We start from the raw sequence: 57671 nt of genomic DNA, 5'->3' as shown, positions 1-57671 counted from the left end.
GTATGGCGATTTTATATGGTGGTAGTGTTAAGCCAGAAAATGCAGTAGAGTTGGCTGCCTGTCCAGATATTAATGGTGCGCTGGTTGGTGGTGCATCTTTAAATGCAGAGTCTTTCTATAAAATTGCTCAGGCTTTTGCAAATACAAAATAATTAGGAGTTCAGCATGCATGCATTTGTGCTGGTAGTACATATTATCTTAGCCCTTTTAATGATTGTATTGATTCTGGTACAACATGGTAAGGGTGCCGATGCGGGTGCATCATTTGGTGGTGGCGGTGCAGCAACTGTATTTGGTGCTTCGGGTTCAGGTAATTTTTTAACCCGTGTAACGGCAATTTTAACTGCTTTATTTTTTGTAACGAGCTTAAGTTTAGCGGTGTTTGCCAAGAAACAAACCACCGATGCCTACAGCTTGAAATCGGTACAAACCACAGTTCCTGCACAAACTCAATCGCCTGAAACTTCGCCAGTTGCACCAAAAACTGGTGAATAAACCTATTTAGTTCTTTCTTTTTGGGTTTGATCCGACTAGAATGCGACACAGCTGCGGTGGTGGTGGAATTGGTAGACACGCTACCTTGAGGTGGTAGTGCTTTCGGGCGTGGGGGTTCAAGTCCCCCCTTCCGCACCAACTTGTAATCCAGAACATAAGTTGGTGTGTGCAGCAAATCTGTTGATGCGGGATGGAGCAGTCTGGTAGCTCGTCGGGCTCATAACCCGAAGGTCGTTGGTTCAAATCCAGCTCCCGCTACCAATCAATCTTATTTTAGATGCAAACTGAAATAGGCACCTTGAATATTTAAGGTGAGATTAATTTTTGTAATGTTGTTGCGGGATGGAGCAGTCTGGTAGCTCGTCGGGCTCATAACCCGAAGGTCGTTGGTTCAAATCCAGCTCCCGCTACCAAGTTTTTAAGTGTGTAGGAACGCTGTTGATTGAAAAGTTGTTTGCTCTTCGGGCTCAGCTCTTCATAGAGTGGCGAAGGTCGTTGGTTCAAATCCAGCTCCCGCTACCACTTTTGATTAAGGTGCAACTTAATCAAGCAATCATTGAATAGTTTTTAATTGAAAATGTTCGGTAGATTGTATATAATTTTTGCACGTTGATGCGGGATGGAGCAGTCTGGTAGCTCGTCGGGCTCATAACCCGAAGGTCGTTGGTTCAAATCCAGCTCCCGCTACCAAGTTTCTAAAAGGCTCACAAAAGGTGGGCCTTTTTGCACAGTGGACTTTGGTTTTTCTGTGTAAATAGGGGCGATTACGCCCTTTTTTATTGGCTATCGTGTAGTGTCCGACATTTATTGGTCAAATCGTCATGTTTCACTACTAATATAGTTGAGTTAGTCTGAACCGGTCACCGCGACCATTAAATCGCACCATATTGACGAGAGTAAATGAAGCTATCAAATAAAACTCAAGCACTCCAAGACCTAATCGCTCCTGCAGTGCAAGCATGCAATGTAGATCTTTGGGGAATCGAATTTCTTCCTCAAGGAAAGCGTTCTTTATTGCGTATCTATATTGATAAAGCAAATGAAACCGATGCCCAGCCTGTTTTGAATGAAGAAGGCGAGCTAGAGCAGGGCCGTGGCATAGGCGTACAAGACTGTGTGCGCGTAACACAGCAAGTCGGTGCCATGCTTGATGTGCATGATCCAATTTCTGGTGAATATTCACTTGAAGTGTCTTCGCCAGGTTGGGATCGTCCATTTTTTCAACTCGAACAAATGCCAGCCTATATTGGACATCAAATTGCGTTACGTCTGATTAGTGCTGTCGATAACCGTCGTAAATTTCAAGCAAAACTGATTGCTGTTGATCTTGAAAATGAACTCATTCAAGTGGAAGTTGAAAAACAACAAGTCCTTGAAATTGATAGTCATAATATCGACAAAGCAAATTTGATTTACCAAGATTAATTTATCTAATAAATAAGAATCTGAACGAATAGGTGACTTATGGCACGTGAAATTCTTACCGTAGTAGAAACGGTTAGTAACGAAAAAGGTGTACCTCGTGAAGCGATCTTTGAAGCGCTAGAACAAGCGCTTGTAGCTGCGACTAAAAAGAAATTTTATGAAGGTACACACTCGGAAGAAGCACGTTTGCGTGTGGAAATCGATCGTAAAACAGGTGATTACCGTACTTTCCGTCAATGGGAAGTAGTAGCTGATGAAGATCACGAGATGCCTGCATGTCAGGATGCCATTTCGGATGTTGATCCTGCTCAATGGTCAATTGGTGACATTCGTGAACTCGAAGTGGAATCGATTGATTTCGGTCGAATTGCTGCACAAATTGCCAAACAGGTAATTGTACAAAAAATTCGTGAAGCTGAACGTGCTTTAGTTGCTGATGCCTATGAGTCTAAAGTTGGTGAACTCATCTATGGTGAAGTGAAAAAGCAAACCAAAGATGGCTTTATTATTGACTTGGGTGACAATGCGGAAGCTTATCTTGCTCGTGAAGAAATGATTCCTAAAGAAATTCTTCGTCCTAAACAACGTGTAAACGCGATTTTATATAGCGTGAATCGTGAAGGCCGTGGTGCACAATTATTATTGTCGCGTGCACGTCCTGAAATGCTGATTGCGTTGATGAAGAAAGAAATTCCTGAAATTTCTGAAGAAATTATCGAAATTAAAGCAGCTGCACGTCAACCGGGCGTTCGTGCTAAAATTGCTGTGAAAACCAACGATCACCGTATTGATCCTGTGGGTGCGTGTATTGGTATGCGTGGTACACGTATCCAGGCAGTACAATCAGAGCTCAATGGCGAACGTATTGATGTCGTTGTATGGTCTGACGATCCGGCACAGTACATTGCAAGTGCTTTAGAGCCTGCAGATGTATCGAGTATTGTGATTGATGAAGATGTTCACAGCGCAGACATCATTTTTGCAGCAAGCGATCAGTTGGCACGTGCCATTGGTTCACAAGGTCAAAATGTCCGTTTAGCCTCTGAATTGACCGGCTACAAACTGGATATGATGCTCGAAGATGAATTCTACGCACGTCAACAAAATGAAGCTCAACAATATCTCGACATGTTTGTTACCCGTCTGGATATTGAAGAAGACTTGGCAATGGCTTTGGTTGAGATGGGCTTTACTTCGCTAGAAGAAATTGCTTATGTTCCAGCTGAAACATTTGATGAAATTGAGTTGGATGCTGAAACTGTTGAATTATTGCAAAGCCGTGCGAAAGAAATTACATTGGCAGACGCGTTAAAACAACAAGAAAACATTCAAGATCCAAGTGCAGAACTTGTTGCAATGCAAGGGATGACACAGGAAATCGCATATGCCCTTGCGGCCCGCGGTGTGGTGACTGTAGATGATTTAGCTGACCAAGCCACTGACGATATTGAAGATATTGAAGGTTTAGGTGCGGAAAAAGCGGGTCAACTTATTATGAAAGCGCGCGAATCATGGTTTAACTAGGAGGAAATATATGACGGACAAGTCGATTAAAGAGTTGGCTCTCAGCGTGGATCGCCCCGTTGAGAAGCTCCTAGAGCAGGTTCGTGACGCAGGTTTACCGCAACGTAAAGCTGAAGATATTATTTCCACTGAACAACAAAATACCCTCGTTAACCATTTGAAGAAAGTTCATGGTCAAGACGATGGGCATGCAGGAAAAATCACGTTGAAACGTAAAACAACCAGTACTGCTAAAGTGGCTAGTACATCAGGTAAGGCAAAGACAATTAACGTTGAAGTGCGTAAAAAACACACGTTTGTTAAGCCTGATCCTGAACAAATCAAAGCTGAAGCACTTGCTAAAGCACAGGCAGACAAGGATGCAACTGCATCTGCTGCTAATCCTGAACAAAAAACTGAAGCACCTCAACCAGGCGCATCTAAGGCTAAACAAGCTTTAGAAGCAATGCGCGCTGCTGCTAAGCAAGAAACGGCTAAGCAAGAAGTACCAAAAGCTGCTGTTGTTGTGAAGCGTAAGTCAAACAACAAACCAATTGTAAAACAAACGGTTAAACAGGTTGAGACGGCTGAACAGAAAAAAGCACGTGAAGCGCAAGCTGCCCAATTAAAAGCAGTTGAAGAAGCAGCACGTCGTAAATCGGCTGAAGAAGCGCAACAACGTACGCTTGAACAAATGCGTCAAATGGCTTCTAAGTATACCTCTGAAGATACTACCGCAACGATTCGTGTTGTCGATGATTCTCCATTGGCGGCTGGCCTTGTTGGTCAGGCTTATGAAGATTCATTTGCAAAAGAAGACCGTGAAATTAAACGTGGTGGTAATACTACAAGTACACGTGCACCGAAAAAAGGCGGACGTCGTGGTCAGGAAGAGCAATCTTTCAGCCATAACCAGCATAAACGTGGTTTGAAAACCAGCCAAGGCAACAAGCATGGCTTTGAAAAACCTGTTAAAAAACAAGTTTATGATGTTGAAATTGGTGAAACCATTGTTGTTGCTGACTTAGCTGCGAAAATGGCGATTAAAGTTCGCGAAGTTATCAAATCACTCATGAAAATGGGTGAGCTTGTTACTCAGAACCAGGCGATTGAGCAAGAAATTGCGGCACTTGTGGTTGAAGAAATGGGTCATAACCCAGTTCTAGTATCGGATACTCAAGCTGAAGATAACTTATTTGAAGCAGCTGAAGAAGCGCGTGGCGTTCAAACCACTCGTGCGCCAGTTGTAACGATCATGGGTCACGTTGACCATGGTAAGACATCGCTTCTTGACCGTATTCGTCGTACCAAAGTGGCTGCGGGCGAAGCGGGCGGTATCACCCAGCATATCGGTGCATATCACGTTAAAACCGATAAAGGCATTATCACTTTCTTAGACACACCGGGACACGCAGCGTTTACTTCAATGCGTTCACGTGGTGCGAAAGCGACTGATATCGTGGTTCTGGTTGTTGCGGCTGATGATGGTGTAATGCCACAAACCGCAGAAGCAATTGATCATGCACGTGCTGCAGGTACACCAATCATTGTTGCAATCAACAAGATGGATAAAGAATCTGCCGATCCAGATCGCGTATTGAACGAATTGACCACCAAAGAAATCGTGCCTGAACAATGGGGCGGTGACGTACCTGTAGCAATGGTTTCTGCACATTCTGGTCAAGGTATCGATGAATTACTTGACCTGATTTCAATTCAGTCTGAATTGCTTGAATTGAAAGCATCTGAAGAAGGTGCTGCACAAGGTGTTGTAATTGAAGCACGTGTAGATAAAGATCGTGGTGCGGTTGCTTCTATTCTGGTACAAAACGGTACATTGAATGTGGGTGATTTAGTGCTTGCTGGTGCATCTTATGGTCGCGTTCGTGCGATGGTAGATGAAAACGGTAAACGTATTAAATCGGCAGGTCCTTCGATTCCAGTAGAAATCTTGGGTCTTCCTGAAGCGCCAATGGCGGGTGACGAAGTTCTTGTTGTTAACGATGAGAAGAAAGCACGTGAAGTCGCTGATGCACGTATGTCCCGTGAACGTGAAAAACGTCTTGAGCGTCAAAGTGCAATGCGTCTTGAAAACATCATGGCATCTATGGGCAAAAAAGATGTTCCTTATGTGAACGTTGTGCTTAAAACTGATGTACGCGGTACATTGGAAGCATTGACGGTAGCATTGCAAGCATTGGCCACTGATGAAGTTCGTGTTCGTGTGATCGGTTCAGGTGTAGGTGCAATTACCGAGTCTGACGTTACCCTTGCTGAATCTTCTGAAGCTGTTCTTCTTGGCTTTAACGTACGTGCTGATAATACTGCACGTCAAAAAGCAGATGCAGATGGTATCGACATTCGTTATTACAGCATCATCTATGAATTGATTGATGACGTGAAAGCGGCAATGAGCGGTAAACTTGCTCCTGAGCATCGTGAAACGATTCTTGGTGTTGCGCAAGTACGTGAAGTGTTCCACTCAAGTAAATTCGGTGCGGCTGCGGGCTGTATGGTACTTGAAGGCGTATTGCATCGTAACAAACCGATTCGCGTATTACGTGATGACGTGGTTGTGTTCCAAGGTGAGCTTGAATCTCTTCGTCGCTATAAAGAAGTGGTTGAAGAAGTTCGTGCCGGTATGGAATGTGGTCTTGCGGTGAAAGGCTATAAAGACATCAAAGCACTCGATAAGATCGAAGTGTATGATGTTCAATTGATTAAACGGAGTCTTTAATGGCGGGTAGTCAACGTCTGAAGCGTATGGGAGATTCAGTTCAGCGTGAATTGTCTGAACTGATTCGCCAAGAGCTGAAAGATCCACGCTTAGGTGGTCTGGTGACCATCTCTGCGGTGAAAGTTAGCCCAGATTTAGGATATGCCGAAGTTTATGTGACCGTGATGGGTCGTGAGCTGGGCGATGAGCAAAGTGAAGCAGCAAACAAAGATACCTTGGAAGTTTTAAATAAGGCTTCCGGTTTCTTGCGTCACGAACTCAGTCGTCGTATCAAGACACGTATAACGCCTCGCTTGCGTTTCCATTACGACAAAACCAACGCATATGGTAACTATATGTTTGGTCTGATTGCAGAAGCAGTGAAGGATTTACCTGCAGCTGATGATGCAAAAAAAGATGATGAATAATTGTTAAAAAAGAAAAGCCACCTTCGGGTGGCTTTTTTTATGGCAATTTATTCTACTCAAAATGAGCCGATTTCAGGCCAGATCATCATGTGAGTCTTTTTCTGCTTTTGGATTACGGCGTCGGGTACGTTGCCAGGGTAAGGGACGATCCAGCGCTTCCGGGACTTCACCACTGGTTGAACGTAAACGTAAATGTAGTGCTGCCTGTGCCATCAGGTTTGCAGACACGGGCGCAGTAATGAACGCCAGTAAAGTCAGCAACAGTTCGGCAAAACCAAAACGTCCCTGAAAGGCTGAAAAAATCATGGCGGCAATTAAGAAGCTGCCGAGTCCCAAGGTGCTGGATTTGGTCGGTGCATGCAGGCGCATGAATAAATCGGGCAGGCGCACCATACCAATGCCGCCTACCAGCATAAAGAAGGAGCCAATCAATAAAAAAATCGAGACCAGGATTTCCATGAAAAGTTGCATTGCTGTAGCTCCTAGTCGATCACATGGCCAGTGGTAAAGTAACGTGCCAAGGCTGCGGTAGAAACGAATCCCAGCATGGCCACCAGAAGCGCGCCTTCAAATAAGGAGGTACTGGCCCAATAGATGCCCAGAATGACCACCAGACAGGTTGCATTTAGAAATAGGGTATCCAATGCTAAAAGCCGATCTACGATGGATGGCCCCATTACCATACGAACCAGGCAAAGAAACATGGAAACAGTGATTGCGACCATACACAGCCCGAGTGCATAAGGCAAAATACTCATGAATCTTCTCCTAATTCCACATCAAAGATTTCAATCAGTGCTTTTTCATAACGGGTTTTAATTTCGATAATATCAATTTCGGCATTATCGGTGCTCAAGGCATGAACCAGAATATCGCCACGATCATGATCAATCCCTGCTGTCACTGTACCCGGAGTGGTGGTAATAATCAGGGCAAGTAAAACATTGACCTGTTCATGCTGAGTTTCCAAAGGCACACGAAACCATTTGGGATGCAGTTTATGGGTTGGACCAAGGACCAATTTGGCCACTTTAATATTACAGACAATAATGTCCCATAACACCACAAAGAATAATTTTACAGCCAAAATCCAGTGAATATTAGGAGTATGGCCAATAAAAGGTTTGACTAAACGTGGAATGGCAATGCCTAGTAATAAAGCCATGAGCAAGGTTGCCGGATCAAGGCTATGTGACAGCATGACCCAGCTTAATGCCACAATCACGGAAACAAAGGGATGAGGCAGCCAGTTTTCCCAAAACGATGTTTTTTGCATGCTTAAGGCTCCATAGGCTTGAGTTTGACATCATCCGGATAGGTGGAGAGCTGTTGCTGCTGCCTGATCTGACGCTGCTTATATTCTGAAATATGCTCACCTTCGAGCGTATCTTCAGAGATGATATAAGGAATCAGATGGGCATTTGGATCAACTGTTTCACCGCCATATTTGGTTTCGGGTAAATTTTCAGAATTATAAGGCTGCACACTAATCACTTGATGCAGATTATCTTTATGCAAAATAACCTGTTCATATAAGCCATTGTTCTGGATTTGTTCAGCTGTTTTGAACATATATTGCTGAATCGGATTTGCGCCAACCATATACAGCACCAAGCCTGATAACAACAGATAAATGGTTTTGTCATTGCGTGCAGGAGCTCGATCGGGTAGGGCCTGATAAGCTTTAAACTCTTCAGTTTCCGGATGATCTTCAGGTTTGCTGGCACGCCAGAACAGAATGAAGCCAACCCGGGTAAAGGCAATAATACTGAGCAAACTCACCAATAACACCATCGCAATAATAACGCCCTGATAAGGGGAATGCGAAGTCGCCTGCAAGATAAAAACCTTGCCTAAAAATCCACTAAAAGGCGGTAAGCCAGCCATCATTAAAGCAATCAAAAAGAAGGTCAATGACACCGCTTTTTGCTGTTTTATTTTCGGAGCAATATTGAAATGATCTTTGAATTCACCGCGTTGTGAAGTAATCCAGCCCGAGAGCAGATAAAACGCAGCGCCAATAATGGTGCTATGAACCAGATAGTACAGTCCTGCAGCCCAAGCCAAAGTATTAAACAGTGAAATGGCAATCAGCAGGGTACCGATGGAGGATAAAATCATAAAACCGACAAAACGGCGTAAACGCTCGGCTCCAATGGCGCCAATCACGCCATAGACTGAGGTGGCTAGGCCGATTGGAAGTAACCAGTTTGCCAGAATGCCCTGACTTAATTGGTCATCAAAGATCGTGCCATTTACCCGAAGAATGGCATAAATGCCCACTTTGGTCATAATGGTGAAAATGGCAGCCACGGGAGTGGTGGCAACGGCATAGGTTTTTGGCAGCCAGAAGCCGACCGGCAACATGGCAGCCTTGATGCCAAAGACCACAAAGAGCAGCAAGCCACCTGCAACCGCCAGGGTATGCTGATCCGGTTCTAACAGCGGGATTAAACGCGCGACATCGGCCATATTTAAACTGCCGACACTGCCGTAGATCATGCCCAGACCAATCAGGAACAGTGCAGAGGCCAGCAGGTTGATGGTGACGTAATGAATGCCGAGCTGAAAACGTGCCTTGCCTTGTCCATGGAGCAGCAGGACATAAGAGGCCATCAACAGGATTTCAAAAAATACAAATAAGTTAAATAAATCGCCGGTCAGAAATGCGCCACATAAGCCCATGAGTAAAAAATGGAACATGGCATGGAAATAACGCCCTTTTGCATCCCATGCGTGACTGGCAAACCATAAGATCGGTGTCGCCAGGGCATAGGTCAGCACCAGCATGAGGGCAGAAAGCTGATCCAGAACCAGCACAATTCCAAACGGTGCAGACCATTCACTGAGGTTGTAAGTACTGATTTGCCCGCTACTAGCGAATATTAAATACACTATGGCAGTGCTTAATCCCAGTATTGACGAGACATAACTGATGCCGCGACGCCAAGGCTGTCGCCAGTCACGTGATAACGAACCTGGCCCGGGATTGCCTAAAAGAACCAGCAAAAAGCCGGTAAATGCCGGAATTAAAATGCTAAAGATCGGGGTGTGTTCAGTCCAGAACTGGAGGATCGCATTCATTAAGGCTCATCCTCACGCGGGTCAATCAGGGGGATTTCTTCTTTCGAGTCGACGTGATCGGTTCCGGTTTCATAACGGCTGCGTAACGCCAGTTGTACAATAAAGGCGGTGGTAGCAAAGCCAATCACAATGGCGGTCAACACCAGCGCTTGAGGTAGAGGATCGGTAGCCTTGCTGGTTTCAGTCAGGACAGCCGGTGCATTGACCTGAATCCGTCCCATGGCAAACAGGAATAAATTGACCGCATAGCCAATCATCGCCAATCCTAAAACCACAGGAAAAGTACGGGCACGCAAGATTAGGTAAATGCCTGTTGCAGTGAGTAAGCCAATGGCAGAGGCAAGTAAAAATTCGAGACTGATCATTTTATTCCCCTTTCAATACTGGACCAGACATGCTGGAGTGGCGCGAGTCACCCAAGACTGAAATCATCAACATGGTGGCACCGACCACGGTGACATACACACCGACATCAAATAATGCAGCAGATGCTAAGTGAATATCACCCAACAGGGGCGGAGCAATATGGATATGGGCACTGGTCAGGAATGGACGTCCCCAGAACCAGGCACCCAGCCCGGTCAGTCCTGCAATAGTGAGTCCTGAACCAATCCAGATTTCATATAAGCGGCCTGATTTGGCTCTTAGCATCTGTTCAGCCTGGTCTTGGCCTAAGGCAATGTACTGGATTACCAAAGCCAAAGAGGTAATTAAACCGGCAATAAATCCACCGCCTGGCAGGTTATGGCCCCGCAGGAAGATATACAGGCTCACCACCAATGCCAAAGGCAATACCCAGGATGCGGTAATACGGAACATCAACGGCGAAGGGTTAAAGCGGTAAGTCAGTCCTTGGGTAATGCTGGTACCGTGTGCACGCATGCCATCCATGAGACAGAGTGCCCCTATGGCAGCAATGCCGAGTACGGTAATTTCGCCGAAGGTATCGAAACCACGGAAGTCGACCAGAATTACGTTGACCACATTGGAGCCACCACCGAGTGGAAGCGACTGTTGCATAAAGAACCATGAAATCGAGTTGTGGTCACGGGTCAAGATCAGCCAGCTAATCCAGCCGATGCCCAGACCGCCACCAATCGCAATCAGGGCATCGCGCCAGCGCTGCGAAACGCTGGATTCATAAGGGGTAAGCTGTGGCAGCAAGGAGAGGCTCATCAGTAGCAATACTGTAGTAACCACATCGACCGTGATTTGGGTTAAGGCCAGATCAGGGGCAGAAAGGGTCACAAAAACCAGGGTGACCACAAGACCAACTGCACCGCTAATCAGTACCGCCTTAATCCGTTCATGATGGAACCACAGCATCATCCAGCAGGCCGAGAACAAGAGCAGCCACAGTACAATGGCAATAGCCGGTGCATGGGTAAGTTCACGTGTGCCTGTGGTCAGGCCTTGATGGATAAAAGGCATGGTCAGCAAAGCGGCACTGAACAGCACAATCCACATCAGATAGCTTTGCAGTGAGCCATTTTCAGTTTGACGTTTGAACTTGCGTGAACTGAGTAACAGGTGCTTGAGAAATAAATCAAACAGCACCTTGCCCTGAAATTTTCCGAGCAGTGGATCAAGGTCAATGTCACGAATTTTTCCATTTTTGGCCAAAGCAAAATAGAAAATGATCCCGCCAAATAACGCAATTGCACTCATCAGCAAAGGCAGGTTAAAACCATGCCAGATGGCTAGATGGGTACCGGCAAAGTCAGGTATTTGAGTGCTGGCACGTGCAGTTGAATTAACAATATTTTCCACCAGCAGGGCAGGTGCAAGGCCGACCAAAATACATAAAACCGCCAGCAGTATTGCAGGTAAGCGCATGCCCAAAGGGGGTTCATGCACTTTGTGGTTGGGTACCTGCGAGCCTACAGGCCCATCAAAAAATACGCCATGTACCAAACGTACTGAATACGTTACTGCGAAAATTCCCGCCAGCGTTGCGGCAATGGCAGAAAAAATCAGTACTGGGCCGGACAGATTGGCCAAAAGTTCAGTAAAGAACATTTCCTTGGACAGGAAGCCATTGGTCAAGGGCACACCGGCCATAGAGGCAGCCGTGATCATGGTCAGGGTTGCAGTAAAGGGCAGCAATTGCCAGATACCGCTGAGTTTACGCAAATCACGGGTTCCGGTTTCATGGTCAATGATCCCGGCAATCATGAACAAGGCAGCTTTAAAGGTGGCATGGTTAATAATATGGAAAATGGCAGCAGCAATCGCTAGGGGTGAGCCAATCCCCAGTAAGCACACAATCAGGCCTAAATGACTGATGGTGGAATAGGCCAGTAAGCCTTTTAAGTCTTCCTTGAAAATGGCAAAGAAGGCAGCCATACATAAGGTGAACAAGCCCACGAAAGTCACAATATTGTGATACAGCGCGGCACCGACAAAAATCGGGGTAAAACGGGCCAGCAGGAAAATTCCGGCTTTGACCATGGTGGCAGAGTGTAAATAGGCAGAAACCGGGGTCGGTGCAGCCATGGCATTCGGTAGCCAGAAATGGAACGGAAACTGGGCACTTTTGGTAAAGGCGCCGGTTAAAATCAGCAATAAAGTTGGAACAAATAATGAATGATGCTGAATTTGATCCTTCATCGTAAGGATCTGGTCAATCTGATAGGTTCCGGTCATTTGACCTAACAGAATGAAACCGCCCAGCATAGCCAAACCACCCATGCCGGTAATGGTGAGCGCCATACGTGAACCACGTTGTGCCGCTTCATAATTATTCCAGTAACCCACCAGCAGGAAGGAGGAAATACTGGTGAGTTCCCAAAAAATAAGCAGTAAAATTAAATTATTAGAAAGTGATATGCCGAGCATGGAGGCCATGAACAGCATTAGCAAAAGATACAGTTTGCTCAGGGAGTTTCTGGGATTTAAATAATAATAGGCATAAATATAAATCAGCGTTCCGATACCACTAATCAGCAAGCAAAATAACAGGCCTAAGGCATCCAGACGAAAGCTTAAATCAATACCTAACTGGGGTAACCAGGCCCAAGTTTGTGTGACTGTTCCACCATTAAACACATCTTTAGCTTGCATCAGTAACAGGGTCAGACTACTCAGGCTGACCCCTATAGCGGCTAAGGCCGTCACCCCGCGTGAAAATTTCAGCCACGAGACAAGGGTTGTGCCTAGTATTAACGGTAACAAGATAATAATCGGTAGCACACTCATATCCAAAGTCGTGAGTTAGGCGATAAACACCTAAGCGTGAATCTTATCTTTCAATGATTACAGGACTGCAAAGAGCTATCCAAACTTTTCAATCTTGAAAGCCGGTTTGAGTTAAAAAATGAAAAACAAGCTGTGTTGCGCAACCTGTAAAAAGTCATAGTAAAATCGGATTTTACTATTAAACTTTAAATATACATGATCTTTTGACATGAGTAAAACAACATCAATTATTTTTGCGCACACACCAGGGTTGGTCGACATTTCATAAATGGCTTGTACTGCAGGCTAAAATTGAGCATGAGACGTATCTGTCGCAAACATAGACGAAGTGTCAACAAACCCTGTTTATTATACGCCTGTCCATGCAAAAGGGGCGCAGCGTGTTTAGCCAGATCACGCCCCAGAATGGAGTATTTTTAAGATAGAAACTTTTTTGAATTAAATTCAATCTTTTCAGTCAAGGCAAAGGATGGGGAGAAGATGTATCATCCTGTTGTTGAATTAAACGCAGCAATTCGGTTTGCTGTTCACCATTTAAATGCTGTTGAATCTGTTCTAACAGGCTTTGTGGCGTGATGCTTTCCAGTTCAGGTTCAGTTAAAGTGTCGGTTTCAATCACTTCTTCATTAAACACCAGGTTCTCATAAATGGTGTCAAACTTTTCCTGCAAAGGCTGTAGTTGCATATCAAACAGCAGTTTATTTTCCAGTTTTAAGCATTGATATTCAGTGGCATGTTCCAGCAATTCGGTACGATTGCCAGTGGCAATAATTTGTAGACGCGGAAAAGCCTGATGCAGGCGCTGTAAAATCACTTGAGAAGTATTTTGATCCAGCTGGTGATCAATGGCATCAATCAGCAAAATGCCATCACCTTCCAGGCAGGGATATAAACTGTTGGGATTGAGCAGGCACAACCGCCGTACGATATCTCCCACCAAGGCGATCCAGTTTTTGACACTGTTGGAAAGCTGCTGATAGAGCATGGTTTTTTCTGCATAACTCACCATCAGCTGCAATTTGGGCTGATACTGCAAATAAATATCTTCAAAATCGGGAAGAACGGTGCTTAAGGCCTGTTTTAAAGCGTCCAGACTAGGCGCGTTCATTTGTTTTTGTGCATTCACCAGATGTTGCAAAAAATCATTTTCTTTATTCTTCTGAATGGCAGGATGCGACACCAGCTGCTGAAACAGCTGTGCAATCTGGGCATTTTCAATATCGCTAATTTCACGAAACCATTCAAAGAACCGGCTAAAGGTGGTATAGGGAATGGTGGAAATTTCATAGGCATGTGAAGTCTGGAAAACCACCGGATTATTCTTGCTCTGAATGTTCATTTCATTCACAAAGCGTTCTGCCGGATAATAGGCAATTAAGGGCAAGCCTTGCAGCTGATCGTGTTTGAGCGCGTTATGATAGAGCTCCACCAGATTGTCTAATTGTTGGGTTTCGGCCTTGCTGGTGCCAATGCCATGACTATTTAAGGTTTTATAAATTTGCCAGTCACAAACCGTGAGTGTCTTGTCTCCAGCTTCGTTAGAGGCATTTAAAGTACCAATATCGGGCGGAATATGAACCCGAATATCAATTTTGGATTGCAGGCGGGTAAACATGATGTCCTGATCCAGCATCACCACACCGGTCGCACGCAAGTCTTTATAGCGTGCCGCAAACCAAGTCAGTGCCTGATAGGTAAATTTTAAAATGCCGGTTTTGCCGGAGCTTTGATCGCCTAGAATCAGGGTGACGGGCTTGTCGTTAAATTTCAGCTTGAGATCGGCAAAATGAAGCGCGTGTTTGAGTTGAATAGAATCGATTTTCATAAAACACCTGCCTTGCAGCTAAAGCTAAAATTATTCTCCCACAGCTTTACGTAGCGATACCGGCATTTGCTTTTTCAGCTGTTGTACCAGATCGTAAATGTGGTGAATATTTAAACTTACTTTAGCACGTGTGCAGGCCACGTAAAGCAATCTTAACTCTTCGTCACTAATTTTATGGTCTTTTTCATTGACCTTGAATTGATAGTCATCTTCGATATGCACACGCTCCCATTCCAGACCTTTGGCTTTGTGTGCGGTCGAAATAATGTAGTCAGCTTGTTCAATCGGGGTGATTTTGGCCAAGGCTCTTTTGAGTGGATCGGTGCCGTGATCATCCACCAGTTTCACCAAAGGCTTAATGTCACTACCATCATTGGTTTCACAATATTCATGTACATCATGCCATGAATTAAACCAGGCCAGTTCCGGCACATCAGTCACACGGCGACCCTGTTTCAGCATGCTGGCGGCATCGACAAAACGGTTTAGTTTGGCATGATCGGCCTGCAAGCTGACTTTGTCGCCATGCACCAGTCCGGAAAGCAGCAGTTCCATGGCCCGGGCATTGGTACGGCATAAAATCGCATCACGTTGTTTGGTATGCGGTTTATTGACCACTTTGGAGTTAAGATGCGGATTACCAAGTAAAGGTACAGTCTCGTTTAATGCCCCCAAGATGGCATTGGCATTCAAGGCAATTTCTTCACCAAAACGGAATGATGTGGTCAAGCGCGATTCAGGCAGCGGCAGCTGCTGCATGGCATTGACCGCACCACGCCAGGCATAAATCTGTTGATGGGCATCGCCAACATAAATCACCTGGGTATTTCTTTGACGCAGCAAAATTCCCAGCATTAATGGATCGGCATCTTGCGCTTCATCAAACAGTACATAATCGGCAGGGATATTCGGCTCTGAGAGTGCCCAAAGTTTTAGATAAATATCGTGACCAATACCGGCTTGATGATTGGGATCAATCGACTCGAGCCAGCGCCGTTCAATGGCCGGATATAAATGTTTCTGCAGCTCTTCAATATCGTCTGGATGTAACCAGCTGGGCGCTTGCAGATGACGCGGTGCAGGATATTGTGAACTGGTCGAGCAGAAATAACTGACCGCATTGGCCACCAGACTGGCGAGACGCGATGGCATCATCACATATTTTTCATAACGCCCGCCCATCATCCGGCGCAGGGTAATCGGTTGCAGTCGATATTCCTTGGCGATAAAACTCGGACTTAAACGTGGCAGCCGCAGTTTGTCAGTCACGCCACGCGGCGCACTACGAAAAGCCAGCGAGTGAAAGGTGCGACAGTCGACGTTGCGATGAAATTTACTTTGCGCCTCGCTAGCAATGGCTTTGTTAAACGCCAGATACATGCCACGCCGCTCGGGCATGGCATCACTGATCATTTGTAAAGTCGTGGTTTTACCTGTGCCTGCATAGGCAATCACTTTAAAGGATTTGCCTAAACGCGCATTATCTATGGCAATCGCTTGCTCATAAGTGGCGCTCGGTTTTTTCGAATCAGACACAGTCATGGGCTTAATGTTGACGACTGGCTTTTTCAACCAGGCCGGACAAGCCTTGGCGACGTGCCAACTCGTTGAGTACCCGTTGTGGTTCAAGATCGAAATAGCCCAACATCACAATAGTATGGAACCATAAATCTGCCACTTCATAAATTAAATCGTTTTTATTATCTTCATGCGCTTCGGCTTTAAAGTCTTTCGCTGCAATGATGGTTTCAACGCTTTCTTCACCAACTTTTTCTAAAATTTTGTTTAAACCCTTGTGATACAGCTTGGCCACATAAGAGGAATCTGGATCGGCTTTTTTACGCTCTGCCATCATCTGACCCAAATAATCTAAAACTTCCACTTGTTCAGATTGGGCAGTCGAAGCATTCATGGCAAGGGTGTGTGGATTGGTCGATTTTTCAGCATAAATTTGCTTTGGATCTTTCAATTGTGCATCAACAATTTCCCAGCCATTTGCAGTTAATTTACGATAAAAACACGATTCACGACCGGTATGGCAAGCAATACCGCCGTGTTGTTCGATTTGCAACACAATCACGTCGGCATCACAGTCCAGACGGATTTCATGCACGGTTTGGAAATGACCGGATTCTTCACCTTTATGCCACAATTTTTGACGCGAGCGAGAGAAATATACCGCCTGGTTTTTTTCCGCAGTTAAGGCTAAGGCTTCACGGTTCATCCACGCGACCATGAGCACACGGCCGCTTTGATGATGCTGGGCAATGGCAGGAATTAGACCTTGTTCGTTAAATTTTACTTCATCGAGCCATTGCAAGTTGTTCATGAGAATTTCACCAAAAATATGTTCAAAATGGAAAACAGCGAATAAAAATCGCCACTGCATAGTGTACGTGATTAGCGCTGCTTTGAGAAAAAAATATACGCCTGATCATTTTGGATTTTGACTCAAAATGGCTCAGGTGCTTTATTTACAAAAAATTTTATAATATCTCAAGCCTTGGAAAATAGATTCATGCAATGATCCAGCGTTAAGTGAAACCTGATCATGTACAGGTTTCTCTCAACATGGTTTTATAAATCCTGCATAAATTGCGGAAAATTTTGTTTCGCCACCATCTCCAAAAACTCATCCCCCAAACGCTGGCTTTCTGCGACTGATTGATTCCACATCTGAATCCGCTGTTTCTGATCCAGGCCTTTCAAGGTGAAATCTTTACGATCAGGCAAACGACCCAAGGGTAAAGATTGCAAATAGTCCTGTGACGGTGAAAGCAGTAAAGTGCGTGCCTGATTTTCAGGATTGGCTTTACGCTTTTTCAACATCTTGTCGAACCAGCCCGGGGTGATGCTGTCGCTAAAGTGCGGATACAACACAATGCCCTGACTTTCAAAGGGCAGGTCAAGGTGATAATCAATTAAACCCCCATCACGGTAGCTGCCTTTGGGCGCATCTGGAATATCCCGAATAGCTGCCATAACGCCGGGGATGGATGCAGATGCCATTAGCCAGGGTGTGACATTGTCCTGGGTTAAAGTCTGATAATGCGTGACAAAATCATCTTGTACCTTAAACTGTTTGCCCGTTTCAGGTTGGCTGATGACCCGCTGCATAAATAAACGGTTATGCTTGCGTGCCAAGGCATTGCTGCTGACGATGCCTGCCACAGAAGCCAGCAACGGCAAGGCTTGGTCACTTTGAAAGATATGTTGGGCCTTCACCGAAATCACTGCAAGATGATAATCTGGATGTTGTACCAACTGTTGCTCTTTATCTTGAATCAGATTAACCAGCATCTCGCGGCAGATATTACCGACTTCCTGACGGGTCATTTTTTTATGGAAATACAGGTTGGTATAAAGCTCTGCAAGACGCTCAGTCCCTTCTTTCGCCCCCCAGGCAGCAATACTGGCAAAGCGCCAGCTGCCAATAGATGAGCCAATCAGGGTTCTATGCTGTGGTACCCGAGCCAAAAAATCACCGAAAATGGCCTGATCCAAGCCTTGAATACCAATCCCTTTGGGACCACCTGCAGCGCCAGGGATAATATCGACTTGCTGGGCAAGTAAACCGTCTTTTTCAATCAATTGACGTGCCAAGTGACCGGCACGGATGTTTAATGCTGGTGGACGTTTCTGCAGGATTTGCGTCATGATCTATTATTAAATATACAAGGATATGTTTATTTTAAGTCGCTAGCTCAGGGCAACAATGGCGAGATGATTCAGTTGGTGACTATGTAGTCACTCTAAGATCACAGGTGATTTATGCTATTAGATTTAACGCATTTGATGAAGGATTACTCTACTCCTGAGGTTTCAGATAAAACTTACATCTATGGAAAAAATGATGATCAAAGCAGATAAATGATTTATAGGGAAAGTCGGAGGGAAAGATCGTTTAATATTTCCTCACTGCAAGAGGATCGTATTGTAGTTTTTTAAAGGGGCTTAAAAGTTATAAATTGTGAGCCCGAGGGTTGCAATTCCGTAACGTTGGTCAAGATGTGAGGCGGTCACCGCATTGTATAAAAAGGGGATGTGTCCGACAAAGTTATGTTGATACAGTTCGCCTTTAATAAAGGCCGTAACGTGGGAGGTGAAATGATAACTAAATTTCGCCCCCAAACTATGGTTATCTTTTATCGCTTGATTGCCAAAGTTGTTTACACGATCATCGATGTCATTACGCCATAAATGTTGGTACTGGTATGCAAGCTGGCTTTCAAAGTTTTGATAGCGCCAGTTCCAGGATCCTCCCAAACTTGCATAGTAACTGTCATAGTTGAGATCTTTTTGTATATCAATGCCATATTCATTGGCATTGCCAGAAACGTTTAATTGAGTGACTGGTATATTACCGATAGAGCATGGTTTAGCTAAATTCCCTGTAAACTGATTGTTTGATTGAATATTTATATTCACTAAGCAACCATTCGATTGTGCCTGAATCTTTAAATTTTTCACCTCGACTTCACTATATCCCAATGAAGTGAATATATTGATTTGATGCATTGGGCTTATTTGATGTGAAAAAACAGTATCTAATTGAAAGTTAAGGTCTTGTGGCTGATTAACAGTGACTTGGTTAAAAGTTCTTTGGTTCACCTCTGTGGGTGAGGATTTATTTAACTCATCAGCCTCATTATTCCATACACTGGTTCTAAAAAATAAAACGCTATTTTCATTGATTTTAAAATTGGGAAAATAACGTATACCTAAGAGCAGGCTATGAATGGTATTGGTATCTTGAGAATAATCAAGTTCCCTATACCAATAAGATCCTTCTAATAACCATTGAGGATGGAACTGATATTCAGCTGTAACATGAGCACCGCGATAATCACCAGTACTATTATCTTGTATACCTGCATTTTCTCGGATATCAAAAAAATCAATGGTTTCATCAACAGCATCCAAGCCAAGTGTTAATTTAAACGGAGTTGAGATCTGTTCCGTAAAAATATCTGATTGAAGAAAAAGATCTTCAGGTGCGGCATATATAGAAGATCCATATATTAGGCCAATTAATAAAGGCAAATAATTAAATTTCATATGGCTACATCACTAAAATAATTTTTCTTATTGAAGAAAAAATCCAGCTTGAAGGCTGGATTTTGATCAATTAACTCAATTTAAAATAACCAGTCAATGCAGAACCTTTGAATGTTAAACTGCCGATAGTGACCGTTTCTTGTGAGAGATTAAATTGTGGATTAATGGTATAAGTGCGAGGTAGTACATAAGCAGTTACCTGAATAAGACTGCTAGCAGGTAATTTGTTGATATAATTAGTGTAATAATTTTTTAATGTGCCATTACTTTGGATTAAGTCATTTAAAGAAATATTGCCATTAGCGTTGACCATCATGTCTTGTGGAACAATGAATTGAAACTGCTGAATATTTTTTGAAGACGAAGAAATATTAATAACTGTATTTTTAGGTATTTTTGCCGAAAGCAGCGAGCCCTGATTATTAAATTTAACCTGAATATTGTTAATACTTATATTTAAATTTTCGTGATATGTACCATTAGTTCCATTTAATTTGAAGGCGAGTGCTAGCGTATCATTTAATTCAGATTTTGCATTTGCTAACTTGAATTGTACAGCAAGGGTGTCATTCAGATCTTTAAGACCGATATTTAGTGGATTAGTCTCACTGGAAGCTTTAATGGCAGCGACATCGTAATTTGCTAAAAAGAAGTCATTATATGTAGGTGTCTTTAAATTTTCAGTAATTGTTTCAAGTGCTTGAGTATTTGTTTGCAATGCTGATAATAAATCGGCACTGGTTCCTCCTTGCTGAGCAATGCTGTCAATGGTGGATGAAACTGCAATGATATTATTGCTAATTTGATCGGTAATTGTAGGATCTATAGTGCTATCTGGATCATTCATTTGAACTTTTGCAGTATTAATCGCCTGATCAATAATATTTTTTAATACATCAGGGTTAATTTTAGCCGAGTCAGCTGTAAATAAGGCTTGAGTGGATAATTGACTAATCAATGTGTCAAAAGTAATTTGAGCAGCCTGTTCCTGAGAGAATGCATTTGAACCATCATCTTTATGAATGGCCTGTAGATGATCTTCAATTTGAGTTGCAAGTTGTTGTAAAATAAACACTATAGCTAGCGTATGAGCATCACCATCTTTTGCCGGATCGAACTGGGAAATATTACTAATATTACTTAAACCTAAGTTTGTTAAAATTGGATTTAATTGGCCCGATTGTCCTGCTTTTTCTAGATAATATTCTAAAGAAGTTAATGGACTAACCACCAATATGCCATTTTGTAGGTTTTTTAAATCCATTTTTTTAAATTTTAATATACCTGTAAATGGCAGGTTGGTACCAGTATCTATGCCACCCGTGATGGTAATGGCAGACTCATAGCAAGCGGTAGTGGTGGTAAAAGAAAAGTTGCCATTTGCATCAGTTTTTATGGACGTGTTTTCACAATCATCAAATTTTATATCTGCACCTTTTAAATAAAAATCTACTGCCGTACCTTGAATGGTGGTAGGTGTAAAACTTGTACTTTCAGCTTCCTTACTACTATCACCACAAGCCGCTAAAAAACCTGAAACCGCCATTGTAAATACACAAATTTTTGAATTTTTAATTAACATTTTTTTATCCTCGTATTATTCTTATTCTTTCTCTTATATCAAAAAAAAAGCTCGAAATAAGGATTGATCTACATATTTATTAATCTTTAAAATTACATTTATTCTTTTTTAAAGGTTTGATTATTATTAATTTAATATTTAATTAATGATATCTGGTTGTTGTTGTTAATAATTTTTCGCGAGTTGTTTTTAAATAAAAAGAAATAGTGTTTTAATTTTTGGGTGAAATAAAATTTTTATTTATATTAAAGAGTAGCTCGTCTTTAATGAGGTTAAGGCGAACTATTTTTTATTGATTATAAAAATAACTAAATGAATTTATTGATTTTTTATTTGCTTAATTATTTTGTCAGACTGTTTTAATAATGTTAGATTGTGAAAATAAAAGCCTATTTAAATTTTGCTGTTTAAACAGGCTGGAGTAATTTTTTATTTTATTGTTTTTCAAAGTTTTAATTTGAAACTACTATTTCACTACCCGCCAAACGGCAAGCAGGCTGGAAAGCAGGATTAAAAGAATTGACACATACCACGGCGCAATAATGGCTATCGATAACAAGATCGCCATGATACTGCCAAACATCCAGCTGCGTTTTTGCTGATGTTCCATTTGCAGACGCATGCTTTGCAGTTCATGTAATTGTTTGGAATGCCAGGCCGACTGATTTTTTAAACCGTTCAGACTATCGATCATCAGGCTTGGTAAATCCTGTGCACCGAGCAAAAGGTCTGGAATTTTTTGTCCCAATTCCTTCAGGTTCTTCTGCGGATTCATTTGCGCTTTAATCCAATCGGTCAGGATCGGTTTCGCCAGTTTCCAGATATCCAGTTCCGGATAAAGGTCTGTTCCCAAACCTTCGACATGAACTAATGTTTTCAGCAAGAGCATCAGCTGTGGTGGAATTTCCAGATGGAAACGACGGGCAATATCCATGACCTGAATCAGGATGCCGGCAAAGTCCAGTTCATGCATTGGCTTCGATACCATTGGCCCCACAGTGCGACGCATTTCACGCGCTAAGGCATCTTGGTCTGTACCCGGTGGAATCCAACCGGCTTGATGCACTACAAGAATCAACTGCATAAAGTCACTGTTCATGACTGCCAGTAACATGCGTGCCACAGTCATCTGATCATGCTTGGACAGTTCACCCATAATCGCGCAGTCGAGCGCAATAAAGCGTGGATTACTCGGATTAATGGTTTCGACAAACACATTTCCTGGGTGCATGTCGGCATGGAAGAAGTTGTCGCGGAACACCTGGGTAAAGAAAATGGTTAAGCCTTTCTCTGCCAAGTCCGCACGATTCATGCCCATCTTGTCGAAAGTCGCCGTGTCAGAAATCGGAACACCAGTGATCCGTTCGGCCACCATCACGTCTTTGCTGTCCATATAAACTTCAGGCACATACATCATGCTTGAGCCGGTGAAGTAATGGCGCATACGACGGGTGTTATCGGCTTCCAGAGTCAAATCCAGTTCATTCAGAATGATTTGACGATAGTCCTGAATAATTTCAGAAAGATGCAAAGCGCGGGCAGCTTCTAAACGTTTTTCTAAGGCGGCACCGAGCCAGTCTAAAATCTCGAAATCCTGTAAAATTTGACTGCGAATATTGGGACGAGTGACTTTTACCACCACTTCACGACCATCATGTAGCGCCGCAGTATGCACTTGAGCGATTGACGCGGCTGCAAGCGGTTGCTCATCAAAACGAGCAAACAAGGTATTTATATCGGCTTTCAGTGATTCTTGAATGCGGGTTTTGGCAACGCTATTGTCAAAGGGTTTGACCCGGTCTTGCAGCAATACCAACTGTTGTAGAACTTCAGGTGGAATCAAATCACGACGGGTCGAGAGCAGTTGCCCTAATTTAATTGCCAACGGTCCCATTTCTTCTAAAGCTTGTTTCAGCTTGAGTGGGTTTTTACGTTCACGGCTAGACCATGCCGCAGGATGCATGCGAATGAAATTTAAAGCATGACGGGCTTTTTCTGGTAACTCTTCCGCAGGAAACAACGTGTCGAGTCTATAGTGCGCGGCGATGCGCCAAAGTTCGAGTAAACGTGAAACGTGCGGAATCATAAATGTAATTACCTAATCTTGAGGTGAGGCAGGAGGGGTATCTAAAGCATCAATCTGTGCCTGAAGCTGTTGAATTTTAGCTTCAGCACGATCTAAATTTTGATTGAAAATTCGGGTATCTTGCTGCAAATCATCCATTTGCCAACGTGCAGCAAATAAGCCGGTATCTTCTTTTAACGCATCTTCAGCAAAGAATAAATAACTTTCTAATGAACGTTTTAAATGTTTCGGTGCCAGCTGGATTTTTCCCAGTTCATGGGCTAGGGCAGGACCAATCCATGGACTTAAATGTGAGGCTAAATCCGGTTCGGCCTGTTGCATGATGCGTTGAATATCCTGCAACAGGTGATAGTCCCCTTGCAGCGGAATATTGCCGACATCTTCAGCCAATAGCAGTTTGATGAGCTCGACGACCGTTTTGACATGCAAGGTCGCCGTTGCTTCAGTTATGCTTGACTGCTGCTCGAATGGGCGTTGTTCAAAGATGGATGCGCTTTCAGTGTGTCCTGTTGGCGTCGGTTCCAGACGCACTTTATTATCGTCAAAAAACACATCGACAGAGAGCTGTGGTGAGTCAATCACCACACGCAACATTTTGCCTTTCAATTCATTGAGCTGAATGCGGGTAATGGCATCCAGATCAATCACATGATGAATTAATCGTTCAACTGCACCGAGTGCCAGAATCGACCACATAGCATAAAACCTTAAAGTTTAAAGCCGCGGTGAACCGCCACAATACCACCAGTTAAGTTGTGGTAATCACAGTTCTGGAATCCGGCATTTTCCATCATGCCTTTGAGGGTGCGCTGGTCAGGATGCATACGAATCGATTCGGCCAGATATTTATAACTTTCCGAGTCATTGGCAATGATTTTGCCCATGATGGGTAAAGCCGTGAATGAATACAGGTCATAAAGTTTAGAGAAAGGCTCAAACACCGGTTTAGAGAATTCAAGCACCAATAAACGGCCACCTGGCTTAAGTACGCGGTACATTGCAGCGAGTGCAGCATCCTTGTCGGTAACGTTACGTAAACCGAAACTGATGGTCAGCAAGTCAAAACTGTTGTCTGCAAAAGGTTCCAGGGTTTCGGCATTGGCCAAAACAAAATCGACATTGGTGCAGCCGGCATCGATTAAACGGTCACGACCGACATTCAGCATCGATTCGTTGATGTCTGAAAGTACTACATGACCAGTAGGGCCGACTTCACGACTGAAGACTTTAGCCAGGTCACCTGTACCGCCTGCAATATCAAGCACATGCTGGCCACGACGTACGCCAGACATGTTAATGGCAAAGCGCTTCCATAAACGGTGAATACCGAATGACATCAAGTCATTCATGATGTCGTATTTACTCGCTACAGAATGGAACACTTCTGCCACTTTCTGGGCTTTATCTTCACTACTTACTGTCTGGTAACCGAAATGGGTGGTTGCACCGACATTACCGGTATTGGCACCACGTGGAAGATTGTATTTCGGTACTGAACCGGTTACTGGAGTATCGGTCAACTGTTGTTGTAGTGATTGTTGCTGACCTTGTGCAGTCCCTTGCGGAAGGGGCTCAGTTAAGAAAGGACTCACTTTGTCTTTTTTTTGTGCCGGCTCGGTTGTCGAGGTAGGCGTTTGATTTTCGTTAGACATTAGAGTCACTCCTAACATAAAAATAGGGTTAATGTTGCAGTGCTTGCATGATGACAGATTCTAGGACGTTGTACAGCAATCCGCATGCAATTGTTATGAATAATATACAGAAATCTGTTCTGAGTTTTTATTCACTGCGCAAATTTGTTATTTCCATCACCATATAAAGTTACTGAAATGGATCAGGATCGCCTGCATGAACCTTGTGGATAATTTGACGTTCAACTGCAGTGAAATCTTTCACGAACTTCTCTGCCGACTTTAACGGTTTCATTGCTAAAAAGCCATCCTGCATAAACTCATACATCACGTCGAAGTTATATTTGCTGGCTGTGCCTTTGCACATTTTAAAGGCGGTATAAACCACAAATGAGCGCATGTATTTATCTAAACTTAAGCCCAGCTGATCGAGTAAATCCAGCTGCTGCAAGCGCTGTTGGCCCTGATCCAGTTTTAGATAGGTCAGTCGCATCATCTCATCGGTTAAGCTTTCATGCGGATGATAGTCCTCAAGCAACTGCATTGCTACCTGCTCATCCAGCTGCACTGCAAAAATGGCTAAAGATACGCCTGAGGTACCGGTTTTAACGGCATTTTCAGGAATCAATTTTTCTGCCTTGTGGGCATATTTCATGAGTCGTGCAATTTGCTCAGCCAGGGCATCAAAGTCCGGACCGCCATACAGGCGATTCAGAAAATACTCCGACATCAACACATTATGCTTTTCTGCAAAAGGCTTGCTATGGGTAGCTTGCATACGTTGCTTTTGCCAGGCCTGTACATCTTGCAGGCGCCGAAAAATGTCAGGGTTTTGATGATAATTTAATTGATAATACAACTCTAAAAGATCATCTAATGCAGCCAGTTTAGACATTCTGTGTCTCTATTATTTTTTAGATGGCTAAATCTTAGAGCGAGATGGGCAAAGTCGCTATGACAAACTGCAAGAAAAATGATTTAAATTAAGTCAGTTTGCTGGAAAACGAAGCAATTATACGCAATATAAACACTATGGGTTTAAATTCAGTATTGTACTATGCTTGAATAGACTGAAATCTAGAAGAAAAGACGGGGAAAACATGACACTCAAAAAAACAAAAAATCCGTTGCTGGATGAAGATGAGCTTTCCCTGAATCTGATTGAAGCACAATATTTTTTAAAAGATACCCGCGATCAGAACAATGCCAAAAGCGTACTGGTGCTGGTCAATGGCATTGAGCTGGCCGGAAAGGGCGAGGCGGTGAAGCAGCTGCGCGAATGGGTCGATCCACGTTATTTGCTGGTCAAGGCCGATGCACCGGTCATGTTCAATCAGAAACAGCCGTTCTGGCAACCGTATGCACGTTTTATTCCTGCCGAAGGTCAGATCATGGTGATGTTTGGCAACTGGTATAGCGATTTGCTGGCCACAGCATTGCATGTGTCCAAGCCCCTCGATGAAACCCAGTTTGATGCCTATATTGAAGCTATGCAGGCTTTTGAGCAGGACTTAAAAAATAACCATGTCGATGTGGTCAAGGTCTGGTTTGACCTGTCCTGGAAATCCTTGCAAAAGCGGCTGGACAATATGGATCCCAGTGAAGTGCACTGGCATAAATTACATGGTCTGGATTGGCGTAATAAAAAGCAATATGACAATCTGCAAAAAATGAGTCAGCGCTTTCTTAAAGACTGGCAAGTGATTAACTGTGAAGATGAAAAATCCCGTGATCAGCAATTTGCGCAGATTATTTTGGCGGCTTTGAAACACTGTCCCAAGCACCAGACTGAAGCAAAAACTAAATGGAAACAGGCGGCTATTCCAGAGCTGCTGCTGCATCCGGAAAATCAGCCCACTACCGATGAAGACTATAAAAAAGAACTGAAAGAGCTGTCGGTAAAAGTGGCAGAGGCGCTACGTTTTGATGACCGTAAAGCCATTATTGTTTTTGAGGGCATGGATGCGGCAGGAAAAGGCGGAGCGATTAAACGGATTGTGAAAAATCTGGATCCGCGAGAATATGATATTCATACCATTGCTGCACCGGAACAATATGAATTACGTCATCCGTATTTGTGGCGGTTCTGGACCAAGTTACAGACTGATGAAGATATCCGGATTTTTGACCGTTCCTGGTATGGGCGGGTGCTGGTGGAACGGGTGGAGGGTTTTGCCAGTGAACAGGAGTGGCAGCGGGCGTATGAGGAAATTAACCGCTTTGAACAGGATTTGGCCAATAGTCAAACTGTGGTCATCAAGCTGTGGCTGGCGATTAGCAAGGAGGAGCAGGTAGCCCGTTTTAAAGCGCGCGAAGAAACACCGCATAAGCGCTTTAAAATCACGCCGGATGATTGGCGCAATCGGGAAAAATGGGATGCCTATCTGGATGCTGCCGCCGATATGTTCGAACGAACCAGTACTAACTATGCACCGTGGCATATCATTGCTGGCAATGATAAAAATACCGCGCGTTTAGCCATATTAAGAGCCATTTTAAAACAGCTGAGAGCGGATTGAGCTCTCAGCGGCGAGATACATCTATCTGATGATTGACTTGCTGAACAAAAGTTTTTAGCTCACCGGCTGCTTTTGCTGAATACTTTTAGCAATTTTGTAACAATCTTCTACATGTGCATCGGCAACTTTTTTCATGACCATATAGCCCAGACTTGCAGCAATAATTTGTCCACCTAAGGGAATAAATTTAGTCACCTGTTTGGTGATGACCTTGGCTACCACATTATTGAGGGACTTTTTGACCGCTGTACGCGCAACCACCAAACCGGAAAATTCCACGCCACGTTTGCGCAGTTCCTGCCAGTGTACTTGTTTGGTTTGCGGATCATAGACACTGATTTGTTCAGGAGCCAAACCAAAACGTGCATTCACTTCCGGAATGAGTTGTGACAAAATTCCGACATCGATGACCACATCGAGAAATGGAACAGGAATGACGGCTGCACCTGCAGAACAGTAAGCACGTTTTTTTACAAGTTCTAGGCATTCTTCCCGAATGCTTTCCAAGTTTAATTGGGGATCGATTGCGTCTGGAATTTTATCTATTTTCATCATGTAAATACCTTAAATTTCGTGTTATTTGTTCTATTCAACCATCATTAAGGTGTGAATTTCAAAGCATTTTTAAATTCAATGTCCAATTAAAAGTGACATAGACAGATGCAGATGTATAGTAAATAATCTTTATGCTTTTGTAGGCATTTCATTTTGCAAAAAAAACTGGAGAAAGTGAGTAATGGCCATTCATGTGATTCAAAGTCAGCGTATAGACGTGCTTGTGCACGCCATGCTGACGACCGTGAATAAGCCTGCCACCACACCTTTTCAGGTTCTGCAAAGTAAACATTTTATTGTACCGTCGCATGCAGTTGAAGTCTGGCTTACCCAGAAGCTGGCCGAACAAAAAGGCATCAGTGCCAATACCCAGTTCCATCACCGTATTCGTGGTTTGCAGTGGTCAGCCTATCAATGGGTGCTGACCGAACACAAAGAACAGGTCCGTAAAGCCAACATTCCCCGTATTATTATTAAGTGGCGCGTGTTTCAGGCACTGAAAGCCTTTATTCAGGCTGAACAAAATCCTCTGGCGCAGGATCATCCACTGCATCCCATCGTGCAGCGAATTTATGACAGTGCCGACCGTTTAGAACAAGGCATTGAAAAGCAGCTGAAAAAGCAGGGCATGTTGTACTGGGTTGCGGAACAGGTATCGCGCCTGTTCACGCATTACATGGAATATCGCGGACATTGCCAGAAAAACTGTCCGTCTCATAGTTGTAACTGCCAGACCAACTGGTTGCAGGCCTGGGGGCAGAACAGGGAACTGGCTATTGAGGACATGTTTTTTAAGACCAATAGCGAGATTTCCGAATTTACCCTAAATCAGGCCCGTGAGCTGGAAGCCTGGCAGCGCTGGTTGTGGCAGGAAGTGTTTCATCAGGACTTTGAACAGATGCAAAGTATTGATGCCATGTTCTGGGAGATTCTGGACAATCCGGTAACACGCAAAGCTGCATTAAAAAAATTGCCACGACAACTGGTGATTTTTACCTTGCTGGATTTACCGCCGATGCAGCTGGAGTTTGTCCGCCGTTTGGGGCAATACATCGATATTTATATTCTGCATTACAACCCATCGCAAGAATACTGGGCCGATAGCGTCGATCCGAACTGGAAAGCACGTTATGACGTGCGGGTCAAAGAACGCTTTATTGCCAAATATGAACAGCAGAACAACAGTAAAGCCAGTGATGCCGACATTGAAAAATTCTTTCAGGAATTTACTTTAAATTTCAACGCGGAACAGCGCGAGTCACGCCATCCTTTACTGACCCGTTTCGGTAAGCAGGCGCGAGATCATTTCTCTTTATTATCCAACTTGTCTTCAGGCGAAGATGGGGTCTGGGCAGATGCCTTTGTGGATGAGTATAAGGAAAATTTGCTGGGTAAAATCCAGTCTGACATTCTCTATCTGGTCGAACCGGAACAGCATCAATATGCGCTGGATGAACAGGATGATTCGATTCAGATTCATGTCTGTCATTCCAGTTTACGCCAGCTGGAAGTATTAAAAGAGCAACTGATTCACTGGTTGACACAGGGGACAAAAGATGTACCACGCCGGCCGAGTGATATTTTGGTGCTGAGCCCAAGTTTAAGCGAACTGGAGCCGTTGATCCGTAGCGTATTTGCCCCGCCGCCGAGTGAACGTGATCTGATTCAGCAAAAAACGGGCAGCAGTCATCAACTGTCCAAAGACAGTGTTTATTTACCGATTCAGATTGCCGGCGTGACCCAGCTGGATGCGCTAAATGCCTGGCGAGCGGTACTGGGACGCATTGAACTGATTCAAGGGCGTTTCAGCATTGAAGATTTTGCCGACTGGCTTAGTCTAAGTGCAACCCAGCAGCTCTACGGTTTAGACGTCAATTCCATTGAACGCATCACAGCATTGCTGATTGATGCCGGCTTTAAACGTGGGCTGGATGCGCAGCATTTAAAACGCAGCCTGTGCGAGGGCGATGAAGATTACCGTTTCAGTTTTAAATTTGCACTCGACCGGCTGGCACTGGGTATCGCCATTCCTGAACATACCTTATTTCAAAATACGCTCAGTTTTGCCCAAGTCTTGCCGAGTGATTTTGAGCTAATTGGCAAACTGATCCAGATTTATCAGGATTTTGATGTACGCCGTGACTGGATGATTGCCCATGAGCAAGGCAAAACCGTGCCGGTGGAGCAGTGGTTAAAATGCCTGATGCAGGATATTGCCGAATTTGAAGAAAGCGGTGTCGAATCTTTAGCAACTGTTTATAAAATTATTAAAAAGCAAGAGCGTATGTTGACGCTGGCCAGTTTCTACGATGAACATGATCATCATGCCTTACGTAGCTTGAGTTTACCCTTGCCTTATTTGCTGGCCGAAATTAACAATACCCTGGAAGCTCAGCTGGAACATGCCGAACCGACCGGACAGATTACCTTTAGCCAGATCGGGCAGATTCGTCCTGTGCCGTACAAGCTGATTGTGATGTTGGGACTGGACAGCGGTAAGTTTCCGAACCGGACCCAGCATTTGCCGTTTGACTTGATGGATTTGCTGAAACCTCAGTTGGGTGACCGTTCCCGTCTGGAGGATGATCAGGGCGCATTTTTAGATCACCTGCTGCTGGCGCAGGAGAACCTGTGGCTGTTTTATAATGGTTTCGACATTAACGATGGTGAAGTGCGTGATCCATCCACCGTGTTGCAGGAACTGGTGCAACATCTGGCTTTTATTGTGCAGAGCAAACAAGCGGACAATCAAGCCGATGCCACTGTAGAGATCAATGGCGTGGAAGTGCCTGAACAACTACGGTCGCTGTATCATGTGCATCCCTTATTGCCGTTTGATCCGGCAGGTTTTGAAAACAACAGACCTGTGCGTTATCAGGACCAGTGGTTTTGTGTGGCCGGGCAGATTCGCCATGCCACGGGCAAGCGAACGTCCTGGGTGAATACGCCTTATCAGCTGTTGCAACACGATATTCAGGTGCTGGACAGTCATCAGTGGATTCAGGATGTCACCTTTCCGGCACGTTTATATTTAAAAACCCTGGGGGTGGAAAACCTGCGTCCGGAAGATTTGCCTGCCGTGGATGAGCCTTTGTTATTAGATGGTTTGGGGCGCTATGCCGTGCGCCAGTTCCTGCAAAAGCAGGAAGGGCCAAGCAAGCCGGAATTACTGATGGATCAGCTACCGATTGGCAAGCTGAAACACAGTAGCTGGGAAATAAGCCTGGTAGAACAGCAGCGCCTGAAAGACCGTTTGCTGAAATATGCGACCGAAGTGACGCCTACTACACAGCAGGTCTGGAAGGTCAATGATCATGTTTATATGAACATCAGCCTACCCAAGCATGGTGCAGAAAAATGGGTCAGTCTGGATGCATCCAGTGCACGCGCCAAGCGTCGTGCCAAAGTCTGGCTGGAATATTTGCTCTGGCTGGCGTATTTGAACATGGGCGAGGGTGGTGAAAAACTGGCGCGGATTGTGGTGTTTAGTGACCGGACCCTCTTGTGTCATGGGGTAACTTCCAACAAGGCACGCGAGTGGCTGGATCATTGGCTGGCTGCCTGGAAATATGGACAGACCCAGCCGCTGGTTTTACCTGCAGCCTTGCTGCTGAAAATTGCTGAAAAAGACAAACAACATGACTGGCAGCCGAATGAACAGAATCAGATGTGTATTGATGATATGGACGTGATCTATAAAGACTGGCATGAAGATGGCAAGTTCAGCGGTTTTTCGGTGGCGGATAATGAAGCAACCAAAATGCACCGAGACTGGCAGTTTATTTTACAGGAACAGGATGCCACTGCATTGCTGGAAGATGCCTGTGCGCAATTTTCCTATCAGCTCTATCAACCGGTGTTCTGGCATCAACAAGTGATTGAAGAATAAACAATAAGATGAATCATCCTCAAACATTAACGGCCGTTTCCTTTCACCCGATTGTCGATATGCAATTCAAGGGTTTGCACTGGATTGAAGCTTCCGCAGGTACAGGCAAAACCTTCACCTTATCCAGTCTGATGGTGCGGATTTTTCTTGGACCATACTTGCCCAATCAGGTGATTGCCACCACCTTTACCCGTAAAGCGGCAGCCGAACTGAAAAACCGGATTCGGACACGTCTGGTAGAAACCCTACGCTATTTTGAACACTGTCAAAGCCTGACCGAAGCTGAGATTCAGGCCAAAATCGCGGCTGAAACCGATCCTTTGTTTCAGAAAGTTTTAAGCGACTATGCCATGCGGGTGGATTTTGCCCGTGAACGTTTAAAGCTGGTACTCGATCAGCTGGATGAGCTGTTTGTGGGTACGCTGGACAGTTTCAGCCAGAAATTGCTGCGCGAGTTTTCCTTTGAAAGTGGCAAGATTGAACGTGCCGATATCACCGATGATGCCAAAAGCTATACCTATCAGCTGATTCATGATGTGCTGCGTGAATGGATTCAGTCCCAGCCACAAAATGTGGTGGATTATTTGCTGCTCAATCAAAAGCTAAAATCTCAGGATGCCTATGTGCCGGTGGTGGAAAATAGCCTGAATTTTGCTTCGGCGCAGTTTCAGGAAGTCACTGCGCCAGAGCTGGACTTAAACCAGTTTGAACAACTGGTGGATGATTTTATTCAGCTAGATTTAAGCCTGATTGCCGGGTTGGGCGAATACTATCGGCCCGATGGACAACACCATGCCGTTATCGGCAAAAAGTGGCGCACCGATGGCTTGATGCAACGCACCTTGTGTGATGATTTGCCGGCCTTTATTCAGGCGCTGGCTGAACAGCGCTGCTATGCCTTATTTGCGCCGCATTTTGAAAAGACCCTGAAAAATCTCAGTGATCTGGCGACCAAAAAAGTCCTGAATAAATGTGCTGAAGATGTGCTGCATCAGTTTGAGCAGCATGGAGTAATTCAAAAACTCAAAGGTTTTTGCGAGGCTTTGTCCAAACTGAATCTGGATTTGGACCTGCTCGATGCCTATTTGAAATTTTATTTAAGTCGTGAAGTGAAAAAGCGCCTGCCGCAAGTGTTGCAGCAAAAAAGTGAAACCACCTTTGCCCAGCAAATCCGAACCTTGTCTGAAGCCTTGCAGGGTGAACAGGGGCTACGTTTTGCCAAATTTGTCCAGACCCATTATCCGCTTATTTTAGTCGATGAATTTCAGGATACCAATCAGGATCAGGACAACATGCTGGCGCGGATCTGGCGCGACCAGAAGCGTTATATGCAAGGCTGCATGATCATGGTCGGCGATCCGAAGCAGGCAATTTACGGCTTTCGCGGTGGCGACATGCTGACCTATAACAAGGCCCGTGCCGATGTACTGTCCAAACAGGGCCAGGAATACAGCCTGCGGCATAATCACCGTTCGGTGAAAGTGCTGGTGGAAGCGGTCGATGCCTTGTTTCAACGACAGATGGATTTTGGCGAACAGGTCAGTTACAGCCCGGTTCAGGCCGGTTCGCGTCCTCATCCGGCACTTATAGATGTGCATGGTGAGAATCACCAACCGCTGCGCTGGATTATGCTGCAAGATAAGAAACATGAACCGATTCAGGTCGCCTGGAAAATTCAGGATTTACTTAATCAGGGCATTGAAGAAAAGCTTTATCTGGCAGAAAAGTCCGGGCCCAAATATCTGCAGGAAAACGATATTGCGATTTTATCGAAAAACCATGATGGTCTTGATAAAGCCCAATATGAACTGGAGCGCTTAGGCATTCGGGTCAATCGTCCTTCCAAGCGCAGCGTGTTCGATCATCAGGTGGCCAAAGATGTCGGGGCGGTGCTCAGTGCCATCATGCATCCTTATGACGAAGGCAAAATTAAACGTGCCTTGCTGAGCCGTTTATTGGGCTTTAACTTACAACAGTTGATTCAGCTGGAAGCTCAGGCGGATGGCTTAAGCCAGTTTATTTACGACTTCGACTGCATTCGCGAAATGTGGCTGGAAAAAGGCTTTTTAACCGCCTGGCAATATTGCCTGAATCTGTTTCAGGTCTGGAAAAATCTGGTCGCAACCCAGAGCCGCGATAATGAACGTTGTGTGGTTAACTTGCGTCATTTGACCGAATTACTGAGTCAGCACAGTGAACAATATCAGGGTGCGCAAAAGCTTTATCACTGGTATTTAAAACAACTGCAATCTCCGGCAGAGCGGGAATGGGAACTGGAACGCAAACTGTCGAATGAGGCAGGGGTGCAGCTGATGACCATCCACCAGTCCAAAGGGCTGGAGTTTAAAATTGTCTTTTTGCTTGGGGCAGACAAAGATTTTAGGGAAATGAACAAGACCCTGAACTTTTCCACTGTGGATCATATTCATCCGGTCACAGGCAAAGTGGAAGTCCATCGTGTGGTTGCAGTCAATGACAAGAACCTGCTCGATCAAAATGCGATTGATCAGCACAATGCCCGTGCTGTGGCAGAGCAGCATAGGCTTTGGTACGTGGCACTGACTCGGGCTAGCCATCGGGTCTATGCTCTGTTGCAGGATCAGGAAGCTAAGTCCAGTCATGGCCTGGCCTTTTGGCGTGGAACAGACTTTGCCCATTCTGCCAGTGCCGACGAAGCCTTAATCAATGAAAGACCGGTCAAGCTGCAAGCCAAGCAGCAGGAACCGTTGCCTTTACAGGCACTGCAATTCCCGAGTCAGCGCTTTTATCCGCGTTCCAAAACCAGTTTCAGTGCCTTGGCCCAGCATTTAAGCCGTAAACAGGCTATGGATGCCTTGGCGGTCAATACCGAACAGTTGTCCAGTGCAGCTGATGAAATTCATGTGTTTGAACAGATTGAAATTGCATCAACCACACAGCCGCTTTCATGGATTAAACGCAATTTCCCGATGGGAACAGTGGCTGGAACTTTCCTGCATGAAATTTTTGAACATATCGATTTCCATGATCCGCAGGATTGGCCATTAGAAATTCGCCGTCGTTTTAAAAATGACTATCCCGGATTATGGACAGAACTGAGCGGCAAATATGAGCAAGAGTTTCAGCAAGTCGATGAAGAGCAGCTCATCAGCTGGATAGGAGAATGGCTGACAGAAGTTTTAACTACCCCTCTGCATCAAGGGTTCAAGCTGAATCAACTGGATGAAAATGAGCATTTAGCCGAATTTCCTTTTTATCTGTCCTTGTCGGATCATGTCTTGGCGATTCAGCGTATTCATCAGCTCTATGCAGAACACGGCATAGACATGCTGGACTTTAATCAGGCCAATTCTGCCCGTTACTTAACCGGTTCCATCGATCTGGTTTATTTTGATGGTCAGCAATATCATATTGCCGATTACAAAAGTAATTTTTTAGGCACCGATCAAGCACATTATGTTGCGCAGGAAATCAGACAAAGTATGTCACAAGCCAGTTACTGGTTACAGGCAGGTTTATATTTGGTAGCCTTGCACCGTTATTTAAGCGTGCAAATGCAGGACTATGACATTGAAAAACATTTGGGCGGCGCGAGCTATCTGTATTTGCGTGGCATGAACGGGCAAGCCGAACAGGGTTTTTATCACTGGAAGCCGAAGGCAGAATTTATTCTGCGTCTTGATGCAATTTTGGGCTATTTTGGTGAAGATAAAAGCAGCAAAATTGCCTGATGTAGTGAAATTAATGGCTTTTAAACAACAGATTGGGTTGTGGATAACTTTGAGGATAACTATGTGGAAAATAAACAATATAAAGATGACCAAAGCGCTGCATGGATCAGCACTTGGAGTCAGTTTATTTGCCAGCAGCCTTTTAGTGGTGCAGCGCAGGATGAAAATAGCAGCCACATTATCGGGCAGGTTCTGGAGGCTATTCAACAAGGGGACAGTTGTATTTCGGCAACAGCGCAACAGATTCAAACCCTGCATGATCTGGTGATTTCGGCTGAAAATATTGAAAAAAATATACAAGATCAGATCGCACCCTTTGTTTTCGATCAGCAGCATTTGTATTTATATCGTTACTGGGCGCTGGAGCAGTCGTTGGCCCGGCAAGTGGCACGTTTAAAACAGCAATCCATAGAAGCGGTGGATCTTTCTGCTTATCCGGACTTACTCAGCGATGAACACCAAATTGAAGCCTTGAGCATGGTGGCGAAGCAAGCCTTGAATATTATTACCGGTGGACCGGGGACGGGGAAGACCTATACTTTGGCACGTATTATTGCCGTGCTGAATCAGGCCATGCCAAATATCCGCATTGCCATGGCTGCACCGACCGGTAAGGCAGCACAGCGGATGAAAGAAGCGCTGCAAAACTCGCTGAATGATGAAAAACTTCAGGACCTAGTCAGTGATGAGTTAAAACAACTCCATCCGATTACCATTCACCGCTTATTGGGGCTGGGAAGTAACTATCAACCGCGCTTTCATGCCAAGCAGCCTTTGCCCTATGACGTGATTGTGGTGGATGAAGCATCCATGCTGGACCTAAGCCTGGCCACTATGCTGCTGTCTGCGGTGCCGGATCATGCTCGCCTGATTTTATTGGGAGATGCCAACCAGCTCGCTGCGGTCGATGTCGGCTCGGTATTGGCAGACTTACAACAGGTGCCGGCTTTGGCTGAAAATCGGGTCAATCTAGTCAATAGTCGCCGTTTTAAAGCCGGGGCGCTGATTGGACAGATGGCCGAATTTATTCAACTGCAACAGCCGGGGCAAAATAGTGCCGCCCTATTAGCCCAGTTTGCCGAGCAGATTGTGCAACCTGCTGAAATAAAAGCCATTGCCTTAAAGGCCGAAATGCAAGATCAAATTCAACTGGAATATCTTCCTGCCCACATGTCTACTCAATTTGACCGCACGGCCTATTACGACAAACTGATGCTGGGCTATCAGAATTATATTGCGGTGCTAAAAAGCTATTTAACCGCAGATGAGCCTGAACTTTGGGTGATGCAGGTGGTCAAGGTGTTTGATGATTACCGTATTTTGGCGGCTATCCGACATGGCGCCTTGGGGTTACGCCAGCTGAATATGCAAATGGAACAGCGCCTGCTGGAAGCCTTGGCATTGCATATGAGTAAACAGGGCGACTGGTATGTCGGCCGTCCGGTCATGATGACCTATAACGATTATCAGCTGGGCCTGTCGAATGGAGATATCGGGATCTGTTTTAAGCGCAGTCGGGATGCGCAGTCTCAGTTTGAAGTGTATTTTCCCAGTCTGGAAAAATGGGTACCTGCGACCCGCTTACCCAAAAGTATTGAAACGGCATTTGTGCTGACCATTCATAAATCGCAAGGTTCGGAATTTACCCATACCGCAGTGGTTTTAGATGAAGCTGCAAAAAATTTATTGAGTAAAGAATTACTGTATACGGCCATTACCCGTGCCAAGAAAGTAGTGAGTCTTTTGGTTGATCAAGAGGCTTTCATACCATCTTTAACCATTAAAACCATAAGAAAAAGCGGTCTGTTAGATAAAATAAATAATTTTCTAAATTATTAACAATAAATAAATAATTTTAATTTTTGTACGAAATTGCTTACATCGATTCGAGAAATTGCCGCATAGAGCTTTAACCATGTTTTTGAGATGATGGCTGCACATAAAAAGCTCGATACGGAAAGTTGGGCAAAATCGCCATAATATAATAATAATGTCGAAAGACAGCGAACTTACAGTGAAGTAAGGAAAAAGAGGAAACTTACAGCCGCTAAGCCTTGTAGTTTTGGGAGAGACTACAGGGCTTTTTTATATGCAAAAATGGACGATTTATTACAAAAATGATTGGCTGAAACAGCCACTATTCAGACGCAGGTATATAAGTAAAAATTAAATGTGGAGCAATATGACAGCTTTTGTATAAGTTAGATATTTTATTTAACCTTAAGTAATTAATTTTTAATAAATAGTGCTTATTTTATTGGTTACATGAAACATAAGAAATATTAATTAATGTACGAAAATGCTTACAAAGAGATACGAGAAAGTCCACTTTTTTACATAATGCTTTGTGGCAGAATCTACCACATAGGGAAGTAAAACTTCACACACGGAATGTTTATAATAATAAACGCGAACAGCGTAAATTATGACTATAAATAAAAGAATAATAATTAAAATAGAAGAAACTACAGCGCAAAAAAAAAAGCCCAAGCTCAGCTTGGGCTTTTTTTTATCTTATATGCATGAACAGAACATAAAAAATAAGGGCTTTGTTCAACTGGAAAAACAATTTGCACCGCGTCTTTTTCAGGGGAGGATTTAACCGGCAATGAATAAATTCAAAGCTCAAGCGATAAAATAAAAAAATGAAGCTTTTTCAATGAATTGATATTAAAAGATGAAAAGCAGTTTCTCTTTTTGCAATCCCCTGACTTTTCCCTTAAAATAACGCACTTGCTGTAGTGATGCACGGCAGTCAATTGAGAAATCAATTGATTTCTATCAAATGTAATTTTTAAGCATCTCGGAGAAATCGAATGGCTTTAACAAACGCAGATCGCGCAGAGATCGTTGCTAAATTTGCTCGCGCTGAAAACGACACTGGTTCACCTGAAGTTCAAGTAGCTCTTTTAACTGCCCAAATCAATGATTTGCAAGGTCACTTTAAAGAACACAAACACGACCACCATAGCCGTCGCGGTCTTATCCGTATGGTTAACCAACGTCGTAAGCTTCTTGACTACCTTAAAGGTAAAGACGCTACTCGTTACAGCGCTTTGATCGCTGCTTTAGGTTTACGTCGTTAATTCGATTAAACTTATTTTTTCGGACTATTGCATGTTAAGTGCCGTATTACTGAAAATTAAAGTATACCTGGCCTTGGTTAGGTAATGGGGAAGGGGCGATTGTTTCGCTCCTTCTTTGTGTTTAAAAATAGTGTATTCATACATTTTTATAGTCTAGTGAGGTCGGCTTCTAAGCTTTGTCATTTATGCAGTTGATGTGAATGCCAAACCTTAGGGGTCTCCACTAGAATAACTGTTCAAAAGAACTAGGAAAGAAAAATACATGTCAATGTTTAATATTGTTCGTAAAGAATTTCAATTCGGTCAACACAATGTAATCCTGGAAACAGGTCGTGTTGCTCGTCAAGCAAACACTGTAGTGATCACCATGGGTGGTGTACAGGTTCTTGTGGCTGTTGTGGCTCAACCTAAAGCAAAAGCAGGTCAAGACTTCTTCCCATTGACTGTTAACTACCAAGAAAAGCAATATGCTGCAGGTCGTATCCCGGGTGGTTATGGTAAGCGTGAAGGCCGTGCTTCTGAAGCTGAAACTTTAATTTCACGTCTGATTGACCGTCCAATTCGTCCGTTGTTCCCAGAAGGTTACTTCAACGAAATCCAAGTAACAGCAACTGTAATTTCATCTGACAAAACCATGGATGCTGACATTGCTGCAATGCTTGGTACTTCAGCTGCATTGTCTATCGCTGGTACGCCTTTCCGTGGTCCAATCGGTGGCGCGCGCGTTGGTTTAATCAACGGTGAATACATCCTTAACCCGAATCTTGAACAATTGAAAGAGTCAGATCTTGATCTTGTTGTTGCGGGTACAGAATCTGCAGTATTGATGGTTGAATCTGAAGCGAAAGAACTTTCAGAAGACCAAATGCTAGGCGCTGTGCTTTTCGGTCATGACGAAATGCAAATCGCGATCCAGGCGATCAAAGAATTTGCTGCAGCAGCGGGTGCAACTGAGTCAACTTGGGTTGCTCCTGTTAAAAATGAAGAACTTCTTGCTCAATTAAAAGCGGCATTCGAAGCGAAAATCTCTGAAGCATACACAATTGCTGTTAAACACGAACGTTATGCAGCGCTTGATGCACTTCAAGAAGAAGCATTGGCTCAATTCGTTCCTGAAAATGACGAAACTGGCATTGCTGACGAAGTAAACGAATTATTCGAAGACTTAAAATACCGCACAGTACGTGACAACATCTTGTCTGGTAAGCCACGTATTGATGGTCGTGATACTAAAACTGTCCGTGCAATCGACGTACAAGTGGGTGTATTAGGTCGTGCTCACGGTTCTGCATTGTTCACACGTGGTGAAACTCAAGCCTTGGTAACAACGACGTTGGGTAATACTCGTGATGCATTGATGGTTGATACCCTTGCAGGTACCAAAACTGATAACTTCATGTTGCACTACAACTTCCCTGCATACTCTGTAGGTGAAACTGGTCGTGAATCTGGTCCTAAACGTCGTGAAATTGGTCACGGTCGTCTAGCGCGTCGTGGTGTTCAAGCCGTTCTTCCTGCAGCTGACCGCTTCCCGTACGTGATCCGTATCGTATCTGACATCACTGAATCTAACGGTTCATCTTCAATGGCTTCTGTATGTGGTGCTTCTCTATCACTTATGGACGCAGGTGTTCCACTTAAAGCACCAGTTGCGGGTATCGCGATGGGTCTAGTAAAAGAAGGCGAACGTTTCGCAGTTCTTTCTGACATCTTGGGTGACGAAGACCACCTTGGCGACATGGACTTTAAAGTAGCAGGTTCTGCAAACGGTATTACTGCACTTCAAATGGACATCAAGATCGAAGGGATCACTGAAGAGATCATGGAATCTGCATTGAACCAAGCGTATGCTGGTCGTATGCACATCCTGAACGAAATGAACCAAGTGATTTCACGCGCTCGTCCAGAAATTTCTATGCACGCGCCTACATTCCAAGTGATCAACATCAACCCTGACAAGATCCGTGATGTCATTGGTAAAGGCGGCGCGACTATTCGTGCAATCACTGAAGAAACTAAAGCTGCAATCGATATCGAAGATAACGGTACAGTTCGCGTATTTGGTGAAACCAAAGCTGCTGCTTCTGCTGCAGTTGCAAAAATTCAGGCGCTTACTGCTGAAATCGAACCAGGTACAATCTATACGGGTAAAGTAATTCGTATCGTTGAATTCGGTGCGTTCGTAAACATCCTTCCTGGTACTGATGGTTTACTTCACATCTCTCAAATTTCAAATGAACGTATTGCAAACGTTTCAGACGTATTGTCTGAAGGTCAAGAAATCAAAGTTCAGGTTGCTGACGTTGATAACCGTGGTCGTATCAAATTGACGATGAAAGACATCGAACAAGCTTAATGGTTTGAGTATTCACATGGCTGAGTCCATGTGAATAGCTGTTTATAAAGAAAGCCCTGTGCTTTGCTAAAGTTTTGACTTTGGCTTACTCAGGGCTTTTTTATGGGCAGAGAGAAAATTGATTTAAAATTTGCAAATCCAGTTGTATGTTATTGCTTAACGCTTGCGCGCAGCTCATAATTTTATGCCAGATCGCGGGGTTGAATTATTGAAATTTCAATCAATCCAACAATAAGAATGTACACCAGAGAATTGTTTATATGCAGGTTTATTATTTCTACCAACACCCCACTGAACAGCATATTTTTGTACAAAAAGACCAAAATACTGAAGCTGAACCAGTCTTTCTATGGATAGATTGCACCCGGGAAGATGTAGTGAACCGTGCAGATGAGTGGCAAAAAGAAATCTATCAATATACTCAGCTGATACTAAACGAGTTTCATGTGAGAGATGTTTTAAATTTAGAGCATCCTTGTACCTTCGATAGCATGGAAGACTATGACCTGCTGATTTTTCGTAAACTGATTACACCTGATGATGATATTAAGACCGGGGCACAAGCGCTGGAACAGCATGAAAAGATGTTTGGTTTAGCCACCACGCCAGTGAGCTTTATCATGACGCCTCAGGTGCTGATTACAGTGCGTGAACAGGGCAACAGGGCAGTTGAAAATTATATTTCACGGATTGAAATGAATTTTTCCCGTCCTGTTCAAGATCAAAACAAATCACGTAAAGTTTCTACTACCCCTTTAGACCTGGCTTTACGATTATTAAATAGCATTGTAGATGGCTATTTAGATTTACGTGTACCCCTGACCCGACGTGTAGAGTTCTGGCAGCAAGAATTACTGCAAGGCCATCGCAGATTTAGCAAATGGAATCAGCTATTACAGGAAAGCATGTCTTTTCAACAAGTAGAGAATCTCTGTGAAGAACAAATTGATGCCTTACAAGAATTGCGCGATGAAATTGTAGATAATTACCCACATTTAAAAGGCAAGAAAAAGTCTGAACGGCAAGATATTATGCTGGTGCGGATGGATGATTTGGTCAGTCATGTAGAACGAATTCAAAAACATACAGCTCGACTGCGTGCATCCATTCAGGCCGCAATGGACTTGCATTTTTCAGCCATTGCCAATCAAACCAATGAAAATATGCGGATTCTGGCCATTATTACCGCAATATTTGCCCCTTTAACTTTATTGACCGGGGTGTATGGAATGAACTTTGAGTTTATTCCAGGATTAAAATCTCCAACCGGGTTTTGGAGCATGCTGATTGTAATGCTGATTACCACGGTACTTTTGGTTTATTATTTTTATCGCCGGCATCTGGTGGGGAGAGGGGAAAAGAGCGTGATTGATTTGTTGGCACAACAGCATCAAGATCAACACGTGAACCTGTTCTGGTTTTTAAACTATGAGCCGATTAAGCAATCGGTCAAAGAAACCATGAAAGAAGTTGAAAAACTGACCAAGTTAAAATAAAAGGTCAGTTTTTATTCCTGCTCGCAATGTGTGATGCACAATCCTGCCAGTTGATTCAAACCCAAAATGGTCTTGGTTATTTTTAGTCTGCTGGAAGATTAGCTCACCTGAACACTCTGCGACAAAATCTTATAAATTTCATCTTTCATTTTGAGCTTCTTACGTTTTAATAAATCAATATCATCATTAATTAAATTGACCGGATTGAGCTCAAGCTGAGTAATCTCCTTATCGAGTTCCTGATGGTTCTCAAATATTTTTGCGAAATGAGGATCATCATGCCGTAGTTTATGGATCAATTCCTGATATTCAGGAAACATTCTCTTCACTTTTTTATTGCATTCTTTGGTTTTCATAAGCCTAGATTATTCTCCAGCGTTGAATTTCAGAACAAAATAACCACCACGTACCTGTTATATAAACGGTACGCTGGAGGTAGAAAAGTAGCCTTAAGCATCTTTTACATTGAAGTGTTTCACCTGTTTACGTAATCGTTGCACTTCATCAATCAAGTCGAGCATCATTGCCACAGCAGAAAAACTGGCATCAAAGTCGCGTTGCAAACGGTAGGCTCGACGTGCACGCGAAACATCATCACCAAAAAATTGATGAATTCTTTCTTCTGGACGCGTGTCTAAAATATCGTATTCAAGTAGCTGTAAAACCCATTCCGGACTTTGTCCACACGCATCAGCAAAATGCTTTAAATCAAAACTGTAATGTTCATCAATGACATCTGGAGCATTAAATTCATCAGATATAATTTCACGATAATGAATAGTCGTCATGATGTTCTCCTTAAGCATTGCGAGGCTTAAATGTTGCAAAAGCTTCGGCAAAAGCCTGGTAAGCCTGCTGTTCATGTTCAGTTTGCGCAGTTGGATACACGATATTTAAAACCAGATAGAGATGACCTGGCACTTTGCTTGGAATCCCTTTGTCCTTGAGTCGTAACTGTTGACCGGTTTTGGCATTTTTAGGCACATTCACCTGAATTTTTTTACCTTCGGGTGTCGATATTTCAATGCCTTGACCTAGTGCTGCTTCCCAAGGTGCGATATCCACGTTGTAATAAATATCGGCACCTTCAACCCGGATCCGTGCAGTGTCCTTATAGTGAATTTCGATATACAGATCGCCATTTTGCCCACCCTGAATGCCAGTTTGACCTTGGCCACTGAGGCGAATATGCTGGCCCTCTTTCATGCCTTTGGGAATTTTCACCTGCAAGGTCTTGCGCTGAACCTCAGGCTCTCCATAGGCATTTAAGGTGGGTATCTGCAAGGTAATTTGTTGGGTGGCACCGTGATAAGCAATTTCAGGCTCAATTTCTAGACTGGCATGCTGATCTTCGCCTTTATAACTGCGCTGTTGCTGTCTTTGCTGATTTTGATATTGATAGTTGCCGCCACCAAAACCGGAACCAAAGCGTCCAAAAAGGTCTTCAAAACCACTAAAATTGGACTGCTGTTGATTAAATCCCTGCCGGTAAAAGTGTGCGTTATCAAAACCCCCGGTTCCAGTCTGTGCTCCCGATTGATAAAAAGCTTCAGGATGATCCAGCTGAAAATCATATTCCGCTTTTTTCTCTTCGTTGCTTAGGGTGTCATAGGCAACATTAATGCTTTGCATCTTTTCTTCGGCATCGCTCTCTTTGCTGACATCAGGATGATATTTTCGGGCCAGTTTGCGGTAGGCTTTCTTGATTTGATCCTGCGTGGCATTGCGGTTAATGCCAAGAACTTCGTAATGACTTTTAGGCATAAACTGAGAAGCTGAAATTGATTATGTTTTAATCATTATTGTGTTTTTCATAAATCTGCAACAGTGTAGATCTGTACCTTATTGTTTCAAATCATGACAAAAAAAAGGCCCCTTAACAGGAGCCTTCGCAAATCATGAATAAGATCAATATTTAATCCATGTCACACTGCGGCCAATTACCGATACACCGACATAACCACGCAGGTTTAAGTGCTTGCCACTGGCACTGATGCGTGCTTTGCCCTTGTAAACTTTGCCGCCAATCGGATCAAGTACGCGACCATGATTAAATTCGCGTGGATTATCCGGATTCTGTTTAAATCCCCAAATAAAAGGTAAGCCAATAAACGGTTTATTTTTTAGGTTACCCGGGCAGTTTGAGCAGGTGACCATCTTCTCTGTACCAGGTACATTACGGGTCGCGACGATGACCCCCTCATAGGTACCATCCGGCTTTTTGCTAATTTCTACATCAGCACGAGAATAACCGGTTCGATCATCAATTGTTTTCCATTTGCCGACCAAAGGATCATTATTGTTTTCTGCAAAACTGAATGAAGAAAGTGTTGCTAATAGTATTCCTGTCATAACACCTTTATATAGATTCTTCATTAATTTCCCCTTTTTAAATGAATGGCTTATATTTTAGAGTAAACCCTCTAATTTATAACGAGATGTGGATATAAAATCAAATCATTAAATTGATAAATAAGTCACATAAATCATTAATTATGTTGTGGGGTTTATTCTTCGAGTATTTTTTGATTAAAAAACACGCTAATGAAATATTAAAATGTTTAAATTTTAATCCAATGAGTATTTTAATCGACTACTTAATATTGTTCTGAATTAAAGCAGAATGAAAAATTTTTATTATTTTTATACAACGTTGGAGTAAAACAAATTTTATCGGATGATATGTCTAAGTAAATAATAAAAATGAATTGTTTATAAATGGCAGGGTGAAGTACTCGGTGTTAAAAAAGGTAGGGTTCACAAGTTTCTATCTGCTTGAAAGATAAAAACTTGTGATAATTTATAAAGGTTTTATTCAACTCTAATCCAGGATACGGTTCGGCCGAGCAGGCTAGTGCCGATAAAGCCACGTAGGGTCAATACATTGCCTCGTGTATTCAGACGTCCTTTGCCCTGATAGGTATGACCTGACAGGGGATCTAGCACATGGCCCTCAATGAATTCATTGTTCTTTTTCGGGTTTTGCATGAACCCTGTTAAAATGGTCAGTCCAATCAAAGGCGCATTTTTTAATGTTCCTGTGCATTTTTCACAATGATCAATGGGTTCCCGGTTTGGAATGGCATGTACTTTAACAATTTTTCCCAGATAAGTACCATTGCTCTGTTTGGTAATTAAAACATCGGCACGTGCATAGCCTGTTTTGTCATCGATGGCTTTCCATGTTCCGCCTAAGTCCGATATTTGCGCGTAACTAAAAGTACTGGCAAGAAGTAATAATGTACTCACAACTATTTTTGTGTTCATGTCGCTATTCCACTCATTAATTTATTTTTATGCGGTCAAAATAAAACATTATTAAAAAAGATTATTTTGCTTTATTTTGATTAGAAATTTTACTCTAAAACATTCAGATTACAAGTGTATAAAATTGATATAAAAAAATAATGTATTTTATTTTAGGATAAAAAAAGAGCAGCAATTATTATTGCTGCTCTGATTTTGTTTACTTGATCAAATTAACTGAGATGTTTGCCAAATAAACCAAAAGCTTCTTCCGCAGTAAAAGTATAGCGGGTGCTACAGAACTGGCAGTCCATGGTAATTGGATTCTGGAATTCTAAAGTTTCACGTACTGCTTCTACACCAATTTGAATGAGCGCATTGGCACAACGTTCTTTAGAACAGGTACAGCCAAAGCTTAATTGTTCAGCTTCGGGTAAACGCACATCTTCTTCATTATACAAACGGTAAAGAATTTCAGTCGGTTCAAGCTCTGTAAGTTCTTCCGCTTTCAGGGTTTCGGTCAGCATGGTCAGGCGTGGCCACAGGTCTTCATCCACACGCTGCTGCTCTTCTTCACTGTTGCGTGGCAATAGTTGGATCAGCAGACCGCCAGAGCGTTCGGCCGAGCTGGCCAAAACAATTTTTGTTGGAATCTGTGCAGATAAATCATAATACTGCATTAAACAACCGGCCAAGGTATCGTGCTCAAGGGCAATAATGCCCTGATAGCGTTCACCAAACTCAGGTTCAATGTTAATAAACAGTACCGGATTGACCAGTGCATTCAACACCGTGCTGCTGTTTTCTGCCTGAAAGAAACGCGGATCTTCTTCATAATCGGCCGATGCACGTAACTCACCGCGATGGTTACATTCTGCCATAGCCCATTTGAACGTGCCGGCTGCCTGAATTTGCAGGCTGATCCGGCCTTTAATTTTCAGGGTGCTGGCCAGTAATGCCGTGGCACTCAGCATTTCTCCCAAAAGAATTTGAATGGCTTGCGGATAATCACGCTGCGCGAGGATCGTTTGCAAAACGCTTTCAAGATGGACCACTTCACCACGAATCGGGCAATTCTCAATATAAAAGCGTTGACGTAATTCAGACATAAATTTCTCCAATAGCCCGTGTTAATGGTGTCTATATTGTAAAACACAAGCTAGTTACTATCATCTCTTGTGACATCAATACGCTGATGTGCTAAGCCACGTTGTAAATTGACGCCAGTTGGTTCCTGACGAATCTGCGCATCACTTTCAAATAAATGTTCTAGCTCGGCCAAAGCATTACGATGGGTTTCATAAATTTTTTGTTCATCGGTATACACCCGTTGTTGCTGAAGCAACAGTTTTTCATCGTAATCGCGGAACAGTTCAATACTTTTATACGCATCTTCTTCGCTAATATCTAACTCGCGCAGGACACGATAAGCCATTCCCAAAGAAGACAGATAAGTTTCACGCCAGATATGTTCGACATCCAGATCACGCAGCAAATGCACATGATGACGATCTCGGGCGCGTACCAGAAGTTTCAGATTGGGGTAGTTGAGACGAATATGACGCGCCACATTCATGGAGTCCTCAATATCATCAATGGCCAAAACGAAAACCTTGGCGTGTTCAATACCCGCAGATCGTAAAATATCCGGCTGTGTGGCATCGCCATAGTATAGCGTACCGCCATATTTTCGCACGAAATCAACTTTTTCCAGATTACTGTCAATGGCAGTAAAAGACTGGTGCTGTAAATGGGCAATACGGGCAATGATCTGTCCAAAACGGCCAAAGCCGGCAATGATCATCGGGTTATGCGTATCTGGAATTTCATCATAAACCGGCGTTTTTTCTTTATCGATAAGCGGAATAATCCAGTTGCTGATGATCCAGTACAGCATTGGGGTGAGCACCATGGAAAGGGTCACAATCAAGGTTAAAGGCTCAAGCATGGCTTGAGTGAGTACTTTTTCACTACTGGCCACCTTGAGTACCACAAAGGCAAACTCACCGCCTTGAGCCAGACAGGTGGCAAGCAGCAAGCTGTTGCGCCATGAATAGTTTAAATAACGGGCAATAGCGGTCAGGGTTACGCTTTTGACCAGCATTAAAACCAGCGCACCGCCAATGATCAGCCACGGCATATCCACCAATAGAGATAATTGCGTGGTCATGCCGACGGTCATAAAGAACAGACCGAGTAATAAGCCTTTAAACGGCGCGATACTGGCTTCAAGTTCGTGGCGGAATTCAGAGTCGGCGAGCAATACCCCGGTTAAGAAAGCTCCTAAAGTGGTGCTGATTCCGAGTACATCCATCAGGGCAACCACGCCCAAGACAATAAACAAGCCGACTGCAGTAATCAGTTCATGTGCACCACTTTTGGCCACAAAACGGAAAAAGGGGCGCATCATATAGCGGCTAAACAGGAACAAACCGCTAAAAGTGGCAATAATTGCTGCAAAATAGGCAACGCCATGATGGGTCGATTCAGTACCAGCGAGTAGCGGAATAATCGCTAATAGCGGAATAGCAGCAATATCTTGGAACAATAAAATAGAAAAGGATTGTTGCCCGAAGGTGGTATTCAGTTGTTGCTTTTCCGCCAGAAGCTGTAATACAAAGGCCGTAGAGGAAAGTGCCAGTGCCATGCCAATCACAAAACTTGCAGAGAGGCTCTGGTTTAAGGCAAAAAAGATCAGCAGGGCCAGAATAATGCCGCTGATACCGACCTGCAAGCTACCCATCAAAAAGATCGATTTACGCATTTCCCACAGTCGTTGTGGACGCAGCTCCAGACCAATAATAAACATCAACAAAATGACGCCAAATTCCGCCAGTTCCTGAATCGCTTCCGGGTCACTGGCAATATTAAAGACGCTGGGACCGAGTAAAATACCGGTAAACAAATAGCCGAGTACGGTGGCAATGCCAAAACGCTTGGCGAGCGGCACCAAGAGTAGCGAAGCACCCAGAAAAATCGTAATTTGTAACAGTAGCGACATCGGTCTGTCCTAGAATTTATTTTAATTGCAAAAAATTTAAGCAAAGCATGAAACTTTGACTTAGCTTAATTCCTGAGGATCTATATCGAGTGTTAGTTTCATGGTTGAGGGCTTTTGATGCAACATGTTTTGCCACCAGCCACGAATATAAAAATGTAATCGGGCACGATCTTGCGATAACAGCACCATATGTGCCTGATAACGTCCGGCCTTGCGTTCCATCGGTGCGGGAATTGGCCCCCAGATATCAATCAGGTTTTCCGAAACCTGTCTGAGCGCCTGGGCATGCTGCTGCAAGAACTCTTGATGCTGTTCCTGACTTTTTGATTCACAGCGAATCAGGGCAGCATAACGAAAAGGCGGCAGCAATGCAGCTAGGCGTTCTTTTAGCGTCTGTTTGACAAAATGACGGTAGTCATCCTGAATTAAGGTATTCAGCAGGGGATGGTCTGGCCGTAAGGTTTGTAAATAGACTTCGCCTTTACGTTCACCGCGTCCCGCACGTCCTGCAACCTGTACAATCAGTTGTGCCGTGCGTTCGGTGGCACGGAAATCCACGCTGAGTAAGCCAGAATCAATATCCAGAATCGCCACCAAAGTCACATAGGGAAAATGGTGTCCTTTGGCCAGCATCTGGGTACCGAGCAGAATCACCGGTTCGCTTTTTTGAATCTTGTCATAAATTTTCTGCCAGCTGCCGACCCGACTGGTGGAATCGCGATCGACACGGATCACGTCAAAGTTGGGGAACAGTTGTTGTAAATGTTCTTCCACTTTGGCGGTGCCCAGACCAATCGGTTTTAATTCGCTATGCTTGCACTGCGGGCAATGATCGGGCATGCGGTGAATGCTGCCGCAGTGATGACAATGCAGATGCTGATAAGGCTGTCGATGCACGGTAAAGTTGGCATCACAATGCGGGCACTTGGCCTGCCAGGCACAGCTTTCACAAATCAGCACCGGTGCATAACCCCGGCGGTTCAAGAACACCAGCACCTGTTCTTTTTTATCCAGCCGCTTTTGAATTTCTTCAATCAGGTTTTGACTGATGCCATTTTGTTTTTGCGCAATTTTCAGATCAATCAGATGAATCTTTGGCATCACTGCGGCACCGGCACGCTGGTTCAGCTCTAAACGGGTTATTTTCCCCGATTCAACCAGCGCATAACTGTCAATGCTCGGTGTTGCTGAACCTAAAATAATTGGACAATTTTCAAGATGGGCACGATACATCGCTACATCCCGCGCATGGTAGCGAAAACCTTCCTGCTGTTTAAAGGACAGGTCATGTTCTTCATCGAGAATGATCAGTCCCAGATTTGGCAACGGCGTATAAATGGCAGAACGTGTTCCTAAAATGATGGAGGCTTTGCCTGTTTGTGCAGCCTGCCAGGCTTGCAGGCGTTTAGAATCGTTTAGTCCTGAATGTAGCAATACGATATTGCCATGAAAGCGCGACTGGAAACGGCTGATGGTTTGTGGAGTAAGCCCAATTTCGGGGACTAAAACCAAGACTTGCTTGCCCTGTTTTAGTACCTCTTGCATGATCTGCAAATAGACTTCGGTTTTACCGCTACCAGTGAGACCATCCAGCAAAAAAGCCTGATATTGTTTCTGTGCTTTCAATACCTGTTGAATGGCTTTCTTCTGATCTTCATTGGCGGTTAAGGGCATTTGTGCCAGAGTGACCGGCTGGGGACTAAAATCCTGATGTTCCAGAACACATTCCACAATGGCCTTTTTTTCCAGCGTTTTGAGTGTCGCCGTTTCAACCCCAGCCAAATTTAAGATATTTTCTGTGGTGCCTTGAGGATGCAGTTTTAAAACTTTATACGCTTGTTGCTGTTTTTCAGAGCGGGTCAGTTTGGCTTCAGCAGCCAAATCCAGCACTTTCCACATCCGGGCCAATAAATTATACGGTTTGCCCTGACGTAAAAATGTCGGTAAAGCGCTCTGAAATACTTCACCAATCGGAAATTGGTAATATTGCGCTGACCAGGTCAGTAAATTTAAGGTTTTTTGATCTAAAAGAGCATGCTCATCTAACAGCTCGGTGATGGCTTTAAGCTTAAAACGCGGATCAATCGGGGTATCGGCTGTTAATTTTTCAACAATGATCCCGACCAGATTTTGCCGTCCAAATGACACGGCGACACGCGCTCCCACTTCGGCTTGCTGATATTGTTCAGCCGTTACGGTGTAATCGAAACAGTCATAGATATGTACGGGTACAGCAACACGAATGCGATAAATGTCGGCTGGAGTCGATGGTGTATTTGGCATAAATAAGGGTCAAAGCGTCCTGATCAAATTTCGTCGTGCTAAAGGTCGAGTTATGTTAGAGTGAGCAAATCATTTATGTATAAGAATATGAATGATTTTGGTAGTCAGACGCAACTGCGCTGAAGCAAATTTTGGAAAATTAGAGCATCACAATGCCTGCATATCAATTTACTGCCATTGATGCTTCAGGGAAGCAGCAAAAAGGCGTGCTAGAGGGTGACTCGGCACGTCAAATCCGTCAACAGCTCAGAGACAAAGCGCTTATTCCTGTGACGGTTGATCCTGTCGAGCAAAAAGATAAGCATAACTCCACCCGCTGGTTTCAGAAAAAAATTACCGCTTATGATTTGGCACTATTTACCCGTCAGCTTTCGGTTTTGGTGGCAGCTGCAATTCCTTTAGAGGAAGCACTGCGGGCTGTGGGTAAGCAAAGTGAAAAAGCCCATGTACAGAACCTGTTGATGTCAGTGCGTTCCAAAGTCATGGAAGGGCATTCACTCGCCAATGCTTTGCAGCAAGCAGGGCGTTTACCGGATTTATATATCGCGACCATCGCAGCGGGTGAACGCTCGGGACATCTGGATTTAATTCTGGATCAGTTAGCAGATTACACTGAAAATCGCTTTACCATGCAGAAAAAAGTGCAGGGTGCGATGATTTATCCGATTATCTTGATGCTGATGTCCTTTGCCATTGTGATGGGGCTGATGACTTATGTGGTTCCCGACATCGTCAAGACTTTTGACCAGAGTAAAGATGCCTTGCCATGGATCACGGTTGCCTTAATGAAAGCCAGCGATTTTATCCGGGTGGCCTGGCCATTTTTACTGGTCGCGGGCGTGGTGGGTTTTACTGGGCTGCTACGCTTTTTAAGAACCACAGCCGGACATTATGCATTTGATCGTTTAACGCTGAAATTGCCATTATTGGGTAAATTGTCACGTGGTATCAATGCCGCCCGTTTTGCCAGTACCTTATCTATTTTGACCCAATCTGGCGTACCTTTGGTAGATGCATTGAAGATTGGCGCCGCAGTCAGTAATAACTGGGTGATTCGAGATGCTGTCAATCTGGCTGCCGAACGCGTTACCGAAGGGGGTAACCTGGCCACACAACTGGACCGTAGTGGTTATTTCCCCCCGATGATGGTACAAATGATCAAAAGTGGTGAAGCCTCTGGGGAACTGGATCGTATGCTGGCACGTGCCTCTACCATGCAGGATCGGGAAGTGACCACCCTCATTTCAACTTTGCTGGCTCTGCTTGAACCGCTGATGCTGATTTTAATGGCAAGTATTGTGCTGGTGATTGTGATTGCGGTGATGCTGCCAATCGTGAATATGAATAATATGATTTAATAAAATTGCGTGAAAAAGATGAATAGGAATAAAGCCAAAATGCAACACAAAGAGATTGTCGTGAATGATATTCAAACCTCCTCAAGCATAGCTTTCGGACTTTCTTGCGAGGTAACGCCTCTCAGGTCGAGTGATGGTTCTATGTGCCACCTCGAGCATAGCTCTCGGTCTTGCGTTCGTGCAAAGCGTAGCTTTGCTCACACTCACTCAGGCTTTACCCTCATTGAAGTGATGGTGGTGATTGTTATTCTGGGTGTGCTTGCAGCACTCATCGTTCCGAATGTGATGGGGCGTGGTGAAAAAGCCAAAGTCGATACTTCTGCAATTACCTTAAAAGGTGTGGCCGGCGCTTTGGATCAATATAAACTCGATAATGGTAAATATCCTTCCATGCAAGATGGCGGTTTAGATGCTTTGGTGAATCAGCCGGCTTCGGCAAAAAACTGGATGCAGGGTGGTTATGTCAAAGGGGGTTATCCCAAAGACAGTTGGGATAATGATATTCAATATGTAATTCCTGGTGCTGAAGGCCGTCCATTCGATTTATATTCTTTTGGTGCCGACGGTAAAGAAGGCGGTGAAGGTACAGATGCCGATATTTATTATCAACCTTAATTAAAAAGTCTTAATTATTTTAAGGATATGAAATATATCACTTCACTTTATCTGGTTATTCAATACTAAGTGAAGTGATAATAAATCTTAATTATAAAATATATATTAAGTTATTGAATTTAATTAAAATTATATAATATTGGCTGTTTGAGAGTTATAATAAGAATTATTCCCATATTTGATAGTTACAATAATGATTATATGTGAATGGAAATAGACTTTCTATTTATTCAAAAGCTTGCATAATGTTCTGAATGGCAACGGTTTTGCCGGGGAGAATGGAATGAAAGCATTAATAATATCGGATGAAATTAACCAATTTCATTGGGCAATGCTCAAGTCTGTTCTTTTAATTTTGAGTTTGCTTCCCATGAGTCAGGGCATTTTAACATTATGGAATGCAACCGAAGGAAGTAGCCAGATTATGGTAGGCTTTTTTGCAATCAGTGTATTGAGTGCATTATTTATATTGTGCTTTTGGTCTGCCTTAAAAGCGACGGTACTCAATTTAAAACAACAACAGACTTCAGCTTTAGAACACATGGTAGTAAAAATTTATCGCTATATTCCTATGGTGTTTTTAACTGTCATGGTGTCCTATCTGGTCACCCAGTTATAAAACCAATTGAATCAAAAAACCGGGATGAAGATTCCGGTTTTTTTATCGCTTCAGATTTAGAAACTCATCTTATTAAAATTGTCATTTTTAAGTCATCGATTGTCAGATTTGTTGTATAGGAAGTCACCACATATGAATTAGAATTTTCGACAAGAAATAGAAAACTATACGGTGTGAGTGAACAATGCAGCAGATTGATTGGCAGGATTTTATAAAGGTTGAATTGCGGGTAGGACGAGTCATTCGCGCAGAAGTATTTGAACAGGCCAGAAAGCCGGCTTATATTTTATATGTAAATTTTGGTGACGAATTAGGAATAAAAAAATCGAGCGCTCAGATTACCGATTTATATCAACCTGAGCAGCTGATAGGAAAGTTGGTGGTCGCAGTTGTGAATTTTCCCAAAAAGCAAATTGGTCCAATCCAGTCAGAATGTCTGGTCACAGGCTTTCATAATGAGGCAGGGCAGGTGGTGTTATGTACACCGGATATTGAGGTTCCACTGGGGACAAAATTGTTGTAACAAAAAACCGAGATATTTATCTCGGTTTTTTATTTCATTTTAACAACGCCCCCCTCTATTAAAGGGAGGTTGGAAGGGATTTTAACGTCGTGATTTAAACGACACATCAACCTTACGTGGACGGAAGCGCCAACCCAGCAGTAATAGCAAGATCGACACAATCAGCACTGGCCAGTCGCTTAAGCGCATATACAAGGTTTCACCTTGCATTGCAGGCAGTTCACCACGAAGAATGGCTGTTTGATCGGTCGGTGCCTGTTTCACAATATGCCCGTTGTGATCAATAAAGGCAGTTACACCGGTATTGGTGGCACGAATAAACCAGCGGCCATTTTCTTTGGCGCGCATTTGCACCATTTGTAAATGTTGCCAAGGTCCCGCAGTACCGGTAAACCAGGCATCATTGGAGACCGTAACCAGATAATCGCTTTGACTGGCATTGCGACGGGTCAGGTTTGGATAAGCCACTTCATAACAGATAGCTGCACCCAGCGCATGATTTTTTACGTCTAATGGTTTTTGGTCACGGGCACCACGAGAAAAACCACTCATGGAAGGGTCATTTTGCAATGCCGGCAGTACCCAACTGAGCCAGCCAGATAAAGGTACATATTCGCCAAACGGAACCAGACGTTGCTTTTTATACAAGCCTTCAGACTCATCACCCATTGCCATAATGCTGTTGTAATACATCGGGTGCTGTTCAATTTTGGATTCTTTCAAATCCCAATAAGGAAGGCCGGTGACCCAAGCTGTTCCAGATTTTTCTGCCTGAACTTTCATGGCATCGAGGAAAGGTTCGATATCGGTCTGGAACATGGGAATCGAAGATTCTGGCCAGACAATCAGATCGCGTCCCCATTCAGTGCGGCTTAAATTGGCATAGATCATCAAGGTTTTGACTTGATACTCGGTTAGCCATTTCAGGTCTTGCGGAATATTGCCTTGAATCAGGGAAACCGAAAGCGGCTTCTCATCTTTTTGTTCCACAAACTGAAGATGGGAAGCACCCCAAGCACCCAGCAGTATCAGGGCTGAAGGGATAATCCAGAATATGCGTTTATTCAGGATTTCCACCAGCGCACAGGCCAAGATAATCACCACAAACGAGACACCGAAGATCCCAAACAGTGGTGCATAGTTATCCAGGAAACGTTCAGTAAAGGCATAACCTGCAAATAGCCAAGGAAAGCCGGTAAATACCCAGGTTTTTGCCCACTCAAAGAACACCCAAAGCGGTGCAAAAGTCAGTGGCGTTTCAGGGAAGAATCGACGATAGATCCAGGTTTGCAACGCGGTAAACAAGCCCATTAACAATGCCATGAAGGCAATCATTAATACACTGACAAAAGAACTGGTATCCCCATAGACATGGATGGAGGTATATAGCCAAAATGCGCCAACAAACCATAAACCAAAGCCATAGGCCCAGCCAATGCCAAAAGCCTGCTTTGCTGAACGTTTACGTAGTGAAGCATAGAGCAGGGCTGGGGATAGCAGTGCCAACCACCAGTAATAATAAGGTGCCAGCGCAAAACTGAACATGGCACCTGAAAAAAGCGAAATTAAAAAGGGATAAATAAACGGGAGCTGTTTTTGTTGTTGAGATGAATTTAACAGCTTATCAAAGTAAGTTCTCATTTACGGACAGCTCGAATCAGATGAATAGTACGTGCATCTGCTTCTACAATGGTGAATTCCCAATTTTCAAGTTCAATCACTTGACCTTGTAAATCGCTGACTAAACCAATTTCTTGAAGCAATAAACCGCCGACAGTTTCTACTTCATCATCGGAAAAATCAGCATCTAAAACATTGTTAAAGTGTTCAATTGGTGTAAGTGCTTGAACAAGCCAGGTATTCGCCGTGTGTGGGTCATTATCGGGAATAATGTACTGGGCTTCTTCATCCACCTTGTCGTGTTCATCTTCAATTTCACCGACAATCTCTTCCAGAATATCTTCCAGCGTGACTAGGCCTGAAGTAGTTCCATATTCATCAATCACGACAGCAATATGGGTCTGGGTGTTTTTCAACATCCGCATGACCTGGTCAGAACGGGCACTTTCCGGCACAAACAGCGGTTGGCGCATGAGTGCGCGAATGTCCACTTTGGATGTCGGCTCGGTCAGAAATGGCAATAGGTCTTTGGCCAATAAAATGCCGACCACATTATCCGGCTGGACAGATGAAAAAACAGGAAAACGTGAATGGGCAGATTCAACCAGCACATGCAGAATATCGAATAGCTGATCATCTTCTTGTAAGCTGATCATGGCGGTTCGCGGAGTCATGACCTCACGAATTTTGGTTGCTGGAAGGTCAAGCACGCCTTCAAGCATGGCAACCGTATCGGGTTCTAAAAAACGACGTGAATCTTGTACTAATTTTAGCAGTTCGTCGCGAGTTTCGGGTGCTGTACCCAGCCATTTGCGTAAGCCGCGCATGCCCCACGACGGGCCTGATTCCTCGTGCATGATCTTTCCTAAAGACTCTTAATATCTAAAATACATAATTTTAATCATACCGTAGAAAATACAGTTGTCTATCGCTAATATTCATCTAATCCATAGGCAAATGAGTCAGAAAAAGAGACTATCTTCTTCATTTTCCTGCACATCACAGGGTGTTTATGTTTATGCTAAAATAATCGCAGATTTTAAACCTGAGTTTTCTGATGTCTGAACCCTCTGTCACTCCAAGCATTCAATTAAATACCCGTGGATTACGTTGTCCTGAACCCGTGATGATGCTGCATCAGGCGATTCGTAAATCGAGGTCTGGCGATGTGGTTGAAGTGTTTGCGACAGATAATTCAACTTCTTGGGATATTCCAAAATTTTGTATGCACTTGGGACATGAATTGTTATTGCAAGAAGAACGTTTAGATGAAAACGGCAATAAAGAATTTCATTATTTGGTGCAGAAGGGTTAGAGCGATTCAGCATAATTTTTTCTAAAAGCTAAAATAAAAAAATCCCTGCGTGATGCAGGGATTTTTTATTGTAATGGTAAGGTGAGACACGTTAAAACAAAGTTTTAACGTGCCGCATCAAACATTACATATTTGGATACTAATTACATGTTCGGATAATTAGGACCACCGCCACCCTCAGGTGTTACCCAAGTGATGTTTTGTGATGGGTCTTTAATGTCGCAGGTCTTGCAGTGCACACAGTTGGCTGCATTGATCTGGAAGCGTTTCGAACCGTCGCTGTCTTCCATGATTTCATAGACCCCGGCCGGGCAGTAGCGCTGCGCAGGCTCATCCCATTTTGGCAGGTTAACGTTCACCGGAATCGAGGCATCGGTCAGCTTCAAATGTGCCGGCTGGTTTTCTTCATGCACGGTATTCGATACAAACACCGAAGACAGGCGGTCAAA

Annotated in this window: 46 protein-coding genes and 4 tRNA genes (1 of these 50 running past the window's edge); 22 read left to right on the top strand and 28 right to left on the bottom strand. The window is 43.8% G+C overall.

Going from position 1 to position 57671, the window contains the following annotated elements:
* The 10 genes from tpiA to B9T26_RS09685 form a co-directional block, all read left to right on the top strand.
* Positions 1-152: the 3' end of a triose-phosphate isomerase gene (tpiA, locus tag B9T26_RS09730; RefSeq protein ID WP_086199506.1), read on the top strand. It extends 640 nt beyond the left edge of the window; only the last 152 of its 792 coding nucleotides appear in the window; its start codon lies off the left edge, out of view; its stop codon occupies positions 150-152.
* A gap of 13 nt (positions 153-165) precedes the next feature.
* Positions 166-495: a preprotein translocase subunit SecG gene (secG, locus tag B9T26_RS09725; RefSeq protein ID WP_086199505.1), complete on the top strand. Its 330-nt coding sequence runs from the start codon at positions 166-168 to the stop codon at positions 493-495.
* Between the two features lie 53 nt (positions 496-548).
* Positions 549-633: transfer RNA gene (locus B9T26_RS09720), tRNA-Leu, on the top strand.
* 46 nt (positions 634-679) lie between these two features.
* Positions 680-756 (top strand) — tRNA-Met (locus B9T26_RS09715).
* Between the two features lie 75 nt (positions 757-831).
* A tRNA-Met gene (locus tag B9T26_RS09710) sits at positions 832-908 on the top strand.
* Between the two features lie 200 nt (positions 909-1108).
* Positions 1109-1185, top strand: a tRNA-Met gene (locus B9T26_RS09705).
* Positions 1186-1395: 210 nt separating this feature from the next.
* Positions 1396-1920, top strand: a complete 525-nt coding sequence (gene rimP / locus B9T26_RS09700; RefSeq protein ID WP_086199504.1) for a ribosome maturation factor RimP — start codon at positions 1396-1398, stop codon at positions 1918-1920.
* Between the two features lie 39 nt (positions 1921-1959).
* Entirely contained in the window at positions 1960-3444 is a 1485-nt protein-coding gene (gene nusA / locus B9T26_RS09695) for a transcription termination factor NusA (protein ID WP_086199503.1), read from the top strand.
* A gap of 10 nt (positions 3445-3454) precedes the next feature.
* On the top strand, positions 3455-6160 hold the full coding sequence (gene infB / locus B9T26_RS09690) for a translation initiation factor IF-2 (RefSeq protein WP_086199502.1): 2706 nt from the start codon (positions 3455-3457) through the stop codon (positions 6158-6160).
* Positions 6160-6567, top strand: a complete 408-nt coding sequence (locus tag B9T26_RS09685) for a ribosome-binding factor A (RefSeq protein ID WP_086199501.1) — start codon at positions 6160-6162, stop codon at positions 6565-6567. The genes infB and B9T26_RS09685 overlap by 1 nt, the downstream gene beginning before the upstream one ends.
* Positions 6568-6639: 72 nt before the next feature.
* Here B9T26_RS09685 and B9T26_RS09680 read toward each other — a convergent pair whose 3' ends face one another.
* The 16 genes from B9T26_RS09680 to B9T26_RS09605 all read right to left on the bottom strand — a co-directional run bounded on the left by B9T26_RS09680 (position 6640) and on the right by B9T26_RS09605 (position 25926).
* Entirely contained in the window at positions 6640-7038 is a 399-nt protein-coding gene (locus tag B9T26_RS09680) for a Na+/H+ antiporter subunit G (RefSeq protein WP_086199500.1), read from the bottom strand.
* Positions 7039-7049: 11 nt separating this feature from the next.
* A complete protein-coding gene (locus tag B9T26_RS09675; protein WP_086199499.1) occupies positions 7050-7325 on the bottom strand; it encodes a monovalent cation/H+ antiporter subunit F in 276 nt (91 codons plus the stop codon).
* The gene (locus B9T26_RS09670; RefSeq protein ID WP_086199498.1) at positions 7322-7843 is read right to left on the bottom strand and encodes a Na+/H+ antiporter subunit E; all 522 of its coding nucleotides are present in this window, start codon (positions 7841-7843) and stop codon (positions 7322-7324) included. Before B9T26_RS09670 ends, B9T26_RS09675 begins: the two co-directional genes overlap by 4 nt.
* Before the next feature lie 2 nt (positions 7844-7845).
* A complete protein-coding gene (locus B9T26_RS09665; RefSeq protein WP_086199497.1) occupies positions 7846-9651 on the bottom strand; it encodes a monovalent cation/H+ antiporter subunit D in 1806 nt (601 codons plus the stop codon).
* Complete coding sequence (locus B9T26_RS09660; RefSeq protein ID WP_086199496.1) at positions 9651-10016, bottom strand: Na+/H+ antiporter subunit C; 366 nt, start codon at positions 10014-10016, stop codon at positions 9651-9653. Before B9T26_RS09660 ends, B9T26_RS09665 begins: the two co-directional genes overlap by 1 nt.
* 1 nt (position 10017) lies before the next feature.
* Positions 10018-12855 (bottom strand): monovalent cation/H+ antiporter subunit A, encoded by a 2838-nt coding sequence (locus B9T26_RS09655; protein WP_086199495.1) that lies wholly within the window; start codon positions 12853-12855, stop codon positions 10018-10020.
* A 451-nt stretch (positions 12856-13306) separates the two neighbouring features.
* On the bottom strand, positions 13307-14674 hold the full coding sequence (locus B9T26_RS09650; RefSeq protein ID WP_086199494.1) for an ATP-binding protein: 1368 nt from the start codon (positions 14672-14674) through the stop codon (positions 13307-13309).
* A gap of 30 nt (positions 14675-14704) precedes the next feature.
* Positions 14705-16210, bottom strand: coding sequence for a UvrD-helicase domain-containing protein (locus tag B9T26_RS09645; protein ID WP_086199579.1), 1506 nt, complete (start codon positions 16208-16210; stop codon positions 14705-14707).
* Between the two features lie 10 nt (positions 16211-16220).
* The gene (gene hisIE / locus B9T26_RS09640) at positions 16221-17003 is read right to left on the bottom strand and encodes a bifunctional phosphoribosyl-AMP cyclohydrolase/phosphoribosyl-ATP diphosphatase HisIE (RefSeq protein WP_086199578.1); all 783 of its coding nucleotides are present in this window, start codon (positions 17001-17003) and stop codon (positions 16221-16223) included.
* 248 nt (positions 17004-17251) lie between these two features.
* Complete coding sequence (locus B9T26_RS09635; RefSeq protein ID WP_086199493.1) at positions 17252-18331, bottom strand: patatin-like phospholipase family protein; 1080 nt, start codon at positions 18329-18331, stop codon at positions 17252-17254.
* Positions 18332-18628: 297 nt separating this feature from the next.
* The gene (locus B9T26_RS09630) at positions 18629-19732 is read right to left on the bottom strand and encodes a hypothetical protein (RefSeq protein ID WP_086199492.1); all 1104 of its coding nucleotides are present in this window, start codon (positions 19730-19732) and stop codon (positions 18629-18631) included.
* Between the two features lie 70 nt (positions 19733-19802).
* Positions 19803-21314 carry a hypothetical protein gene (locus B9T26_RS09625; RefSeq protein ID WP_086199491.1) on the bottom strand — a complete coding sequence of 504 codons (1512 nt, stop codon included), beginning with the start codon at positions 21312-21314 and terminating at the stop codon, positions 19803-19805.
* A 466-nt stretch (positions 21315-21780) separates the two neighbouring features.
* The gene (locus tag B9T26_RS09620; protein ID WP_086199490.1) at positions 21781-23400 is read right to left on the bottom strand and encodes an ABC1 kinase family protein; all 1620 of its coding nucleotides are present in this window, start codon (positions 23398-23400) and stop codon (positions 21781-21783) included.
* A gap of 12 nt (positions 23401-23412) precedes the next feature.
* Entirely contained in the window at positions 23413-24096 is a 684-nt protein-coding gene (locus B9T26_RS09615) for an SCP2 domain-containing protein (RefSeq protein ID WP_086199489.1), read from the bottom strand.
* 11 nt (positions 24097-24107) lie between these two features.
* Positions 24108-25052, bottom strand: a complete 945-nt coding sequence (ubiE, locus tag B9T26_RS09610; RefSeq protein ID WP_086199488.1) for a bifunctional demethylmenaquinone methyltransferase/2-methoxy-6-polyprenyl-1,4-benzoquinol methylase UbiE — start codon at positions 25050-25052, stop codon at positions 24108-24110.
* 169 nt (positions 25053-25221) lie between these two features.
* Positions 25222-25926 carry an FFLEELY motif protein gene (locus B9T26_RS09605; RefSeq protein ID WP_086199487.1) on the bottom strand — a complete coding sequence of 235 codons (705 nt, stop codon included), beginning with the start codon at positions 25924-25926 and terminating at the stop codon, positions 25222-25224.
* 205 nt (positions 25927-26131) lie between these two features.
* Between B9T26_RS09605 and B9T26_RS09600 the strand changes: the two genes are divergently transcribed.
* Positions 26132-27550 carry a phosphate--AMP phosphotransferase gene (locus B9T26_RS09600; RefSeq protein ID WP_086199486.1) on the top strand — a complete coding sequence of 473 codons (1419 nt, stop codon included), beginning with the start codon at positions 26132-26134 and terminating at the stop codon, positions 27548-27550.
* Between the two features lie 54 nt (positions 27551-27604).
* On the opposite strand, the gene B9T26_RS09595 is transcribed toward B9T26_RS09600, so the two are convergent.
* A complete protein-coding gene (locus tag B9T26_RS09595) occupies positions 27605-28102 on the bottom strand; it encodes a hypothetical protein (protein WP_086199577.1) in 498 nt (165 codons plus the stop codon).
* A 184-nt stretch (positions 28103-28286) separates the two neighbouring features.
* Between B9T26_RS09595 and B9T26_RS09590 the strand changes: the two genes are divergently transcribed.
* From B9T26_RS09590 to B9T26_RS09565, 6 genes are all read left to right on the top strand, one after another.
* Complete coding sequence (locus tag B9T26_RS09590; RefSeq protein ID WP_086199485.1) at positions 28287-31994, top strand: exodeoxyribonuclease V subunit gamma; 3708 nt, start codon at positions 28287-28289, stop codon at positions 31992-31994.
* Between the two features lie 8 nt (positions 31995-32002).
* A complete protein-coding gene (locus B9T26_RS09585) occupies positions 32003-35704 on the top strand; it encodes a UvrD-helicase domain-containing protein (RefSeq protein WP_086199484.1) in 3702 nt (1233 codons plus the stop codon).
* Between the two features lie 63 nt (positions 35705-35767).
* A complete protein-coding gene (recD, locus tag B9T26_RS09580; RefSeq protein ID WP_205666413.1) occupies positions 35768-37543 on the top strand; it encodes an exodeoxyribonuclease V subunit alpha in 1776 nt (591 codons plus the stop codon).
* A 977-nt stretch (positions 37544-38520) separates the two neighbouring features.
* Positions 38521-38790, top strand: a complete 270-nt coding sequence (gene rpsO / locus B9T26_RS09575) for a 30S ribosomal protein S15 (protein WP_005007057.1) — start codon at positions 38521-38523, stop codon at positions 38788-38790.
* Positions 38791-39058: 268 nt separating this feature from the next.
* A complete protein-coding gene (pnp, locus tag B9T26_RS09570; RefSeq protein ID WP_171262980.1) occupies positions 39059-41146 on the top strand; it encodes a polyribonucleotide nucleotidyltransferase in 2088 nt (695 codons plus the stop codon).
* Between the two features lie 260 nt (positions 41147-41406).
* On the top strand, positions 41407-42642 hold the full coding sequence (locus B9T26_RS09565; protein ID WP_086199481.1) for a magnesium transporter CorA family protein: 1236 nt from the start codon (positions 41407-41409) through the stop codon (positions 42640-42642).
* A gap of 98 nt (positions 42643-42740) precedes the next feature.
* On the opposite strand, the gene B9T26_RS09560 is transcribed toward B9T26_RS09565, so the two are convergent.
* The 8 genes from B9T26_RS09560 to B9T26_RS09525 form a co-directional block, all read right to left on the bottom strand.
* On the bottom strand, positions 42741-42998 hold the full coding sequence (locus B9T26_RS09560; RefSeq protein ID WP_086199480.1) for a YdcH family protein: 258 nt from the start codon (positions 42996-42998) through the stop codon (positions 42741-42743).
* 93 nt (positions 42999-43091) lie between these two features.
* A complete protein-coding gene (locus B9T26_RS09555) occupies positions 43092-43430 on the bottom strand; it encodes a chaperone modulator CbpM (RefSeq protein ID WP_086199479.1) in 339 nt (112 codons plus the stop codon).
* Positions 43431-43440: 10 nt separating this feature from the next.
* A complete protein-coding gene (locus B9T26_RS09550) occupies positions 43441-44406 on the bottom strand; it encodes a DnaJ C-terminal domain-containing protein (RefSeq protein WP_086199478.1) in 966 nt (321 codons plus the stop codon).
* Between the two features lie 144 nt (positions 44407-44550).
* Positions 44551-45018, bottom strand: a complete 468-nt coding sequence (locus tag B9T26_RS09545; RefSeq protein WP_086199477.1) for a DUF2147 domain-containing protein — start codon at positions 45016-45018, stop codon at positions 44551-44553.
* A 435-nt stretch (positions 45019-45453) separates the two neighbouring features.
* Positions 45454-45909: a DUF2147 domain-containing protein gene (locus tag B9T26_RS09540; protein WP_086199476.1), complete on the bottom strand. Its 456-nt coding sequence runs from the start codon at positions 45907-45909 to the stop codon at positions 45454-45456.
* A 212-nt stretch (positions 45910-46121) separates the two neighbouring features.
* On the bottom strand, positions 46122-46997 hold the full coding sequence (locus tag B9T26_RS09535) for an Hsp33 family molecular chaperone HslO (protein ID WP_086199475.1): 876 nt from the start codon (positions 46995-46997) through the stop codon (positions 46122-46124).
* A 50-nt stretch (positions 46998-47047) separates the two neighbouring features.
* The gene (locus B9T26_RS09530; RefSeq protein WP_086199474.1) at positions 47048-48889 is read right to left on the bottom strand and encodes a monovalent cation:proton antiporter-2 (CPA2) family protein; all 1842 of its coding nucleotides are present in this window, start codon (positions 48887-48889) and stop codon (positions 47048-47050) included.
* Positions 48890-48949: 60 nt separating this feature from the next.
* Positions 48950-51172, bottom strand: coding sequence for a primosomal protein N' (locus tag B9T26_RS09525; protein WP_086199473.1), 2223 nt, complete (start codon positions 51170-51172; stop codon positions 48950-48952).
* A gap of 152 nt (positions 51173-51324) precedes the next feature.
* Between B9T26_RS09525 and gspF the strand changes: the two genes are divergently transcribed.
* From gspF to B9T26_RS09505, 4 genes are all read left to right on the top strand, one after another.
* Positions 51325-52530: a type II secretion system inner membrane protein GspF gene (gspF, locus tag B9T26_RS09520; RefSeq protein WP_086199472.1), complete on the top strand. Its 1206-nt coding sequence runs from the start codon at positions 51325-51327 to the stop codon at positions 52528-52530.
* A 39-nt stretch (positions 52531-52569) separates the two neighbouring features.
* A complete protein-coding gene (gene gspG, locus B9T26_RS09515) occupies positions 52570-53145 on the top strand; it encodes a type II secretion system major pseudopilin GspG (protein ID WP_413772765.1) in 576 nt (191 codons plus the stop codon).
* 283 nt (positions 53146-53428) lie between these two features.
* Positions 53429-53764, top strand: coding sequence for a hypothetical protein (locus tag B9T26_RS09510; protein ID WP_086199576.1), 336 nt, complete (start codon positions 53429-53431; stop codon positions 53762-53764).
* A 184-nt stretch (positions 53765-53948) separates the two neighbouring features.
* Positions 53949-54287 carry a tRNA-binding protein gene (locus tag B9T26_RS09505; RefSeq protein ID WP_086199470.1) on the top strand — a complete coding sequence of 113 codons (339 nt, stop codon included), beginning with the start codon at positions 53949-53951 and terminating at the stop codon, positions 54285-54287.
* A gap of 81 nt (positions 54288-54368) precedes the next feature.
* Here B9T26_RS09505 and lnt read toward each other — a convergent pair whose 3' ends face one another.
* Entirely contained in the window at positions 54369-55928 is a 1560-nt protein-coding gene (gene lnt, locus B9T26_RS09500) for an apolipoprotein N-acyltransferase (protein ID WP_086199469.1), read from the bottom strand.
* Positions 55925-56764, bottom strand: a complete 840-nt coding sequence (locus B9T26_RS09495; protein ID WP_086199468.1) for an HlyC/CorC family transporter — start codon at positions 56762-56764, stop codon at positions 55925-55927. The genes lnt and B9T26_RS09495 overlap by 4 nt, the downstream gene beginning before the upstream one ends.
* 200 nt (positions 56765-56964) lie before the next feature.
* Here B9T26_RS09495 and tusA point away from each other — a divergent pair, with 200 nt between their 5' ends.
* Positions 56965-57222: a sulfurtransferase TusA gene (gene tusA, locus B9T26_RS09490; RefSeq protein ID WP_086199467.1), complete on the top strand. Its 258-nt coding sequence runs from the start codon at positions 56965-56967 to the stop codon at positions 57220-57222.
* A gap of 143 nt (positions 57223-57365) precedes the next feature.
* Here the strand turns inward: tusA and B9T26_RS09485 are convergent.
* Positions 57366-57671: 4Fe-4S dicluster domain-containing protein (locus tag B9T26_RS09485; RefSeq protein ID WP_171262978.1), on the bottom strand; the 306-nt coding region annotated here is incomplete at its 5' end.

The sequence above is a fragment of the Acinetobacter sp. ANC 4169 genome, assembly GCF_002135355.1.
Classification (GTDB): domain Bacteria; phylum Pseudomonadota; class Gammaproteobacteria; order Pseudomonadales; family Moraxellaceae; genus Acinetobacter.
This window is presented reverse-complemented; position numbering and strand designations above follow the sequence as displayed.

What these genes read in the sequence shown, in the direction of transcription:
- secG (WP_086199505.1), top strand. Translation starts at nt 166, where the DNA reads ATGCATGCATTTGTGCTGGTAGTACATATTATCTTAGCCCTTTTAATG.
- rimP (WP_086199504.1), top strand. Translation starts at nt 1,396, where the DNA reads ATGAAGCTATCAAATAAAACTCAAGCACTCCAAGACCTAATCGCTCCT.
- nusA (WP_086199503.1), top strand. Translation starts at nt 1,960, where the DNA reads ATGGCACGTGAAATTCTTACCGTAGTAGAAACGGTTAGTAACGAAAAA.
- infB (WP_086199502.1), top strand. Translation starts at nt 3,455, where the DNA reads ATGACGGACAAGTCGATTAAAGAGTTGGCTCTCAGCGTGGATCGCCCC.
- B9T26_RS09685 (WP_086199501.1), top strand. Translation starts at nt 6,160, where the DNA reads ATGGCGGGTAGTCAACGTCTGAAGCGTATGGGAGATTCAGTTCAGCGT.
- B9T26_RS09680 (WP_086199500.1), bottom strand. Translation starts at nt 7,038, where the DNA reads ATGCAACTTTTCATGGAAATCCTGGTCTCGATTTTTTTATTGATTGGC.
- B9T26_RS09675 (WP_086199499.1), bottom strand. Translation starts at nt 7,325, where the DNA reads ATGAGTATTTTGCCTTATGCACTCGGGCTGTGTATGGTCGCAATCACT.
- B9T26_RS09670 (WP_086199498.1), bottom strand. Translation starts at nt 7,843, where the DNA reads ATGCAAAAAACATCGTTTTGGGAAAACTGGCTGCCTCATCCCTTTGTT.
- B9T26_RS09665 (WP_086199497.1), bottom strand. Translation starts at nt 9,651, where the DNA reads ATGAATGCGATCCTCCAGTTCTGGACTGAACACACCCCGATCTTTAGC.
- B9T26_RS09660 (WP_086199496.1), bottom strand. Translation starts at nt 10,016, where the DNA reads ATGATCAGTCTCGAATTTTTACTTGCCTCTGCCATTGGCTTACTCACT.
- B9T26_RS09650 (WP_086199494.1), bottom strand. Translation starts at nt 14,674, where the DNA reads ATGAAAATCGATTCTATTCAACTCAAACACGCGCTTCATTTTGCCGAT.
- hisIE (WP_086199578.1), bottom strand. Translation starts at nt 17,003, where the DNA reads ATGAACAACTTGCAATGGCTCGATGAAGTAAAATTTAACGAACAAGGT.
- B9T26_RS09635 (WP_086199493.1), bottom strand. Translation starts at nt 18,331, where the DNA reads ATGACGCAAATCCTGCAGAAACGTCCACCAGCATTAAACATCCGTGCC.
- B9T26_RS09630 (WP_086199492.1), bottom strand. Translation starts at nt 19,732, where the DNA reads ATGAAATTTAATTATTTGCCTTTATTAATTGGCCTAATATATGGATCT.
- B9T26_RS09625 (WP_086199491.1), bottom strand. Translation starts at nt 21,314, where the DNA reads ATGTTAATTAAAAATTCAAAAATTTGTGTATTTACAATGGCGGTTTCA.
- B9T26_RS09620 (WP_086199490.1), bottom strand. Translation starts at nt 23,400, where the DNA reads ATGATTCCGCACGTTTCACGTTTACTCGAACTTTGGCGCATCGCCGCG.
- B9T26_RS09615 (WP_086199489.1), bottom strand. Translation starts at nt 24,096, where the DNA reads ATGTGGTCGATTCTGGCACTCGGTGCAGTTGAACGATTAATTCATCAT.
- ubiE (WP_086199488.1), bottom strand. Translation starts at nt 25,052, where the DNA reads ATGTCTAACGAAAATCAAACGCCTACCTCGACAACCGAGCCGGCACAA.
- B9T26_RS09605 (WP_086199487.1), bottom strand. Translation starts at nt 25,926, where the DNA reads ATGTCTAAACTGGCTGCATTAGATGATCTTTTAGAGTTGTATTATCAA.
- B9T26_RS09600 (WP_086199486.1), top strand. Translation starts at nt 26,132, where the DNA reads ATGACACTCAAAAAAACAAAAAATCCGTTGCTGGATGAAGATGAGCTT.
- B9T26_RS09595 (WP_086199577.1), bottom strand. Translation starts at nt 28,102, where the DNA reads ATGAAAATAGATAAAATTCCAGACGCAATCGATCCCCAATTAAACTTG.
- B9T26_RS09590 (WP_086199485.1), top strand. Translation starts at nt 28,287, where the DNA reads ATGGCCATTCATGTGATTCAAAGTCAGCGTATAGACGTGCTTGTGCAC.
- B9T26_RS09585 (WP_086199484.1), top strand. Translation starts at nt 32,003, where the DNA reads ATGAATCATCCTCAAACATTAACGGCCGTTTCCTTTCACCCGATTGTC.
- rpsO (WP_005007057.1), top strand. Translation starts at nt 38,521, where the DNA reads ATGGCTTTAACAAACGCAGATCGCGCAGAGATCGTTGCTAAATTTGCT.
- pnp (WP_171262980.1), top strand. Translation starts at nt 39,059, where the DNA reads ATGTTTAATATTGTTCGTAAAGAATTTCAATTCGGTCAACACAATGTA.
- B9T26_RS09565 (WP_086199481.1), top strand. Translation starts at nt 41,407, where the DNA reads ATGCAGGTTTATTATTTCTACCAACACCCCACTGAACAGCATATTTTT.
- B9T26_RS09560 (WP_086199480.1), bottom strand. Translation starts at nt 42,998, where the DNA reads ATGAAAACCAAAGAATGCAATAAAAAAGTGAAGAGAATGTTTCCTGAA.
- B9T26_RS09555 (WP_086199479.1), bottom strand. Translation starts at nt 43,430, where the DNA reads ATGACGACTATTCATTATCGTGAAATTATATCTGATGAATTTAATGCT.
- B9T26_RS09550 (WP_086199478.1), bottom strand. Translation starts at nt 44,406, where the DNA reads ATGCCTAAAAGTCATTACGAAGTTCTTGGCATTAACCGCAATGCCACG.
- B9T26_RS09545 (WP_086199477.1), bottom strand. Translation starts at nt 45,018, where the DNA reads ATGAAGAATCTATATAAAGGTGTTATGACAGGAATACTATTAGCAACA.
- B9T26_RS09540 (WP_086199476.1), bottom strand. Translation starts at nt 45,909, where the DNA reads ATGAACACAAAAATAGTTGTGAGTACATTATTACTTCTTGCCAGTACT.
- B9T26_RS09535 (WP_086199475.1), bottom strand. Translation starts at nt 46,997, where the DNA reads ATGTCTGAATTACGTCAACGCTTTTATATTGAGAATTGCCCGATTCGT.
- B9T26_RS09530 (WP_086199474.1), bottom strand. Translation starts at nt 48,889, where the DNA reads ATGTCGCTACTGTTACAAATTACGATTTTTCTGGGTGCTTCGCTACTC.
- B9T26_RS09525 (WP_086199473.1), bottom strand. Translation starts at nt 51,172, where the DNA reads ATGCCAAATACACCATCGACTCCAGCCGACATTTATCGCATTCGTGTT.
- gspF (WP_086199472.1), top strand. Translation starts at nt 51,325, where the DNA reads ATGCCTGCATATCAATTTACTGCCATTGATGCTTCAGGGAAGCAGCAA.
- gspG (WP_413772765.1), top strand. Translation starts at nt 52,570, where the DNA reads ATGCAACACAAAGAGATTGTCGTGAATGATATTCAAACCTCCTCAAGC.
- B9T26_RS09510 (WP_086199576.1), top strand. Translation starts at nt 53,429, where the DNA reads ATGAAAGCATTAATAATATCGGATGAAATTAACCAATTTCATTGGGCA.
- B9T26_RS09505 (WP_086199470.1), top strand. Translation starts at nt 53,949, where the DNA reads ATGCAGCAGATTGATTGGCAGGATTTTATAAAGGTTGAATTGCGGGTA.
- lnt (WP_086199469.1), bottom strand. Translation starts at nt 55,928, where the DNA reads ATGAGAACTTACTTTGATAAGCTGTTAAATTCATCTCAACAACAAAAA.
- B9T26_RS09495 (WP_086199468.1), bottom strand. Translation starts at nt 56,764, where the DNA reads ATGCACGAGGAATCAGGCCCGTCGTGGGGCATGCGCGGCTTACGCAAA.
- tusA (WP_086199467.1), top strand. Translation starts at nt 56,965, where the DNA reads ATGTCTGAACCCTCTGTCACTCCAAGCATTCAATTAAATACCCGTGGA.